Origin of the sequence: Pseudoxanthomonas japonensis, assembly GCF_010093445.1 — a bacterium.
In the GTDB taxonomy this organism is placed as follows: Bacteria; Pseudomonadota; Gammaproteobacteria; order Xanthomonadales; family Xanthomonadaceae; genus Pseudoxanthomonas_A; species Pseudoxanthomonas_A japonensis.
On sequence record NZ_PDWW01000013.1, the window covers coordinates 56,646 to 105,184 of the forward strand.

A 48,539-nucleotide genomic window follows, 5' to 3' on the forward strand; every position below is an offset into this window, starting at 1 on the left:
CTGACGTTGGCAGCCATGGGCGAAGGCCACGTGCGGGTTGACGGACAGGTGCTGCCCGCCAGCCAGGCGCTGGAACACGCGGGCATCACCCCGATCCGGCTGGCGGCCAAGGAGGGGCTGGCCCTGCTCAACGGCACGCAGGTATCCACCGGCATTGCATTGATGGCGCTGTTCGCGGCAGAGCAGATCTACTCAGCTGCCGTGTTGAGCGGCGCGATGAGCGTCGATGCCGCCTGCGGCTCTGACTCGCCCTTCGATCCGCGCATCCATGCCGTGCGTGGCCAGCCGGGCCAGATTGTCGTGGCCAAGCACTACCTTCGCCTGCTGGCCGGTAGCGCGATCCGTGAGTCGCATCGTCAGAACGACACGCGTGTGCAGGATCCTTACAGTCTCAGGTGCCAGCCTCAGGTGATGGGGGCCATACGCGACGTGATGCAACATGTGGCACAAGTGTTGTGGACAGAGGCCAACGCGGTCTCTGATAACCCACTGGTCTTCACCGATACCAGCGAAGTGATCTCGGGTGGCAACTTCCACGCCGAGCCCGTGGCCTTTGCTGCGGATCAACTGACCATGGCAGTGTCGGAGATCGGTGCCTTAGCCGAGCGCCGGATTGCCTTGTTGATCGATTCGACTTTGTCAGGTCTGCCCGCATTCCTGGTGGCCAACCCGGGCGTCAATTCAGGTTTCATGATCGCCCACGTGACCGCCGCTGCACTGGCCAGCGAAAACAAAACCCTCTCCCATCCCGCCAGCGTGGATTCTTTGCCGACCTCGGCCAACCAGGAGGACCATGTCAGCATGGCGACCTTCGCCGCGCGCAAGTCTCGCGAGGTGGCCGATAACGTGCGTCGCATCGTGGCCATCGAAATGCTTGCCGCCTGCCAAGGCATCGAGTTCCGACGGCCGCTGCAGTCTTCGCAGGCTTTGGAAGCGGTGCACGCGCAGGTACGCGCCCTGGTACCCCGCTACGACGAGGACCGCTATCTGGCCCCCGAGATGCAGGCCATCGAGGCCTTCATCCAACGAGGGGGGCTGCAACCGTTCCTGGAGTGGCCATTGCAGGAGACGGGCAGGTGAATCCTGCATGGGCGGGGCGCGTGGATCTGCCGTTGTCGGCCGATACCCAGCGCTGGCATCAGGTGGTGGCGTCGGACCCGGATCTTGGCGCTCCTGGCATTGCCCTGCTGGGCTTTGCCAGCGATGAAGGCATTCGTCGCAATGCCGGACGGCCAGGTGCTGCACAAGGGCCCGATGCACTTCGCAGGACGTTGGCCAACCTGCCCGTGCTACAACCCTGCCCTCTTTACGACGCAGGCAATATCGTCTGCGAGGATCGTGCCCTGGAGCTGGCACAGGCCCACTACTCCCAGCGCGCCCAACAACTCTTGGATAGCGGGCATTGGGTCGTCGGCTTAGGCGGAGGTCACGAAATTGGCTATGCCAGCTATGCGGCCCTGTGCGGCCACCTCGGACCATCACCATCGCGAATCGGCATTTTCAACTTCGATGCTCATTTCGATTTACGCGAGCAGGGGTGTGCGAGTTCCGGCACGCCCTTCCTTCAAGCATTGGAGCACGCCCACAGGAGTGCCACGCCGCTCCAGTACCACTGCATTGGCGTCAGTCGCTCCAGCAATACACCGCGCTTGTTCGCTACGGCCGAACGTGAGGGCGCCCACTACATCACCGATGACGCCCTAAACGCGTGGAATTGGCACGCACAAGCGGAAGTGGTGAATCGCTGGTGTGATGCGGTGGACGTAATCTACCTGACCCTGTGCCTGGATGTATTGCCGCAAGCCACTGCTCCGGGTGTGAGCGCGCCTAATCCAAGAGGCGTGAGCCTAGAGGTCGTGGAAGCATTGATGGACTTGATCCTGGCTTCAGGAAAGGTGCGGTTGATGGATGTGGCTGAGCTGTGTCCGCCCTTGGACTTAGATCAAGCTACTGCGCGCATAGCCGCTCGCCTAATCCACCGCGCCTGTAGCGCGGTACGACCGGCGCTCAACAGGAGCGGGCAGCTGAACTCTATGGCTTGAGGCTACCGACTTGTCCTTGCCAACCGATCTAGCGCGGGGCAAGCATCACCCGCGGAGGCTTGGCATTCGTCTACCAATTGTTTCAGCCCGGTCTCCAACAAACGCAAATCTTCAATGCGCTGGCGGACTTCGCTCAACTTCTGTTCCGTCAGCAATCGGGTTTGCTCACACGCGCCCCTGCCCTCGATCTGCAACAAACTAGCTATCTCATCAAGACGGAACCCGGCCGCCTGAGCTCGTCGGATAAATCTAAGCCGGCTAACATCAGCCTCACCATAGCGCCGTACACCGCGTTGTGGACGTTCGGGCTCAGGAAGCAAGCCCCGCCGCTGGTAATAGCGAATCGTCTCGATATGTACATCCGCGGCCTTTGCCAGCCGACCGATGGTCATGGCACTCATGATCACTGCTTGACTCCGTACCATGGTACGGAGAATAACATACTGCCATGAGTCAGCATCGTCCTCCCAAGTCCTTTTTGCCACCTCTTTGGGGCGCGGCGGTTGCCGCTGTTGGCGCGTCAATATGCTGCGTGGTGCCGCTGGTGCTGGTCTTAATGGGAATCAGCGGAGCATGGATCGCTAACCTCACGGCCTTTGACGTCTGGCGCCCTTGGTTGAGCGCGCTCACCATACTTTGCTTGGCTTGGGCGTTTTGGACCCAGTATCGCTCAGGCGCGCAGCGGTGCAGCAATGACGGTGGCTGCACGGATACCCCATCACTAAGGCGCCGCCGTCGTTGGCTCTGGATGGCCGCCAGCGGGATCGTGCTGTTGCTACTCTTTCCCTATTACATTAGCTGGTTCTTGTAAGGAGCACTTTATGCGCGCAATGCTTCTTGGTCTGATCATGACGATCTGGATGTCGGCGGCTTGGGCCATCACACCTCAACGGGTCATGTTGCATGTGGAGAACATGACGTGTCCGGCATGCAGCATTACCATCGAGAAGGCCTTGGACAAGGTGCCTGGGGTAACGTCCACTCAGGTAGACACACGGGCTGGAACAGTGACCGTTATTTTTGATGCGAAAATCGTGGATTCAGCGAGAATAGCAAAGGCGATCACTGACGCCGGTTTTCCAGCGACCATCAAGACAGGATCGGAAAGTGGCTGACATGCAACTGGCCAGCACCTTGACTTGCCCTGTATGCGGTCATCGGGCAACAGAGACCATGTCCACAGACTCATGTCAGTTCTTCTATGAATGCGTGAACTGCAATAAGTTGATTCAGCCCAAAACAGGCGATTGCTGCGTTTTCTGTTCTTACGGCACGGTGCCGTGCCCGCCTATTCAACGGCACAGCTCCTGCTGTTCTGGCGCAGCCTAGCTAACCCCTCCTGGGCGGGGACACCGTTTTACCTAGTCTTTGAGCGGCGCAAGTAGACAGCAGACGTCACCGCGATCAATTGGCGAGAAGTTGCTTCATCTGGGCGATCTCTTGCTTCTGCGAGGTGATGATGTCCAGGCAGAGTCTGGTCAGCTCGGGATCCTTCAGGCGGTTTTCTTCGCACATCAGGATGGCGCCGGCATGATGGGGAATCATAGAGCGGATGAACTGCCGATCAGTCACCGCGGCCTGCGTACGGATTCCCCACCAACAGAACAGCATGAACGCCACGGTCACGCTGGCCAGGATCAGGTTACGCCGACGATCGGGGTACATGCTGGACATGAGCCAAAGCTCGATCAACAGCATCGGCGCAGCCATTAGCCCTGCCATGTAGAGCTGGTTGACGTTGTGATAGACGTTGGCCCACTGATCGACCATGGCATACATCAGGGCGTACATAGCCAGGAACGACAGGGCCATCATCAGCAGCAGGCGACCGTAGTGCCCCTGATGCGTCTGACCGGGACTTCCTTGCGAGGCGTGTTGCCCTAGATGCTGCGTGTGCGTGCTTTCGTGCTTACCGTGCGAAGAAGACATGTCGATCTCCGTGGGAATAGCAGAACATCGCCGAATCCCGGGGGCCAAGGACCCAGCCCCCGGGGAGATAGCAGTTACATACCCTTGCCGGCAGCGAATTCCTGCGGGCTCAGCTTGCCGTCCTTGTTGCTATCGAGCATGCCAAAGTGGGGTGCCAGCTTGTGCTTGGCCAGCTCTTCCTTGGACAACGAGCCGTCCTTGTTGGCATCGAGCTTAGTGAAGTCGGCATCGGCCGCGGCCGGCTTGTGCTGACCATGCTCCTGCTTCTTATGATCCATCGGCTTGTGCTGGCCGTGGTCGGTGGTGGGCGTGGTGGTCTGGCCACCGGCGAAGGCCGCGCCGGCCATCAGGAACAGGGCCATCATCGAGAGGGAGGCATAACGCTTCATTGCAGTACTCCTTGTGGGATATGAGCCATCAGTGACAGGAATGGCCGCGCGCAGGCTCATCGGCGCGGTCAGGGTGAGAGGTGGCAACAACGGTGGAGCCGGACAAACGCAAGGCATTGGTGACCACCGAAACCGAGCTCAGGCTCATGGCCAGGGCCGCCATCATCGGACTGAGCAAAAGGCCGAAGCTGGGGTACAGCAGGCCGGCGGCGATGGGCACGCCGATGGCGTTGTAGACGAAGGCGAAGCCCAGGTTCTGCTTCATGTTGGCCACTGTCGAAGACGAGATGGCACGGGCTTGCACGATGCGCCTCAAATCACCCTTGACCAGGGTGAGCTGGGCGCTGGACATGGCCACATCCGTGCCCGTCCCCATCGCGATGCCCACATCGGCTGCCGCCAGGGCCGGCGCATCGTTGATGCCATCGCCGGCCATGGCCACACGACGCCCTTGGGCTTTGAGTTGCTGGACCAGTTCGGCCTTGTCCTGAGGTTTGACGCCGCCACGCACATCGTCGATGCCCAGCGTGCGCCCCACGGCCTCGGCCGTGGCCTGTGCGTCACCGGAGGCCATCACCACGTGCAGGCCATCGGCACGTAGCAGGTTCAAGGCAGGCAAGGTCGTGGCTTTGATGGGATCAGCCACCGCAATGGCGCCGGCCAACCGCCCATTGACCGCCAGGAACATCACGCTGGCGCCTTCTTTGCGAAGACGCTCGGCGCTGCTCTGCAAGGGGGCTACATCGGCGCCAACCGATGCCATCAGGCTTTGGTTGCCGAGCACGACATCCTGATCGGCCACGCGCCCGCGAACGCCTTGGCCGGTGAGCGAATCAAAATCCTGGGCGGCCACCAGGTTCAAGCCACGTCGTTGGGCTTCAGCCACGATGGCCTCGGCCAGGGGGTGCTCACTGCCCTGCTCCAGGCTGCCGGCCAAACGAAGGATCTGATCGGCGTCGAAACCGGCGTAGGAGAGCGTGTCGCGAAAGGCTGGACGTCCCTCGGTCAACGTACCGGTCTTGTCCACGATCAAGGTGTCGATCAGACGTAGCTGTTCGATCGCCTGAGCGTCGCGGAACAGGACTCCGACCTGCGCAGCGCGGCCGGTGGCGACCATGATCGACATGGGGGTAGCCAAACCCAGGGCACACGGGCACGCAATGATCAGAACCGATACGGCATTGAGGACGGCAAAGGTCCATGACGGTTCGGGTCCAAACAGGCCCCATCCGAAGAAGGTAAGCACCGCCGTGGCCAGCACGGCCAGAACGAACCAGTACGCCACCTTGTCCGCCATACGCTGCATCGGCGCGCGAGAGCGCTGGGCCTGGGCCACCAACTGCACAATCTGCGACAGTACCGTCCCGGATCCGACTTTGTCCGCCCGGATGACCAGGGCGCCCGTCCCGTTGAGCGTGGCGCCTATGACGTGGTCACCGACAGTCTTCTCCACCGGAATGGGTTCACCGGTCAGCATCGACTCATCGACACTGGTGCGACCTTCGATGACTTCCCCATCGACCGGCACCTTCTCGCCCGGTCGTACGCGAAGCAGATCACCCACATGCACGTGATCCAGCGCAACGTCCTCTTCGCCCCCATCGGGCTTGACGCGGCGTGCCGTCTTGGGCGCCAACCCCAGCAGCGACTTGATGGCTGCCGAGGTTTTGGAGCGCGCCCGCAGTTCCAGCAGCTGGCCGAGCAGCGTGAGCGAGACGATGACCGCCGCTGCTTCGAAGTAGACCCCCACCCGTCCATGCTCGCGGAAAGAGTCCGGAAACAGGCCCGGCGTCACGGTGGCCACCACGCTGTAGCCAAACGCGGCGGCCACGCCGATGCCGATCAGCGTCCACATGTTGGGGCTGCGATTGCCGATGGACTGTAGGCAGCGCACAAAGAAAGGCCACCCCGCCCAGAGCACCACCGGGGCGCTCAGCACGAGCTCAATCCAGGTGCGCGCCTGCGTGGACAAGCCGGGCAGACGATGTCCCAGCATGGCCAAGACCAGGACGATCAACGTCAAAGGCAACGTCCACCAGAAGCGTCGGGTGAAATCGCGTAACTCCGGATTGTCGTCCTCCTCCAGCGACGGCATCTCCGGCTCCAGTGCCATGCCGCAGATCGGACAGGTGCCGGGACCTGGCTGACGAATCTGCGGATGCATCGGACAGGTATAGACCGTGGCATGGGTATCGCGGGGGGGAGCCACCGCTGCTGGGGCGGTCATTTCAACTTGCTGGGCAGCACCGTCCGTATAACGGTCGGGATTAGTGATGAACCGCTCTCGGCATCTGGCTGAGCAGAAGTGATACTTCGTTCCGCCATGCAGAGCGTGGTACGGCGTTCTAGCCGCGGAGACCTGCATACCGCATACCGGATCACGCACCGAGTCTGGACCATCGCTGGCACCCTGCGGCATCGCCTTGCCGGCTTCATCGTGGGAATGAGGGGACATGGATCACTCTGGGCTGGAAGAAGGGATCGCGAGCAAACTGTCAGCTGCGTTGACCGTGCAGGACGTAAGGCTGCGTGGTGCCATCGGGCAGTACAAATTCCACCGTATAGGGTTGAACACGTCCGTCGGGCATCTCCATGCCAGGAGAACCGGCAGGCATCCCCGGTAGCACTAATCCACGGCCTACCGGGCGCTCACGCAACAGGCGCAGGATGTCTTGCACCGGCACATGACCTTCGACGATGTAGCCATCGATCTCGGCGGTATGGCACGAGCCGCGTCCATAAGGAACGCCCAAGCGCGCCTTGATCGGGTTCAGGTCTTCGCTGTTGTGCACCTCAACCGTAAAACCTGCTTTCTCCAGATGCTCCACCCACAGTTGGCAGCAACCGCAGGTCGCACTCTTATGTACTTTGACCAACGGCAACGGACGCTGCGGTTGAGTGACCTGCTGCGCAGCCGCCGATGTCGGAGATTGGGCGTCCGATGCCGCCTCTGAATTGACAGCCGATTCGGGGCGCGCGCATGCGGTCAGCGACAAGGCCGTGGCCAGCAGAAAGAGACAGCTGCGTGAAGTGTTCATCATGCTTCCTTAAGAGATGCCCGAGCGCCGAGGCGCTCGGGCGTGGAGCCGGGGCAGCTCCATGAAGGGATCAATGCTGGTGATCGTGGCCGTCATCGGCCTTGGGAGCTGGCTCGGCTGGTTTGGCTGGCATGGAGCCGTGCTGATCGTGCTCGCCCTCGGACTTGGCCTGCGCAGGTTGCTTTGCCGGCTCGGCCGCATGCACGTGCGTCTTGCCGTCGGCATGCACATGCGTGGTGCCTTCCTTAGGCTTGCTCATGTCCATGCCCATGCCACCTGCTTCATGCCCCTGGCCATGGCCATGGCCATCACCCATCTCTTCGCTATCACCGCCGCCATGGTGATCTGCACCCGCTTCCTCGCCATGCGAGTGCCCGCCGGTCTCACCGCCACCGTGTGAATGGCCATCACTGCTGGCTACCAACGCCTGGTAGCCGGCCTTGTCCAGCTTGGGCAGCTTCTGCAGGAAGGCCGACATGTTCCAGATGAACTCATCGTCCATGCTGCCGCCCCACGCAGGCATGCCGCTGGCCTTGATGCCGTGCTTGATCACCCAGAACGCCTCAGCTGGACCCACCGGGTGCTTGCTTAGGTTTGGTGGCGCGGGGTACAGACCCTTGCTCATCTCGGTGGCCGCCGCATCTGGCGAAAGATGACAGGTCACACACATAGCGTTGTAGTTGCCCGCACCCTGGCGGATACGCTCAGGATCATCCAGGTTCGTGGGTACCTGAAGCTTGGCGGCGCGCACCTCAATGGAACGCTCACGCGCCGTTTCAAGTAGCGCATACACCGGGCGACTATGCGGATCATCAGCGGCCACGTTGTACACGCCCAGAGAGACCGCGGCGGTTGCGACCACCGCAACCAATGCCACGCCGGCGCCGAGCCATACCCACATCTTCTTGTTGGATTTCATTGTCAGTTCCCCTTAGAACCAGGTACGAAGGCCGATGACCAAGCGCGTGTCTTCAAAAGACTCGCCATGCTCGCGTCGCATGTCTGCGGTATTGCCAAACGCACGCTCGTACACCACGCCGATGTAGGGAGCGAACTTTCGGGTGAACTCATAACGAAGTCGCAGGCCCGCCTCAGCGGTACTCAGACCCGAACCTATTCCGCGCAATGGATCGTTCTTGCCATACGCCGTGACCTCCACCAGCGGCTGCAGGATCAGCCGATTGGTCAGCAGCAGTTCGTACTCGGCCTCGACATTGGCAGCAGTCTGGCCGCCTTCGCCGAGATAGGCTGTGGCGGATACTTCGAACTTCATCGGTGCCAAGCCCTGTACGCCGATAGCGGCGAAGTTCTGCGAAGCCCCCGGCTTGAAGTCATGGCGCACACCGGCTACCACATCCCACCACGTGGAGATACTGCGGCCGTAGAGCACTTCCAGATCAGCCGACTCGGTCTGACCATCTGTGCGTTCGCCTTCACTGCGGAACCAGACGCGATTGAGGTCCGTACCGATCCAACCCTGACCCTCCCAACCCAGCCCGGTGCCCGGATCGGCATCCCAGGCTTCCAGGCGATTGAGCAGTACGTAGCTCTTGATCGAATTGTCATGCACCGGATGCGCGTGTGCGGGCGCGATGGCCGCCTGACGATCAGCCTCGGTCACCGCAGGAATCGGGGTGCGCGGCTGCGTTGGTGCGACAGGCCCATGTCCCATCTGACTGTGGTCCATGCCCTCCATCGATTGCATGCCAGCTTCTGGCGTAGCGGATGCGGGCGAACCGTGGCCCATCTGCGAATGGTCCATCCCCTGCATCGCAGGCGTGGACGTGCTGGAGGCGTCGGACGCAGCGGGCTGTGCCATCTGACTGTGATCCATGCCCTGCATCGGCTGCGTCTGCGCTTTGGGCGCTGCAGGTGTACTCGCGGGCGAGCTGTGCCCCATCTGCGAGTGGTCCATGCCCTGCATGGCAGGCTCGGCTGCTTGAGCCGGCGGCGCGGCATGGCCCATCGCCGCATGATCGATAGTCGCTTCGCTGGTCTTGGCCGGTGTTGTAGGTTTGGGGGCTGGCGCAGGCTTTGATGTCGGCGCCTGATGTGCAGAGTGATCCTGAGCCTGGGTCTGCGCGCCCTGCTCCATCGGCATGGAGCCGTGCTGCATGGATTGGGCGCTGGCCGCATTGGCCAGGGCCAGCGAGATAGCCAGGGTCAGCGCAGTCAGGGTGGTATTGCGTCTATTGATGTTCATTCGTCGACCCTCACCGTGCGCATCATTCCGGCTTCCATGTGATAGAGCAGGTGGCAATGGAACGCCCAGCTGCCCAACGCATCGGCACGCACGCGATACGTACGTCGGCTGCCTGGCGGCATGTCCACCGTGTGCTTGCGCACCATGAAGTTGCCGCTATCGTCTTCCACATCGCTCCACATGCCGTGCAAATGGATCGGGTGGGTCATCATCGTGTCGTTGACCAATACGATGCGCATGCGCTCGCCGTAGTTCAGCCGTAGCGGCTCGACATCGGAAAACTTCTGACCATTGAAACCCCAGGAGAATTTCTCCATGTGTCCGGTCAGATGCAGCTCGATCTCGCGACCGGGGTCGCGTCCGTCAGGGTCTTCAAAGGTGCTCTTGAGCATGGAATACGTCAGTACATGACGGCCGTTATCGCGCAGGCCATTGCCCGGATCGTCCAAGCGCGAAGTCACGCTCATGGCTTGGTTGTCCAACAGGGGATTGTTGGTCTCGCTGGCAGGGTGTGATTGCATGCCCCCATGCTGCATGCCGGCCATGGCACCATCGCCGGCGGCGGGCATCGCGTGACCCGCATGGGCCGAGGCCTCATTGCCGCTGGCAGGTGGGGTCATGCCGGGCATGCCCATGGCTGCACCACAGCCGCCTTCCATGCCCTTGCTGCCGCCAGACATATCCATCGATCCATGATCCATGCCCATGTCTGCCATCGTCAGCAGCGGCCGGGGATCCACAGACGGAAGAGGCGCGCGTAGTCCTTCGCGCACGGCGAGCGTGCCGCTGACGTAGCCGGTGCGACCGGAGTCCTGGGCAAAGATGGTGAATGCGTCCTGCCCGGAGGGCTCCACGATCACATCGAAGGTTTCTGCTACTGCAATGCGGAACTCGTCGACCGAAACCGGATGGACGTACAAGCCATCCGCCGCGACCACGGTCATCTTCAACCCCGGAATACGCACATCGAAGTACGTCATGGCAGAGCCATTGATGAAACGCAGACGCACCTTCTCGCCACTGCGGAACAACCCGGTCCAGTTGCCCAGAGAGGTCGTGCCGTTCATCAGGTAGGTGTAGGTGTTGGCGTTGACGTCGGACAGATCCGTGGGCGTCATTCGCATCACGCCCCACATCTTGCGATCTTCCAACGTGGCCGACAGACCATTGCGCTTCACATCGCGCGCGAAATCGCCGACCGTGCGCTTGTAGTAGTTGTCATGGCCCGGCATCTTCTTCAAACGATCGAACAGGGCCGTCGGGTCCAGGTCTGTCCAATCGCTCAGCATCACGACGTAGTCGCGATCGAAGCTGAAAGGCTCTGGCTCCAGTGGATCGATCACGATCGGTCCATAAAGCCCAGCTTGTTCCTGGAAACCTGAGTGGCTGTGGTACCAGTAGGTTCCGCCCTGATGCAGGGTGAACCTATAGTGGTAGGTCTCACCACGTCCGATGCCGTCAAAGCTCAGGCCCGGCACGCCGTCCATGTTGGCCGGCAGAATGATGCCGTGCCAATGGATGGAAGTATCCGTGCCATGGAGGGAGTTGGCCGGCAATGCATTGGAGACACGCAGGTTGACCGTGGTGCCTTCCCGCCACCGCAGCAACGGCGCCGGAACGGACCCGTTGACCGTGATCGCGGTGCGGGTCTTGCCGGTGAAGTTCATCGGCGTCTCGCCGATGGTCAGGTCAAACTCGGTGCCCGACAATACGTTGGCTTGTCCGGGGCCCTTGAGCGCCCAACTGGCTTTGGGCCAGAACCCCAATCCTGCGACTGCGCCTCCCAAGGCCAAGCCTTGGACAAATCGCCGCCGCGAAGGCAGCAGCGGTCCACCATGTGGACCACGAAAATCATCATGCGACATGTAAATGCTCCAAGCGTCGTTTTGCCACCGGCAGGCGGTGGTACAGAGCGGGTGGCTGGCCTATACAGGCATGCAAGCCACACCAACGGCGCCATTGCGGCGCCTAGGGACGCTTAGCCGATCGGTGGTCGGATCAGATGAGGCAAGGCAGGCGCCGGATGCCCCAAGGGCAGCGGCATGACATCCAGGCCCAAGGCCAGTTGTACCGAAACATGCAGGCGCGCAGGCAATGCGCTCGCGCACGCGTGCACGCAGGCGCACCGGCACGCAGACGACTTGCAACAGTCGGGGCCGGCATGATCGCCGTGCCCAGTGCCAGCCTTTTCAATCGATGTGGCATCGGGATGATGCTCAGCACTGTGATGGGCGACGCAGTCTTCGTCGACTTGCACCGCGGCAGCGACTTCGCTGGCCTGCTCTTCCATCACCGGATTCATACTGACCGACGCAAACGCCGACCACGCCCCGTTAAGCACGAGCATGGCGATCAGGATCAGTCGCAGTAGAAGTGAGGAGGCTGACACGGGCGACATGGTAAATCACTTTAGACAAGGCGCGCGTGTATCGGTCGTGAACAAAATCTCAGGCAGGCCTGAGATGCCGCGCCCCGTTAGTCGCGCTAGCCGCGCCCACTGGTGTTCCATCCGGGGGCGCTCCAAAGGGCCGGGTTGAAGCGAAGTGCTGCCCATAAAGCGAGCGACCGTACGGCCTACTTCTCGGATGTGCTCTCGATCAGCTTCACCAGCTCGCGCTTCTGCTGCTTGCTGAGCGAGCCCCAGCGTAGGAGCAACTTGGCCAGCAGATCATCATCGGTGTACAGCAACGCGGCGGGGATCCCCAACGCTTGAGCCAACCGCTCAGCGGTCTCCAGCTTCGGCTCGTGCTTGCCACGCTCGTACTGGTTGATTCGGGGGCTGGCCACGTGAGGATCCAGACCGGCCCGGATGCCCAACTCCTTCTGCGACAAGCCCGTGTGCAGGCGGGCTTGTTTGAGGCGTCGAGCGAAGGTCGGTGTTGAGTCGACTGACAAAGTCACGCGCGCACCCCATGGAGACCCCATAAGGATGGCGGATGTACCCTGCCTTGCATACTAAGATATTCTTAGCTTTGAGGCAACCGGCGACCCCGGTAGCGCTGCCATCGCCAGGAGCCACGCCGCTCCCTCACCCCCGGAACCCGCATGCCCGGAACCTCGTCAATGACGCCATCTGGGGTCGCCAGCATCGAGGCGTTGGGGCTTCGTGGCACCCTTTTCCTTGCCGCGCTGCTGGCCGCGCAGCTACGACGCATACCGGTGGCGCCCACACGCCGCTCCACCTTGCTGGTGCTGGACGCCTTGCGAGACTTGGCCCTGATCCAAGTTCCCTGGCCAGCGGATCGATGGCAGATCCGACCCGATGCCGAGGTCACGCCCATCGAAGATCTGCAATGGGCTTTCGCCTGGTCTACCCACGAGCGCAGGCACCTGCTCCCGGTGCTGGAAGACCAACTCGGTGATATGGCACACGATGTAGAACTGGCGGACGCAAAACTAGAGCTGTGGGATGAACTTGCACTCTGGGAGACCGAGCAGTTTCTAGAGCAGCAATTGCTCAAACATCACTTCGACCCAGGCTGGGCACGTGATGTGGGGTTCGTGTTTCAATCCGGACCGCGGGGTCTGCCGATCGCGCAGTGGCGCTATTGTTGCTGGGCGGCGGTACGCCAAGGCGCGTCGGTGGCAATGCGTCTTGGCGTGCACGACAGCGCCCATGTGCGCGAGGCCATCTTTCAAGAGGTCAAGAAGCGCTTGCGCTACCTGATGACCAGTTCGCCCCAGCAAGGCATGTTCAAGCCCTACCATCTGGCACCGGAGTCCTCAGTAGCCAAGCTGTTCGTAGACTGGGTCGTACCTATGGAATGGGCGTACTGGACTGGGGAGCGCTATCCCGGCCGCTAGCAGGCAAACGAGTAGCCTCGTTAGTCCGCTCCCCCACCCTGCGTACTGCTGCGCCGGGTTCTCTTCACCGTATTTTGTGCCGGCGTCAGTTGATTCAGCAGGGGCTCCAGCGCTTCAAGACGCGCGTTGGCACGCAACGCATCGGCTTCAGCGCTCTGGCGGCGCTCACGCTCCTGCGCAAGGGTGTCTTGGACTTGAGCTAGCTCGCTGCGCAGGGCATCCAAGGCCTTGACGTCAGTCTTCCAGCGCTCCTGCAGTGCCATGTGGTCCGTTGCGGTCTGGCGCAACGCCACGATCTCGCTGTGTTGGCCTTCGTGGACCTGCCTCAACTGGACAAGCTCACGCTCAATCCGCCCATGGCGCTCCAGCCATTGGCCATTGTCGCGGTTAAGCACCAACAGCTCCTGATTCTTCGCGCCCAAGGCTTCATTGGCCTGACGTAAGGCTACTTGCAGCTCTTGGATCTGATGCTCGTGACGGCGAAGCTCTTGCTCGCGCTGCTCTTTGGTTGAAGCGCGGTAGTGCTCGAGCGCTTCCCGGGCGTGGGCATGCTTGTCCTCCAGAGAACGCGTATGCGCCTCGTAATCAGCCAGCCGCACCGTCATGCCGGCGATGCGCTCATTCAACTGGGCGATTTCCGCGACCTTGTCGCGCAGATTCTGCTGAAGTAGGGCGTGAGCGGCTTGCTCTTGCGTCAAGCTGGTCTCAGTGCGCTGCAGCTGACTGCCCAGGGCAGCGGCTTCCTGTTGGGCGGTGGAAAGCGCTTGTTGCTGACGCTGGAGTTCGGCCCCATGGCGTTCTCGCTCCCTGGTGAGGATCGCTTCTGCCTCCTCTTGAAGTCGCGCAGCCAGGCGCGCGACCAAGTCTTGCAAGGCCTCACTCACGGCCACCGCACGTGACGGACCGCCGCCCTCCTCCTCTTCCAGTTCACGCAAGTAGCGATGGATCGTGGTCTTGGAGCCCGTGTTGCCCAGAGCCACCCGAACCGCGTCCACGGAAGGCTTCTTGCCTTGGGCCAGCAGCGCGTCACGCGCTTTCTGGACATCCCCTTTGTAGAGTCCTGCGCGCGCCATGATGCTGTTCTCCAATTATTTCGTAATGTATTACATACCATGTAATTACATACTAATAAAGAGTGCAGGCGGCCGTTCGGCGGCGGCTTTGCTCAGGCGGGATAATGTTGAATTATCCCGCATGATGGGCGTGCGGGACTAGCGACGGCCGGGGAACGGTACGAAAACGACCTCAGCTCAGCGCTTCACTCACGCTCAATTGGGTTCCTTGTAGGCCAGCAAACGCAACGCGTTGAAGACCACCAACAGCGTGGAGCCCTCGTGCACGGCGACGGCTGGACCGATGCCCAGGCCGAAGATCGTGGCCGGCACGAGGAAAGCGACGATGCCGAGACTGACGAAGACGTTCTGGCGGATGATCCCACGCGTGTGACGACTCAGGCCCACGGCGAATGGCAGGTGCTTCAGGTCATCGGCCATCAATGCCACATCGGCCGTTTCCAAGGCCACGTCCGAGCCGGCCGCGCCCATGGCGATGCCGACGGTGGCATTGGCCATCGCGGGCGCGTCGTTGACGCCGTCGCCGACCATGGCGACCTTGTCCTGATCGCGCAGCTTGCGGATCGCCTCGACCTTGTCCTCGGGCATCAGGTCGCCCCATGCCTCGTCCAGGCCGACCTCCTTGGCCACGGCCTGGGCCACCTTCTGGTGATCGCCGGAGATCATGATCATGCGCTCGATGCCCATGGCCTTCAGGCGCACCAGCGCCTGCTTGGCCGCCTCGCGCGGCGTGTCCATCAAGCCGATCGCGCCGAGTTCCCGATTGCCCAACCGCACGACCATGGTCGTTCTGCCCTGCTCGCGTAGCGTGGCGATTGCCGCTGCCGCCGCGGCGCCCAAGGCGGGAACCCCATCCGCGCCGAACATCTCGGCCTTGCCGATCCATACCGGCTGATCACCCAGACGGGCTTTGACGCCGCGGCCGATCAGGTTTTCCAACGCCGATGCGGTCGGCAATGGGCTGGCATCCAGCCTGCTGCGACCATCACGCGCTATCGCGGCGGCCAACGGATGATCGCTGAGCGACTCCACCGCGACCGCTACCTGCAGCAGTTCGGTCTCCGAAGCGCCGGCCACCGGCACCACATCGGTAATGCGCGGGCGCCCTTCGGTCAGGGTTCCGGTCTTGTCGAAGGCCATCGCTTTCAACGAACCCAGATCCTCTAGCGGCGCGCCGCCCTTGATCAGCACGCCACCACGCGCCGCGCGGGCGATACCGGACAGGACCGCGCTCGGGGTGGCGATGGCCAACGCGCACGGACTGGCGGCCACCAGCACGGCCATGGCGCGATAGAAGCTGTCGCGAAACGGCTCATCCACCACCACCCAGGCAAACAGCAGCAGGAACGCCAGCGCCAGTACCGCAGGTACGAAGATCCGCTCGAAGCGATCGGTGAAGCGTTGGGTGGCCGACTTGCGCGTCTCGGCCTCACTCACCATCTTCACCACCCGCGCCAGCGCGGAGTCCTCGGCGCGCTTGGTCACTTCCACTTCGATCGCACCGGCCCCATTGATGGTGCCTGCGAAGACCCGACTGGCCGCATCGACACTGTCGGGCCGGCTCCGTGCCAGCGCGGCATCCTCCACCGGCCGCTTGTCCACCGGAATGGACTCGCCGGTCACCGGTGCCTGGTTGATGCTGGAGTTGCCCTTCAGCAGGAATCCATCGGCCGGCAGGCGCTCGTTGGGACGCACCAGTACCCGATCACCGAGCTGCAGGTCGCCGACCGGAATCTCGGTGGTGGACTCGCCGCGGATGACGATCGCCGTATCCGGCGCGAGTTCGGCCAGCGCCTCGATGGCGCGCTTGGCGCGTCCCATCGCGTAGTGCTCCAGCGCATGACCCAAGCTGAAAAGGAACAGCAGCAACGCACCTTCGGCCCAGGAGCCCAGCGCGGCGGCGCCGGCGGCGGCGACCAGCATCAAGGTGTCGATTTCAAAGCGCTTGAGCTTGAGGTTGTCGTAGGCCTCGCGCAGCGTGTACGCACCGCCAAAGACATACGCGCCGATGTAGCAGGCCGTGGGCAACCATCCCGGCAATGAGGCGGGCAACTTCTCGATCAGAAAGCCCACCAGCAGCAACGCACCACACGTCAGGGCGAAGATCAGCTCGGTGTTGGGGCCGAGCAGGCCGCCGGTGTGGTTGTGGTCGTGCTTCTCCTCCCCGTGTTCTCCCTCTTTGCCGTCATGCGTGTGACCCGCGTGATCCTCGCGCGGGGACGGCTTGCCCGTTGGCACGCGTGCCACACCCATGCGCTTCAAGGAGGCTTCCAGTCCACCCTCGTCGATCTTTTCGCGCTCGAACTCCAGGTACACCGTGCCGGCCGAGCTGGCGCGCGCTTCCAGCACGCCGAACACCGAGCTCATCTGTTCGGCCACAGTGCGGGCGCGCCGCTCATGCCCGATGCCGGTGACCGTCCAGGTGACGTGGCCGAAACTTTCGGTGACGCGTACGCCGGCAGCCTGGGCTAGCTCGCGAATGCGCGCCAGCGATGTCACCTGCGGATCGAAGTGCACGCAGAGCTGGCCGGCCCCCTCACCCTCGACAGGTCGGATGTGGACGCGGTCAACGCCCGGGCGCGCAAGCAGTTCGCTCTGCAGGCGCTCAATGCACGCATCGGCGGCATCCCGCACGTGGGGAAGCACAACGGGAATGTCCAGGCGCAACTTGCCAGCGGAGGTATCCATATCGATCTCGTCAGTGCTGCGCAGATGAACCTGAGTGTCCAGAGCGCAAGTGAGTGCCACGCGACAGCACGGTCGTTGCGACCGGCGCACGCGATCCCAAAGCAGGGCTTACGCCAAGGCGGCGTGCGCCCGCGCAATCACGCGATGGGTGGGCGTAAGGGGTGCGTAGCGCGCTGGCCCAGCGCCAGGACCGTGGCGATGGACGTATAGGCCTGGCCGGGGATGAGCGGCCCAGGGGCCGGGAAGTCCGGCAGGATCACCGCGTGTGCGCACACGTCCGAATGATGGAACAGGCTGTGCGCCCCATTGGCGTGCTCATCGGGCACCTCGCCCTTAGCATCGTGCGCATGCGCGGCTGCGCGCAGGTGCGGTGCGCTGTGCTCCAGACCATGCAACTGCCCGAGCTGGGTCAGGACCGGATGGGCCAGCACCGCCACCACGACCAGCCACAACGCGCCCAAGGCGAGCCAGGATCGAGGATGGGCGGTCAAAAGGCGCACGCGGGGGTCCCGGGTTGCACGAATGGCCCGACGATACTCAACCCGGTCGTGAAGGCCAAGCGCTGTTACACCATAACGCCGCTAGGTGATGACAGTTTCCTGAATTGCGTGATTGTCTAACGCGGAAGGGACTGACTACCATGCGCGCACCATGACGCGTGCCCTACGCCACCTCAGCCGATTCCTGCGCCTTCCGGCGCTGGCACTGCTGTTGTTCGCCGTGGTGGCCAATCCGGTGCTGGCAGCCGTGGGCGATATCCACGAGTCGGCCCAGGCCGTGGCCGATCATGCCGATCCCGAGCACTGTGATGTCAGCGATGACGGCACCAGCGCGGCGGTCGATCAGGATGCCGGCGATCAGGACGAGGGTTCGGCCGGCGATCTGCTGCACGCGCTGGTTCATGGCGCCCATGCCTGCGGCCACCCGGTGGCCATCCCCTCGCCCGCCCTGGTGGTCGATCCGCTCGCCCCTCAGGCGATCGCACCTGTGCACGAGATCCAGCCGCTGGATTCGATCCAGCCGCTCTCTCTGACCCGTCCCCCGATTACGGCCTAACGCTGCACGCCGGCTTGCCGGTGCATCGTTTTTTCGCCTAATCGGAGATACCTCATGTGGTTGCGACTGGCAGCATGCGCTGCCTTTTTGATCGTGCCCGTTGCGTACGCGCAGACGGGAACGACGCCTTCTTCTACACTTTCGTTGGACGACGCCATTGCACGCGTTGCCACGACACACCCTGACCTGCGCATCTTCGACGGACGTCGTCAGGTCCTGGATGCCAACCTGGCATCGGCGGCTCTCAAGCCCCCGATGACCCTCGGCGCAACCATCGAAAACACGCTCGGCACCGGCAACTACCGTGGCTTCAGCGAGTCCGAACTCACCGTCACCCTGGCCGGGGTGATCGAGCGTGGCGGCAAGCTCAACGCCCGGCAAGCCCTGGCGCTGGCCAACATTGATACGTTGGCGCCGCAGCGCGAGATGGCACGGCTGGACCTGCTGGCCGAGACGGCACAGCGCTATCTGGCCGTCACCGCAGCGACCAAGCGCAAGAACATCGCCGAGTTGGACATCGTCCAACGCAGGCGCGCCGTGGATGCGGCACGTACCCGCCTGACCGCCGGTGCGTCGCCCGAGTCGGTCGTGCTCACTGCACAGGCTGCCTTGGCCACGGCCGAGTTGGATCGGGATCGTGCCATCGCCGATGAAGCGGCCACGCGCCAGAACCTGGCGGCCCTATGGAATGAGCGTACGCCCAGCTTCACCGTGGTGGTGGGCAATCCCTTGGTGCTGCCGGAACTGCAGAGCTTCGATGCACTGAGTGGGTATCTGCAGAACACGCCTGAGCTCGCTGAGTTGGCGGGTGTGGAGCGTGTGCGTGAGGCTCAGCTACGCCTGGCCCGCACGCAAGCCACGCCCGATCTGCAGTGGCAGGCTGGTGGACGCTACAACCGTGCCACCAGCGATGTGGGCTTCATGGGCGGCATCAGTATTCCGCTGGGATCTGCCGCACGTGCGGCCCCGGGCATCCGGGCCGCGGAGGCCGAGTTGGCCATGACGCCGCTGGAGCGCGAGTCGTTGCGGATCGACCTGTATTCGGCGCTCACCAACGCCTACGGCAACTACGCCACCGCACGGTTGGAAGTCGGTCGCCTGCGTACCGACGTGATCCCGCGCTTGGAGAAGGCTGAGAGGGCCGCCGAGTACGCGTGGAAAGCCGGTGCGATCAGCTATCTGGAATGGTCGCAGCTGCAGGCGCAACGCGTGGAAGCCAGCGTGCGTCAGCTGCAAGTGGCCGTCGACGCACAAGCTGCCCTAATCGAGATCCAGCGCCTCACCGGGCAGCCGATCGTCGCCAGCGGCACCAACACTCCATAAGGATTTCCAAATGAAGAACGTTGCAAAGATTGCAGCTCCGACGCTGCTGCTGGGCGCTGTGCTGATGCTGGCCGCTTGTGGTGGTTCCAAGGACGCCACGGAAGAGAAAACGGCGCCTGCCAAAGAGGCCAGCGCTGAAGGTGATGATCACGTCGCCGAAGGCGAAGCCGGACACGAGGAAGGGGAAGCTGACCACGGTGAGGAGGCCGGCGGCCATGAAGAAGAAGGCGCCGAGAAGACCACGATCCCGCAGGAAGAAGCTGACAAGAGTGGCGTGAAAGTAGCCAAAGTCAGCGAAGGGGCTATCAAGAACGAATTGGAAGTCCAAGGCGTGCTGACACCCATGGAAGGCGGCGTGGCCCAGGTCACCGCGCGCTACCCCGGTGTAGTGCGTGCCCTGCGCGCCAATGTGGGCGATACCGTGCGTCAAGGCCAAGCGCTGGCCGTGGTGCACAGCAATCTCAGCCTCACCACCTACACCATCACCGCACCGATCAGCGGCGTTGTCCTCAGTCGACAAGGCAGTGTCGGTGGCGTAGCCGCCGAAGGCCAGCCGCTGTTTGAGATCGGCAACCTGTCCAAGGTGTGGGTCGACCTGCATGTGTTTGGTGCCGATGCGCAGTACTTGCGTCCGGGCGTGGCCGTCACGGTCAGTCGCCTGTACGACAACGTCAGTGCTACGACGACCATCGAACGCGTCCTGCCCAGCACGTCAACGGCGAGTCAGAGCCTGATCGCCCGCGCCGCGCTGCCCAACGAGGATGGCTTCTGGCGTCCAGGCACGGCGGTCAAAGCACAAATCACGATGTCCACCAGCGATGCGGGCGTAGTCATTCCGCAGTCGGCCATCCAGAGCATGGATGGCATGGACGTGGTGTTCGTGCGGGATGGCGATACCTATACGGCGCGGCCGGTGAAGCTGGGTGATCGTGACTCCACGCAAGTGGCCGTGCTGGACGGCGTGAAGGCCGGCGAGGACATCGTGGTGACCCAGAGCTACCTGGTCAAGGCGGACATCGAAAAGTCCGGCGCGACACACGCGCACTAAGGAGACCGTCATGCTCGAGAAAATCATAAAAGTCGCGATTAATCATCGCTGGCTGGTCATGACGTTGACGGTGGCCTTGATCGCTATCGGCATCTGGAGTGCCCGTCAGATCCCTATCGATGTCACCCCCGACATCACCAACGTCCAGGTTCAGATCAACACCGAGGCCGCCGGCTACTCACCGCTGGAAGCCGAGCAGCGCGTTACGTTCCCCATCGAGACGGCCATGGCCGGTCTGCCGAAGATGGAGTACTTCCGCTCGATCTCCCGCTATGGCTTGTCTCAGGTCACCGTCGTATTCAAGGACGGGACGGACATTTACTTTGCCCGTCAGCAGGTCTCCGAGCGTGTGGCGCAGGTCAAGGCCCAAATGCCCGAAGGTATCGAACCTACGCTGGGTCCGATCGCCACCGGTATGGGCGAGATCTTCTCCTACACCATCGATGCCGATCCCAAGGCGCGCAAACCCGATGGCCAGCCCTACACGGCCACCGATCTGCGTACGTTGCAGGACTGGGTGATTCGTCCGCAGCTGCGCAATGTTCCCGGTGTGACCGAAGTCAACACCATGGGCGGCTTCAAGCGTGAGGTTCACGTCACGCCCGATCCTGCGAAGCTGCGTTCGCTGGACCTGACCTTTGAAGATGTGGTCACGGCCCTGCAGGCCAACAACCAGAACGTGGGCGCCGGCTACATCGAACGTAACGGCCAGCAGTTCCTGGTGCGCGTGCCGGCCCAGGTCTCGGACATTCCCGCCATCCAGAAGATCGTCGTCACCCGTCGTGATGGCGTGCCGATTCGGGTTCGCGATGTGGCCAATGTGGCTGACGGTGAAGAACTGCGTACCGGTGCGGCGACCCAGAACGGCCACGAGGTCGTACTCGGTTCGGTGGTCATGCTGGTGGGCTCCAACAGTCGTGACGTTTCCCAAGCTGCAGCCGCCAAGCTTCAGGAGGCGGCCAAGAGTCTGCCCAAAGGCGTGACTGCCACCCCGGTGTACGACCGTACCTCGTTGGTGGATCGCACAATTACCACGGTCGCCAAGAACCTGATCGAAGGCGCATTGCTGGTCATCGTCATCCTGTTCCTGCTGCTGGGCAACTTCCGTGCGGCGTTGATCACGGCGGCGGTGATTCCGCTATCGATGCTGTTCACCCTGACCGGTATGGCGCGCGGTGGCGTGTCGGCCAACCTGATGAGCCTGGGCGCACTGGACTTCGGTCTGATCGTCGATGGCGCCGTCATCATCATCGAGAACTGCCTGCGTCGCTTTGGCGAGCGTCAGCATGAACTCGGACGTGAGATGACGCTGGAAGAGCGCTTTGAAGTGGCCTCGAGTGCGTCGGCCGAAGTGATCCGTCCTAGCTTGTTCGGTCTGGGCATCATCACCGCCGTCTACCTGCCGATCTTTGCCCTGACCGGTGTGGAAGGAAAGATGTTCCACCCGATGGCCATCACCGTGGTGCTGGCGCTGACGGGCGCGATGATCCTGTCCCTGACCTTCGTACCGGCTGCCGTGGCGATGTTGCTCGGAGGCAAGGTCGAAGAGAAGGAGAACTGGCTGATGCGCTGGTTCCGCGGGCGCTACGAGCCTTTGCTGGATCTGAGCCTGCGTAGCGGCAAGCTGGTGGCTGTCGGTGCGATCGCCCTGCTGGTCGGCAGTGGCCTGCTCGCCTCTCGCATGGGTAGCGAGTTTGTTCCCAGCCTGGATGAGGGCGACTTCGCGCTTCAGGCCATGCGTATTCCCGGCACCAGCATGACCCAGTCCTTGGGCATGCAGCGCATCGTGGAAGAACGCCTGCTGCAGTTCCCGGAAGTGGAGCGAGTGTGGTCGAAGATCGGTACGGCAGAAGTGGCCTCCGACCCGATGCCGCCCTCAGTGGCGGACACCTTCGTGATGGTCAAGCCGCGTGATCAGTGGCCTAACCCGCGCAAGCTCAAGGCGGATCTGGTCGCCGAAGTTGAGGCAGAGATGAAGAAGATCCCCGGCAACAACTACGAGTTCACCCAGCCGATCCAGATGCGCACCAACGAGCTGATCTCGGGCGTGCGTGCAGACGTGGCTATTAATCTGTACGGCGATGACCTGGATACATTGTTGGCAGTGGGCCAGAAGCTGGAAGCGGCGGCACGGACCGTGCCGGGTGCGGCGGACGTGCGTCTGGAACAAGCCGCTGGCCTGCCGATGCTCTCGGTACTGCCCGATCGGGATGCCTTGGCGCGCTATGGCCTGAACCCGGCTGACGTGCAGCGCAACGTGGCCACGGCTATTGGTGGTGAAGTCGCCGGCCAGCTGTTTGAGGGCGATCGACGCTTTGACATCGTGGTCCGTTTGCCGGAACAGCAGCGACTGGATCCCACTGCGCTCTCGGCGTTGCCCATCTCACTGACGGCGGCCATCGCGGCCAACCAAGCCGATGAATCCGTGGGTACGCAGGCCAACGCCGCTCAGGCGCAGATCGTACCGCTGAGTTCAGTGGCGCGCGTAGAGATCTCCGAAGGCGCCAACCAGATCAACCGTGAGAACGGCAAGCGGCGCATCATCGTGACCGCCAACGTTCGCGATCGCGACCTGGGCAGCTTCGTCTCGGAACTGCAGTCGACCATCGACAAGCAGGTCACGGTACCCACCGGGTACTGGATCGAGTACGGCGGCAGCTTCGAGCAGTTGATCTCGGCCAGCAAGCGTCTGTCCATCGTCGTGCCGGTGACCCTGGTGCTGATCTTCGCCTTGCTGTTCATGGCCTTTGGTTCGGCCAAGGACGCGCTCATCGTCTTCAGCGGGGTCCCGCTGGCTTTGACCGGTGGCGTACTGGCGCTGGCACTGCGCGGGATTCCGCTGTCGATCTCAGCAGGCGTGGGCTTTATCGCGCTGTCCGGTGTGGCGGTGCTCAACGGCCTGGTGATGATCAGCTTCATCCGAAGCTTGCGCGAGAGCGGGCAACCCATGGCCGAAGCCATTCGGGAAGGTGCGCTCACACGTCTGCGCCCCGTCCTGATGACGGCATTGGTCGCGTCGCTCGGCTTTGTCCCGATGGCGCTCAATGTCGGTGCGGGTTCGGAAGTGCAGCGACCGCTGGCCACCGTGGTCATTGGTGGAATCATCTCCTCCACGTTGCTGACCTTGGTGGTGCTGCCCGTCTTCTACCGATGGGTCCACACCCGGTTCAACCGTACCCCCGCGCACATGAAATCGTGACAGGGCAAGGCGGCGGTGTACGCACCGCCGCCCTCCCCCGTTCCTAGCCGCTCTTTTGCATCTGTTCCTAGGAGAACACGCATGAGCACAGGTCATGATCATGGAACGTCCGAGATCCGGTACGAGAAGCCCCTGTGGTGGGCGCTCGGCCTGACCTCCACGTTCCTGATCGCCGAGATCATCGGCGGTCTGGTAACAAACAGTTTGGCGCTGCTATCCGATGCAGCGCACATGATGACCGATGTCATCGCCCTCACCGTGTCGCTGATCGCGGTGCGTATGAGTCGACGTCCGGCTGATGCCCGCCGCACCTATGGCTATGGCCGCATGGAAGCCATCGGCGCGATCATCAATGGAGGCCTGTTGTTCTTGGTCGCCGGCTACATCCTGTGGGAGGCGGTCGGTCGTTTCCGGGAACCGCCGGCCGTGGCCTCCACGGGGATGCTCGTGATCGCGGTGCTGGGCCTGATCGTCAATCTGATCTCGATGCGCTTGCTCCGCGCCGGCAGCGGCACCAGCCTGAACGTCAAGGGTGCCTACCTGGAAGTGTGGAGCGACATGCTCGGCTCGGTCGGCGTGATCATCGGCGCCATCGTGATCAAGCTCACCGGCTGGACGCTGGTTGATCCGATCGTTGCCGTACTGATCGGGCTATGGGTGTTGCCCCGCACCTGGACGCTGCTGCGCCAGGCCGGGCATGTGCTGATGCAGGGCGTACCCGAAGGAATGGATGTGGCGGCCATCCGCACGCGGCTGACTCAGATGTCGGCCGTGCAGGAAATCCACGACCTGCATGTCTGGTCGCTGGGTACGCGGCAGGTCGTGCTGACGGCCCACGTCGTGCTGGCTGCCGATGTCCCCGATCCGGAGGCGATCCAAGTCGAGCTCACCCGGGTGATCGAGCAGCAGTTCGATATCCACGACGTGACATTGCAGGTGGAACGCACTTCGTGCAAAAGCGAGGTGGGCCATGCCTGACCGGAATCGAGCGAATTTCCGCAAGGTTTTCGCCCGATTCCAAGACACATCGCCCCAAGGTTCAGCAAGCGCAGTCCGCCCGCGTTGGCGCATTGCCGTGAGCCTGGAGCTGGTCATCCTGATGGTTGCCATCTTCTTTGCGGTCACCGCAAACGGCGCCTTCTGGGCCAGTGTCAAAGAGTCGGGTGTCCTGAGCGGCGCGCGGGAACTGCGCTTTGTCATCGGCGTGTCGATCGCATTGGTGGGCTTGCATGCGTTGTTGTTTGGTCTGGTGCTAAACCGCTGGATCGCCCGGCCCGTGCTGGCGGTGCTGCTGATCGCCACAGCGTCGGCGGCCTACTTCGCCAGTACGTATGCGGTCTATCTGGATCCGAGCATGGTCCGTAATGTGATCCGGACAGATTTGGCTGAAGCGCGTGAACTGCTGACCTGGGACATGGTGGGCACGGTCATTATGATGGGCGTGCTGCCAGCGGCTGCGTTGTGGCTGGTGCACTTGCCACGCTTCACGCTCAAGCAGACCCTGCTACGCCGGATCCTGTTCCTGGGCGCGATGCTGCTGCTCACGTGCTTGGGCGTGATGGCCACCTTCCAGGACGTCTCCTCGTTGATGCGCAATGACAAGGCGCTGCGCTACCTGATCGCGCCGGGCAACTATCTGGCGTCCATCACGCGCGTGCTCAGCCAGGAGGCCAGAAGCCCGAAGGGGCCACGCCAGGTCGTGGCGGCCGATGCCCGGCAGCGGGCGCACGCATCCTCGACCAAGCCGCATCTGCTCGTGGTTGTGGTCGGCGAAACCGTGCGTGCGCAGAACTGGGGACTCAGTGGCTACGCGCGACAGACCACGCCTCAGCTGGCGAAGTTGAACGTCATCAATTTCAGCGATGTGACCGCCTGTGGATCTAACACGGAAGTCTCGGTTCCCTGCATGTTCTCTCTTGCTGGCCGGCGTAACTACGACCGCGAAAACATCGTGGGCTCCGAGTCATTGCTGCACGTGCTGGAACGAGCAGGCGTTGAGACGTTGTGGCGGGACAATCAGACAGGTTGCAAAGGCGTATGCGATGGCTTGTCCTTTGAGTCCTACCGCAAGCCGCCGAAAAGCTCGCTGTGCGATGACCAGGCCTGCCGCGATGCGGTGATGCTGCAGGGTCTGCACGACGTGATCGATGACAATCCTGGCGACACGGTGGTGGTCTTGCACCAACTGGGCAACCATGGGCCGGCGTACTTCAAACGATATCCGGAAGGTTTACGTCAGTTCCGGCCTGACTGTCGTTCCTCGGATCTGGGCAGCTGCACGCGGCAGGAGATCGTCAACGCCTACGACAACGCCATCCTGGAAACGGATGACTTCCTGTCCAAGACGATCCAGATGCTATCGCAGGACACTACGCACGACACGGCGATGATCTATGTCTCCGATCACGGCGAGTCGCTGGGCGAAGGCAACGTCTATCTGCACGGCTTGCCCTACTCCATTGCGCCGGACACCCAGATCAAGGTGCCGATGGTGGCCTGGCTTTCACCAGGCATGGCCAGCGGTAAAGGCGTCAATACCGCGTGCGTGCGTAGTCGGGCAGGCCAGCCGATCAGTCACGACAACCTGTTCCATTCCGTCCTGGGATTGATGCAGGTCAAGACCGAGGCCTACGAGCCGACGCTGGACGTGTTCTCCGGATGTCAGGCCACGGCAGGAGCCTCGCCATGAGGCCTTCCCACAGCACTGCCACCCCTGCCCGGCGCATATCGCCGGGCCTTCCAATGCTTCGCGCGAGATCGCGATCGAAGCACGCATTCACTCTTTCTCGAGGAACGTCCCATGGCTGATGCGTATGGCCACCTGCCGCGTGGTCCCAAACGTTTGATGATGGCCACGCGCTGGTCTTTCCAAGGACTGCGCGCCGCGTGGCTGCATGAATCCTCCTTCCGACTTGAAGTGGTCATCGCCCTGGTGATGGCACCGCTGGGACTGCTGCTGGGTGAGACCGGTGTGGAGCGCGTCCTGCTGGCGATCTCCGTCCTGCTGGTGCTGCCCGTGGAGCTTCTCAACTCGGCCATCGAGGCGGTGATCGAGCGCTACGGCCCCGAACACCACGAACTGGCCGGTCGCGCCAAGGACATGGGCTCGGCCGCCGTCTTCCTGACTTTGGCCATGGCGGCGCTGACATGGCTGGCCCTCTTGGCCAGCTGATGCGACGCCTCTGGAGCGTTATATGGCATACGTACTGTTAGCCGCACTGGTGATTGCTGTGGGCTGGGGACTGAAGTCGGCGATGTCGATTCCCCACCCCGATGGCCTGACCGTCTTCCTCAGCAGCACCGTGGTGCTGACGGGGGCGCTGTTCTGGGTGGTCGTTACCCTGCACGCGCTGGATCTGCTGGTGGCGTTCAAGCGCGACGATCGCCGCTACCTGTCCGAGTTCGCTGCCGCGATGCGGCCACGACTGCGTGAGTTGCTGGTGGCCACCCCGGTGACGTTGCTCGGCTTGCTCATCGCCTATCGATCCGTGGGCACCGCCGGCACCGTGGTCGCCGCTTTGGGGGCGCCGTTCTACGCGCTCGCCATCGCCTCGGCGCTGATGGCCAGACCCCTGCAGGCCACGCCCGTGCGTCGGCGACGCACGGGCATCGTGCTGAGCGTGATTTACGGCGCCCTGTTCGCGATCACGGCTGTCTTGCAATCAGCCGTGGCCACCCGTACGGGTATGCAGGGCGCCGCGCCGTGGCTGGGGGTGACGTCGGCCCTGGCCGCGATCGCGGCCTTTGTGTCGGCGGCCAAGTTCAGATCCTCGATCGAGCAAGGACGCGCCCTGTCATCGCCGGTGATCGAGAGCCTCGGCAATCCCTTCCCCGGTCACCAGAACGGACCGTCCTCTCCCGACAGTCCGTCGTCGCGTTTGCGCAAAGGTCCGCCCCCGCCGCATGGCGGGCGAAAGCGTCGACGCCGCTTCTAGAGCGCGCGATCTCGCACTGAAGTCCTTGAGTTCTTTTTATCTGTTTGCACGAGCGATACGCCGATGCGTCATTCCCTTAGCGACCTCTCCCCCGGCCAAACCTGGCTGTTGATCCTGCTGGTCATCACGGCGCTGTTGGCGGGCCTGGGGCTACGCGAGCCGATGCCCGCGGACGAGCCCCGCTTTGTGCTGGCGGCCAAGACCATGGTGGAAACCGGCCAATGGCTGTTCCCCTACCGAGGTATTGAGCTCTACGCCGAGAAGCCGCCCACTTTCATGTGGCTGCAGGCGGCCAGTTATGTCTTGGTGCGCAACTGGGACGTGGCGTTCCTGCTGCCCTCCTTGCTGGCGGCGCTGCTGACGTTGTGGCTGACAGGCGATCTTGCCCGGCGCCTGTGGGGCAAGCGCACGGCCGACTACGCCGTGTGGGGCCTGTTTGTCTGCCTGCAGTTCGTGCTGCAGGCCAAGCGCGCGCAGATCGACATGGTGCTGGTGGGCATGACCACGCTCTCGCTATGGGCGCTGGTGCGTTACCTGCTGGAAAAGCCCAGTCCGTGGCTGCTGATGGTGGGCACCTTCGCCGCCGGCCTGGGCACCGTGACCAAGGGCGTGGGCTTTCTGCCGTTGTTGGTTTTCCTGCCCTGGCTGTGGGTGCGGTGGAAGTCGCCCCACGCGCTGCCTTCGCACCGCGGGGTGCATGTGCTGGCCGGCATTGCGGGTTTTGTGCTGGGTGCGGGTGTGTGGCTGGTACCGATGCTGGCCACGGTGGCGGCCTCCTCGGATCCGGCCCTGCACACCTACGCGCGGGACATGCTGTTCAAGCAGACGGGCACCCGTTACGCCAATGCCTGGCACCACGTAAAACCGGTCTGGTACTACCTGCAGACCATGCTCACGCTGTGGCTGCCGGGCGTGCTGCTCGCACCGTGGTTGCTGCCGGCGTGGTGGCGGCGTGTGCGTCGCGTGGACCCGCGTTACGCGCTGCTGCTCGGCTGGGCGTTGCTGGTGCTGGTCTTCTTCAGTGCCAGTCCGGGCAAGCGCGAGGTCTACATCTTCCCGATGCTGCCTGCCCTGGCGCTCGCCGCATCGCCGCTGGTAGCTGGCCTGCTGCGCCGTCGTGGCGTACGCGCGGTGTTGTGGTCGTACCTGTCGTTGGTGGTCAGCCTGGCGGGCGCCTTGGGCCTGTGGTTGCTGACGGCCTCGCCTGAGCGCGTGCAAGGCCTGCTCGAGGGACGCGGCATGGACATGAGCACGGTCAAGCAGGTCAGTGGCTGGCTGCTGGGCTTCACCATCGTGAGCCTGGTTGTGATGGCCGCCGCGCGCCGACGCGTGGTGTTAGCGCTGGTGGCCGTCACCGCCTCGCTGTGGATCACCTATGGCGTGGGGCTCATGCCGGCGCTCAGTCCTGACAGTTCTGCCAAAGCGCTGATGCAGCGCGTGGAGACCACTATCGATCTGGATGCGGAGCTGGCCATGCTCGGCTGGCGCGAACAGCACCTGCTCCAAGCCGAACGGCCGGTCACCGAATTCGGGTTTAAGAAGCCTTGGGTGGAGCAGTGGCAGCAGGCACACGCCTGGCTGCTGCAGAACCCCACGCGACGGTGGCTGTTCCTGCGCAAGGAAGCCATCGGGCCTTGCCTGGATCCAACGCAGGTCATCGACATCGGCGCCTCCAATCGACGCGCCTGGATTCTGGCACCGGGTACGGCCTGGATCCCGGACTGCGAAGTCCCGGCCACATGGTCGGCCGACGTCAGCGAAGACTGATTTCTCTCCCCTTTCCCGCACGCCTCACTGCTGAGTCCTTCGCCATGCATAGCCCGACCCTGCCCCGGATGCCCAGTCTCTCGGTCGTCATTCCCGTCTTCAACGAGCGCGGCAACATCGGGCCTCTGGTGCAGGAAGTGGTGCACCACCTGCGCGGCAAGATCGCTTTCGACATCATCTGCGTGGATGATCGCTCCGAGGATGACACGCGCGAGGTGCTCGGCTGGCTCAAAGCCGAGGTGCCAGAACTGCGCGTGTTGCTGCACCATCAACGCAGCGGGCAAAGCACCGCCATCCGCAATGGCGTCAAACACGCGTTCTCACCTTGGATCGCTACGCTCGATGGCGATGGCCAGAACGATCCGGCCGACATTCTCAAACTGCTAGCGGCCCGACAGGCGGCGTCGACGCAGGTGCGCCTGTTCGCCGGCTGGCGTACCGAGCGCAAGGACACGGCCAGCAAGCGATGGGCTTCGCGCTGGGCCAATGGCATTCGGCAATCGCTGCTGCGGGATGACACGCCCGATACCGGCTGTGGCATCAAGCTGTTCGACCGCGCTGCATTTCTGGATCTGCCGTACTTTGATCACATGCATCGCTACCTCCCGGCACTGATGCAGCGTGCCGGCTGGAAGACGCTCAGTGTGCCGGTCTCCCACCGACCGCGAGGATCGGGCCAGTCCAAGTACACCAACCTGGGGCGTGCTTTGGTGGGCGTCCGCGATCTGATAGGTGTGGCCTGGCTGATCCAGCGCAGTCATGTGACCGCCACCAGCGAGCTCAGTGCCGGTCCCAAGCTATGAGCGTCATGGATCAGGAGATCCTGTGGCTGAACTGGACGGGTTTGCACACCACGCCGTGGAAGCTCATTGGTCTGACCGGCGCGGCCTTGTTCGGTGTGCGATGGTTGGTCCAGTTCGTGGCGTCCAAGCGCGCGGGCCGGCCGGTGATCCCGCGCCTGTTCTGGTACATGAGCTTGTGCGGTAGCCTGATGGCGCTGAGCTACTTCCTGTTCTCGTCCAAGCAGGACGCCGTAGGTGTCGTGCAGAACCTGCTGCCGGCCTTCACCGCCGGCTACAGCCTATATCTGGATATACACCATCACCGAGGCACTGGCAGGAGCGTCACAGCCGAGCCTACCTCGCCCTCGTCCCAGGATGATCACCACCACTAGATCGTGACACGGGGCGGCGCGCTTGGCCGACTTTCGCGCCACGCGGCCCGCAACACGCGCACCGCCGAGCGCAGGAACAGAACCAGCAACGCTGCGGCAATCACTAGATCGGGCCAACCCGCGCCGAAGGCCCACACCAGCGCGGCGGCCAGGATAACGGCAACCCCCTCGTAGATGTCATTGCGCGAACACTCCCACGCCGAAGCCATGTTGATATCGCCGGCGCGATAGGGGGTCAGCAACCACAGGCAGACCGCATTGGCCGCCAAGTTCAGCAACGCGGCCACCCCCATGCTCTCAAAGATCGGAACACCCGGATGGGCCAAGCGCCAGACGATCTGTACGCCCACCGCGATCGCGGCCCCCAGGATCAAGAAGCCTTTGAGCAGGGCCACCCGGCCCTTCAGGTGGGCCGATGCGCCCACCACCGCCAGGCTCACCGCATAGGTCAGCGCATCCCCGAGGTTGTCCAGGCTTCCGGACAACAGGGACGAAGAGTGGGAGTGCCACGCGGCGAGGGCCATCATGACGAAGGTCGCCAGGTTGATCAGCAGCACGATCACCAGCACCTTGCGCTGCTTGGCTTGCATACCCGCTACATCGACTACCTTGCCGCAGCCACAGCATTCAGACATCACGCGCTCCGTTGAGGGGCCACTCCTGTAACCGGAAAATCACAGTCTGGGCTCGGCTAGCGTAAAGTCTGTAGTAACTACAGAGTCAAGCGATCCTTCCATGAAGATCAGTCAGGCTGCCGAGGCCAGCGGGTGCCACCTTGAGACCATCCGCTACTACGAGAAGATTGGACTGCTACCCCACCCCACCCGAACGGACAGTGGCTATCGGGTATATACGAGCGCCGATATCGAGCGCCTGCGGTTCATCGCGCGGGGGCGGGATCTGGGCTTCAGCCTGGAGGAGATCCGCAGCCTGCTGCAATTGGCCAGCGATGAGCGTATGTCGTGCGAGGACGTCGATCGCCTGGCGCGAACACATCTGACCGATATTCGTGCGCGCCAGGACGATCTTCGCCGGATGGCCGATGAACTTGAGCGTGTCATCGTCAGCTGCCATGGGGGACAGCGGGCCGAGTGCACGATTCTTTCGACGCTACGCCAGCCAATGCAACGTTCCAAAGTCTGACTTTGTAGCGGATTTCTACTCTCGACCGGAAGCGGACGTAGGGAGCTGGCCAGAAAGATGGACGGGCCACTTCCACACCTAGATGGCGCGGAGGCTGACCCGCTTGGCAAGCTCTTCCGCGCTTTCCTTCCGTTCGCTATAGCGATCGACCAGATAGGGCGAGGCATCCCGGGTTAGTAGCGTGAATTTCATTAGCTCCTCCATGACATCCACGACGCGGTCGTAGAACGCGGAGGGCTTCATACGCCCGTCTTCGTCGAACTCGTTGAACGCCTTGGCGACAGAGGACTGATTGGGGATCGTGATCATGCGCATCCAACGTCCAAGTACACGGAGCTGGTTCACCGCATTGAATGACTGCGAACCGCCAGAGACTTGCATGACGGCCAGCGTCTTTCCTTGGGTTGGTCGTACGGAGCCTTGAGACAACGGAATCCAATCGATCTGCGCTTTCATGATGCCGCTCATGGAGCCGTGTCGCTCGGGCGAGCTCCAGACCATGCCTTCGGACCACTGAACCAGTTTTCGCAGTGCCTGCACCTTCGGATGCGTGTCGGGCTCTGCATCTGGAAGCGGTAGGCCTGTCGGATCGAAGAGCCGGGTCTCGGCCCCCATCGCCTGCAGTAGTCGGGCCGCCTCCAGCGCGAGCAACTTGCTGTATGACCTCTTCCTCAGCGATCCGTAGAGCAGAAGAATCCGCGGGCCATGCGTAGCACGTGCGGTCGGGGATAGGCGGTCAACTTCGGGAACATGGAACAGCTCGGCCGAGATGTTGGGCAGATCGCCAGGACTAGACATGAGGCTTTCCCAGTAGCTTATGGATCGTGGCGCCCAGGGCTGCCCCAATGACCTGCGCCACGACGAAGGCGGGTACGTCGCCAGGCGAAATGCCGGCGAAGCTGTCACTGAACATGCGGCCGAAGGCTGCTGCAGGATTCGCGAAAGAGGTCGAAGAAGTGAACCAATAGGCTGCACCGATGTATGCAGCCACCATCACGGCTACCCGGGATGCGGGTGCCCGCAGCACCACCAGCAGCAAACCCGCTGTTGCAACGATCTCGCCCAGCCATTGGCCCGCGCCGGCCCGCACCTTTGTGGAGAGCTCCAGGATCGGAAGATCGAACATGGCGTTCGCCAACCATGCGCCGCACACCGCGCCCGCGAGCTGGAACACGATATATGCCGGCAATAGGGCCTTGGGCAGTTCGCCACGCGCAGCCATGACGGCGCTGACCGCGGGATTCATGTGTGCGCCACTGATCGAACCAAACACCTCAATGAGGACGTAGAGGCCGCCGACCGTTGCCAGCGTATTGGCCAGCAAGGCAACGGCATCGTTTCCGTCGGAGAGGCGCTCGGCCATGATCCCGGAGCCCACCACCGTCACCAGCAGCAGGCCCGTGGCCAAGAACTCGGCAAGGAGACGCTGGCGGATCATTCAGCGCCGACGCGTCCGATTTCGCCCAGCTTTGCCTGTGCGGCCAGACGGTCGAGACTTTGCAGCGGCAGGGATAGCAGTAGCTCGATACGACGGCGCAGTGTGGCGAACGCTGCGGTATAGGCGCGACGACGGTCTTCTTCATCGCCCGTGGCGGCTACCGGATCGGGCACACCCCAGTGCGCGAGCGCAGGATGGCCCAGCCATATGGGGCACGCTTCTCCCGCAGCGTTGTCGCAGACCGTGATGACGATATCCATCTCGGGTGCGCCTTCCACGGCGAACTCGTCCCAGTTCTTGCTGCGCACCTGGCTGGCGTCATAGCCGATGGCCTCGGCAAGCTCCCGCGCCATCGGCTGGACATGGCCGCTTGGATGGCTGCCGGCACTATAGGCCTTGAACCTGCCATGTCCCAACACGTTGAGTATCGCCTCGGCCATGATGCTGCGCGCCGAGTTTCCGGTGCACAGGAACAATACGTTGTAGGTTTTTTCGGTCATGTCATTCTCTTAGATGAGGATTAACAGAGCTTCTTTATGGCGACTGGTGCACAGGGCGTCCCGCCGCAGCAGTTCTCTGTCAGAAAGCCGATGAGAGCGCTCATGCGGTCGTAGTCGGCACGTATCCGGATGACCCTTCCTTCACGCTGGTCAGTGACCAGCCCCGCCGCACGTAACTGGTTCAGGTGCGCGGTGAGCGTTGCTGGCGGCAGGTCAAGTTGATCGCGCAGTTCACCAACGGCCATTCCGCTAGGGCCGGCCTGCACAAGGGCGCGGTAGGCGGCAAGGCGATGGTCATGGGCGATCGCACGAAGGGCCTGAACAACGTTCAGCGTATCCATAGTTCTATATTTCCGGAATATAAGAAGTATTGTCAATGAATCTTTCAACTCGATGACCGTTGGAGGCGACTTTCGGCCTCATACGGGCAGGTCAACACGTCCGGCCATTGGTGCCCAGTCGGAATATTCGTCTATTACACTAAGTGTAATACGCTCATTGACAGTACCGAGCGCCGCGCGTATGGTGCGCAAATGGACGTGGACTTTGAAGATGCCTCCCTGCGCAGGCTGGAAACGGACCCGGCTTACACCGCAGGGCTCGACGCGGCCATCGTCAAGGCGTTCCGCAAACGCCTGCAATTCATCCGCGCAGCGCCTGACGAGCGCGCGTTCTACGCCATGAAGTCCCTGCACTACGAAAAATTGAAAGGAAACCTGGACGGTCAAAGTTCGATGCGGCTCTACGACCAGTGGCGGCTACTTCTGCGCCTTCGTCAAAACGAGGATGGCAAGACAGTCGTCGTCATCTCCATCGCCGATTACCACTAACCCTTCCCAGGATGAGCCCCATGAATACCCCCGTTGCCGAAGTCTTCCCGCCTGGCGAGTTTCTCCGAGAGGAACTGGAAGCCCGTGGCTGGTCGCAGACAGAACTGGCGGAGATCATTGGCCGCCCGGTGCGCCTGATCAATGAGCTGATCGCCGGCAAGAAGGCCATTACCCCGGAGACGGCCATACAGTTGGGTGACTCGCTGGGCACCGGCCCGGAGGTCTGGATGAACCTGGAGAGCCAGTATCAGCTGTCCAAGGTCCGCCCCACCGATGGCTTGATTGCTCGTCGCGCCAAGTTGTACGAGCGCTTTCCGGTACGCGAGATGATCCGGCGCGGTTGGATCGAAAGCAGCAAGAGCATCGAGGTGCTCGAACAGCAGTTCCTGAGCTTCTTTGGCATCACCAGCCTGGAAGCCGATGTGCCTTTCTGCCATGCGGCCAAGAAGACGGCGCCGTACGACGGGCCTAGCATGCTCCAGCTGGCATGGCTGTGTCGGGCGCGTCGCTTGGCCTCGGAGCAGGTCATCGGGCCCTATACGGAGGCTGCGCTGCGCCAGGCCCTGCCCCGCTTGTCGGCTCTGTTGTCGGCGCCGGAGGAAACGCGCCACGTCGCACGCGTGTTGGCCGAGTGTGGCGTGCGTTTTGTGATCGTCGAACCAATCCCGGGGGCGAAGATCGACGGCGCCTGCTTCTGGCTGAGCTCGGCCCAGCCTGTGGTCGCCCTGTCGCTGCGTCTGGATCGGATCGACAATTTCTGGTTCGTCCTACGCCACGAGCTCGAGCACGTCTTGCAACGCCATGGACAGGAGCGTGGCTACATCCTGGATCAGGACCTTGAAGGCGCTGCAGGTGATCAGATCGATGAAGAAGAAGCGCTGGCCAACCGCGCAGCGGCGGCCTTCTGCGTTTCCAGTGACGAAATCACCAACTTCATGCTGCGCGTATCGCCCTTCTTCAAGGAAGAGCGCGTGCTCTTGTTTGCCCAGCGCCTGAATGTGCACCCGGGCATCGTCGTGGGCCAGCTGCAGCGCAGACTGGGACGTTACGACCTGTTTCGCAAGCACCAGGTCAAGGTGCGGCAGTTCATCACCTCATCGGCCCTCACCGATGGCTGGGGCGTCATTCACACGGTCTGACAGTAGGAGCATCGCGCATGTCCGCTTATTCCAATGCCGTCAAAGAGTATGTCGAGCGCTATAAGGCCGAGGTCGGCTCAGATGGACTGCTCGATCCGCATGCGGTAGCCGAGTGGGCCTACCGTAATGGCCTGCACAAGCCCAACCTGACCACCGTCATCGATGCCATCGCCAGCGATATTGCGCAGGTCTTCCGCGAGGAATATCGCGTCGATCGCCACGGGCGGCGCTACCGCGCCAAGCATGCGGCGGTGGAAAAGCGCGGCACGCGTTCGATCTCGCTGTGGGCTGATATGGATGATCCCAACGCACCGCACAGTCATTTCCAGAAGTCCTTCGGCCAGCGCCGTCACCAGATCGTGGATGACTGCGTGCAGTTGAAGACCGATGTGGATGTTTACAACGACAAGCGCAACCCCGCCGAGCCCATCCAGATCACCCTGGACTTCACTTTGGACGTGGCCGAGTTGCAGCAGGTGCCGCGCAAGGTCGCCTGAAGTCTCATTGGTCTTGGGCCTTCAGTGGGGGCCCGGACCGATCCCCTCCTTCCACTGAAGGAACTGATGCCATGGCCAAGAATGAATCCTCCGGTCCCAAGGTCGCCAAGACCGCCTCTTCGGTCTTACGGGATCCAGGCGCCAGCAAGACGGCCAAATCGCTTGCGGGCAGCGCGCTGTCGCAGACCCACACGACCAAGCAGTCCTCTGCCACCACCGCCCGCACTGCCTCCAAAGCGCTCAACGATGGCCGCAGCAGCGGCTCAACCAAGTCCTTGGCCGGCAGTGTGCTGACTCAGAAGCCCAAGAAGTAAACCTCGCTTGCCCATGACCGACGTGGTTCCGCTCGCCCGCGCACAGATGCCGACACCCTCGGCGTTCATGCGCGGGCGACGCCCTACCCTGTACTCCGACTCGCTCGTCGAGTCGCGGGCACCGCTGAGCCGCCCCGAGTTCGAGTATCGGTTGCAGACCATCACCGCGCGCAGTGAAGAAGCGCAGTTCCAGCGGTTCATCCATGCGCTGTTGGAGGTAGAGGTCTGTCCCAACCTGGTTCCGCAGACCGGACCCACCGGGGGCGGTGACAGTAAGGTCGATGCCGAAACCTATGCAGTGGCCGATGCCATCGCCGAACGCTGGTGGAGTGGCACCGCGCGTGAGGCGGCCAGCGAGCAATGGGCCTTTGCGATCAGCGCCATGGCGGATTGGCGTAAGAAAGCGCGTCAGGACGTGGATAACGTGCTGGCCAGCGGCAGGACCTACCAGCGGATTCACTACATCACCAATCAGTTCGTCCGGGATAAGGACCGCGCCAAGCTCGAGAATGAGCTGACTCGCCGCGCCGGCAACATTCCGGTGCGCATTTTTGACCGTACCTGGATCGTCCAGGCGGTGTTTGATCATCAACAATGGGCCATCGCCGAGCGCGAACTGAGTCTGCCGGCCGCACAGGCCACCTCGGCCGGTGTGTTGGGGCCGCTGGATGCCGATCGTGCGCGCGAGCTGGTCCAGGTCGAAGCCGAACTGGCCGACCCGGCGCGCTTTGCCAACAGTCCCATGCAGCTGGCCCACGCGTGGTTGACCTCGGCACTGCTGGCGCGTGGTTTGGGGCGCGCTCGTGAAGAGCTGGATCAGCGTTTCGACCGTGCCATTGATGCCGCTAGCCGGGCCCGCAACGCCCGTGGCCAGCGTCGCATGCTCTATCAGAAGGTGTGGACTGCCTTCTGGTGGTTCGATGATTACGCCGCGGTGATTGGCGGCTTTGACATGATTGAGGCCTTGTTGGACGAACAGGCCAACGCATGGGACCTGGCCCAGCTCACCAACCTGTACAGCTTGCTGCACTCGGCCGAGTTTCACGGCTGGTTACCTGCCGGCGCTGCCGATCTGCAAGCACGGCGTCAGCGCTTGACCCAGCGGTTAGAACCGCTGGCCAAGCGCCGCTCGCATCCTACCGATGCGGCCATGGCACGCACCCATCTTCTGCACTTGGGCTTCCTAGGCGACCCGCACGATCCGCAACGGCAAGCCGAGATCGTCAAGGGGTTCCAGACGTTGCTGCGTGAAGTCGAGCGGCTGCCCGATTACCCGGTGGAGTCGCTTTGCGAGACGATTTCCCTGTTTACCCAACTCCCGTTCACGGTCGAGGGGATCGATGCCATCGCCGATCGTGCTGGCGAGTTGGTGGGCCAGCGCCTCGGCGCGCACGCTCAAGCGCGCCAGCTATTGGACCGCGCAACCCACAAGGTAGAGAAGAAGGCGCCGGAGGAGGCCTTGCGCTTGCTGGGGCGTGCCATTGGGCTGCTGCAGCGACAGCACTCCCGTGAGCTTTACCTAGAAGGAGCCTGGATCGCCTCCCAAGCGTATTGCGAGGTGGGTTTGTTCTGGGCAGCCCGCGCTCACTTGCTGCTTGGCCTGAGCCGTTCGTTGCGCAGCGTGATCGAGGATGCGGAGATCTCTTTCGACTCGCTCAACTTCGCCTTGCGGTTAGCCTGGGTGGAGTTGGCGGCCGGTCGCTTGCCGCTGCTGCTGGAAGCCTTGGCGTACGCCGATGTCATGGCCAGTGCCCTGAACTTGTCAGACCATGCCAAGACGGCCTACTTCGACGAACGGCAAGCCATCGAGGCTCGCTTGGCCTGGGCCATCGCACAAGCCACACCGTTGCACGCGCGCGCTATCTCAATCGCACCGCCTATCTTGGCCGATCGTCAACTGGACTTGGCCGAGCAGGTCACCTTGGCATTGCTCGGTCACCCGCAACAGGCCTTGCAGGACATGACCGATGGGACCGACTTGGCCGCGATCCAGGCGATGGATTGGCACGCCGACGTAGGTCGCATCGAGTGGGAAGCAGGCCTCGCCCAGACGCTGCGCACGCGTATCGTCGGGTGCGAAGTGATCGCGGAGGGCGTCACCACATACGAAGCGCATGCATTGGTGATGGCGATTTTCGCGGCCCTGGAAGGATTTGCTGCCACGGCCTTTGCTGATCGTCTGGCCCCAAGCAATGATCGCCTGCTGGTCACGGTGGACGACTCCCAACATTCACGCTCGCTATCTGTGTCCCTGGACGAGGACGAATGCGGCGATCCGGTCCTGCGACTGGGCTTCGCCCGCGGGACGCTGTCATCCTATGCAAGCACAAAGCAGTTCCAGAAAAAGGCAGTCGAAGCGGTGGCGTACATCATCGCGCATGTTTGCACACCGGTTGGCCGCACCGACATGAAGCGCATGTTTTCCCAGGACGCCGTGCACGAGCGCGCCTTCAACCTGCTGCAGGCCGTGGCCTTGGACGATAGCTCTCTCCGCTCACCGGGTCTGGCCGCGCTCTGCCCGACAGATTGCGCGCCGGTGGAACTGCTAGATGGCGGCCGCTTCAAGGCGGCGGCTGATGCGGTGAGCGAGAAAGGCATGTGGGAGGCGCCGATGCAGACCGACGCGCCTCCGGCGTACCTGCTGCAGTTCAACCATCGGCAAACGCGCATGCTGGGGGTGATCAACAGTCCTCTGTGGGATCGTGCAGGCTGGCGCGGTGTGGGCTTCACCTTCTGGCCCGATGGTGTTCCTGGCATGGAGTTGATGTTCAGTAAGGCCGATGAGGCCACCAAGATTCTGCGTGGTTGGCACCGCCGCATCGGCACTCTGGAACCGGATCAAGTCTTGCGGCTGGCCATCCTCACTGACGTGGATCGACATCACCGCCACCACTATAGGGTCGGCATCGCGCCGGCGGCGGTGGGCGGTACCGGTGAAGCCACCAAGACGCTGATGATCGCCATGCGCTCGAAAACGTTGACGCCCCAGGACACGATGAACCTCGACGTGTTCTTGACCGCCTTCGCCAAGCATGGGCGCTTTCGTCTGGGAGTGGCCGCAGCACCGCAAGATCCGAGCATCCCGTTCATGCCACTGGAGTTGAAACCTATCGAGCTGACCAAGATCGAAAGGAAGGCAGCCTGGCAAATCGAGGCCGGCGAAGTGCTGTACGGCATGATGCTTTGTGATGACGATATGCCTTACATCCCTGAGCACGTCGCGGTGCCAGACGAGCTGCCCGTGATGCAGATGATTGGCGCACGGCAGCAACGGAAACACCGCCGATGAGTCAGATGGAACGCTATCTCGAAGCGGCCACGCGTCAGAACACGCAACGCAGCTACGCCTCGGCGCTGCGTCACTTTGAGATCGAATGGGGCGGCCACTTACCCGCCACGCCCGACAGCGTCGCCCGCTACCTGGCTGAGCAGGCGCCCTTGCTAGCCATCAACACCCTCAAGCAGCGTCTGGCGGCGCTGGCGCATTGGCACGGCGAACACGGCTTCGTGGATCCGACGCGTGCCCCGCTGGTGCGCAAGGTCCTCAAGGGGATACAGACCCTGCACCCACGCGTAGAGAAGCAGGCTACGCCGCTGCAGTTGGGCCAGCTGACTCAGGTAGCCGATTGGCTGGATGCATCCACACTGGCCAGTCAGGGCCGCGGCGATCAGGCCGGCGCCTTGAGGGCCATGCGTGACCGGGCCCTGGTGCTGCTGGGCTTCTGGCGGGGATTTCGCGGCGATGAGCTGATTCGCCTGCAGATCGAACATCTGACCGTCGTGCCCAACGAAGGCATGATCTGTTTCCTGCCCCGTAGCAAGGGCGATCGGCAGTCCCAGGGCAACACCTACAAGGTCCCCGCCCTATCGCGCTTGTGCCCGGTCACTGCCACCTCGCAATGGCTGCAGGCCTGTGCCCTCACCTCCGGCCCCGTGTTTCGTGGCGTCGACCAATGGGGACATCTGAGCGAGAAAGCGCTGCACCCCAACAGTCTGATCCCGCTGCTACGCGATCTGTTCACCTGCGCCGGACTGGAGGCGGTGGCGGGCTACAGCAGCCATTCGTTGCGGCGTGGGTTTGCCGGATGGGCCAACGACAATGGCTGGGATGTGAAGGCCTTGATGGAATATGTGGGCTGGCGTGATGTCCACTCCGCCATGCGTTACATCCAAGGTCGTGACCCGTTCGCAAGGCACAGAATGGAGGCTGGCCTGCAAAGCCCCCCAGGCACTGCCGTGGCGTTGCCTGCGCCGGCGGCCGAACCACCGCCGCAGATCACCCTCGTACTGCGTCTGGTGCTGACCCCGTTCACGCCCAAGGGACGCGGCGTGGCCAAGGCCCGAGCCCGCATGGAAGCCATGACGTTGGCACCTTACCGGGCGCACCGCCTGGACGTGGACGGCACCCAGTACCAGCTCACCGCATCACCCGCCGATCCCACTCAGATAGATGAAAGCATGGCCGTGCTGCTCGATGAGATGCATCGCGTGGCTGACAACCATCAATGTTTTCTGGAAGCATCCCTGCGCGCTGAGGACGGGCGCTACTGGGATTGATGACCTCCTCCTGACCTGGGCCCCGCATGGCGACGCTTCATGAGACCGCGTATCCCCGCCTGAAACCCGACCCCACGGCCAAGGAACTGGACGAGATTTACACGCCGCTCGCCAGCGAGTTACGCCTGGTACGCAGCATATCCACTCAGCCCACCAGCCAGCTCCCCATCCTGATCCATCTAAAGCTGTTCCAGCGCTTGGGCTACTTCGTCACGCTAGCCGATGTCCCTGAGCGCATCCGTCAGCACATCGCACAGGCAGCAGGGCTGCGCCGAGCCTTGGGCGTACGCGACCTGAACCGGTATGACGTCTCCGGTGCCAAGCGGGGGCATATGAAGCGCTTGCGTCAGTTCCTCAGGGTGCGGCCTCTGGAGCCGGCAGACCGCGATTGGCTGGCGACTGTGGCCGAATTGGCCGCGCAAACCAAGCACGTCATCCCCGACATCATCAATGTCATGCTGGAGGAGTTGGTCCACCACCGCTTTGAGCTTCCCGGCTTCACCACTTTGGAGCGCATCGCTATCCATGCGCGCGAGCGGGTGCACGAGCACTATTACAAGAGCATCAGCCAGGCGCTGTCCTCCGGCGCAAGGCAGATGATCAACGAGCTGCTCTCGGCTCCGGCCAATGCCACTTACAGTGGATGGAACGCGCTGAAGCGAGAGCCCAAGCGACCGACCAACAAGGAGGTGCGCTTCTACCTTCAGCACATCCAACGACTTCAGCATCTGGGCAAGCAGTTGCCTGCGATAGACATCCCGGTCCCCAAGCTCAAGCAGTTTCGTGCCATGGCCCGCGCATTGGATGCCAGCGAGTTGGCCGAGCTCAAGCCCGCCAAGCGCTACGCCTTGGCCACCATCTTTGTACGCTCTCAGTACGCCAAGACGTTGGATGATGCGGCCGACCTCTACATCAGGCTGATGCAGAATCTGGAGAACACCGCTCAGCAGAAGTTGTTGGCCTATCAGGTCGAACATGGAAAACGAGCCGACGCGCTGATTGGTCAGCTCAAAGACATCCTGCAGGCTTACCAGATCGATGGAACTGACACCCAACGCGTGGACGCGATCGGTCAAAGCTTGATTGCTGACATCAGCACGTTGCTAGCCGAGTGCGAAGAACACATGGCCTATGCCGGTCGGAACTACCTGCCCTTCCTGATTCAACCGTATGCGTTCGTCCGCCCGCTGCTGTTCAATTGCCTGGAAATCATGCAACTGCGATCCACCAGCCAGGACGCTGGCATGGAGCGAATGATCGAAGCGTTGCTATCGCTGCGCAGCCAACGACGCGACATGATCGAGGCCGCGTCCTTAGGCATCGACGTAGAGAAGGATCTGGGCTGGTTGTCGGCCAACTGGCGCCGGCACGTTTTGGGCAAGAAGACCGACTCGCTGGGTCCAGGCTGGCTGCACCGCAAGTACTTCGAGTTGGCGGTCCTGGCGCAGATCAAGGACGAATTGAAGTCCGGTGACCTGTTTATCCCCCATGGTGAGCGCTATGACGACTACCGCGAACAGTTGGTGGACGAAGAAACCTTTGCGCAGGAGTTGCAGGCCTACGGCGAGGTGTCCGGCCTTGCAACCGAGGCCACCGAGTTCGTGCGCGTCCTTAAGCACAATCTGACCACCCGGGCAGATGCGGTGGATGCCCGATTCCCGGAGAACGTCCATGCGGACGTCGTGGATGGTCGGCTGGTCCTGCGGAAGCTTCAGCGCCCCGAGACCTCCAGCGCTATCGCGACCCTGGATGCCCTCATCACCGAGCGGCTCCCGACCTTGAGCATCGTGGACGTGCTGATCGATGCGGCGCAGTGGCTCAAGCTGCATCGCCACTTCCGGCCTGTTGCCGGCACCAACGCACGTGTGGATGACCTTATGAGGCGGGTCATCACCACCCTGTTCTGCTACGGCTGCAACCTGGGCCCGACCCAGACAGCGCGATCTATCAAGGGCTTCAGTCGTCGTCAGATCGCATGGCTGAACCTTAAGTACGTCACTGAAGATACCCTGGACAAAGCCATCGTTCAGGTCATCAATACCTTCAACAAGTTCGATCTTCCCGGCTACTGGGGAAGCGGCAAGAGCGCCTCTGCCGATGGCACCAAATGGAGCATGTACGAGCAGAACCTGCTCTCGGAGTACCACATTCGGTACGGCGGCTACGGCGGTATCGGCTATTACCACGTGTCCGACAAGTACGTGGCCTTGTTCAGTCACTTCATCCCGTGTGGCGTGCATGAGGCGATCTACATCCTAGACGGGCTCCTGGCCAATACCTCCGATATCCAGCCTGAAATTGTCCACGGCGACACCCAGGCGCAGAGCTACCCTGTCTTTGGTCTTTCCTACCTGCTGGGCATCGAGCTGATGCCGCGTATTCGCAACATTAAAGACCTCACCTTCTTCCGGCCCGAGCCCGGACGCCCCTATCAGAACATCCAGGCCCTGTTCGGAGACAGTATCGACTGGGGACTGATCGAGACACACCTTCACGACATGCTGCGGGTCACGGTGTCCATCAAACTGGGCAAGATCACCGCTTCCACGATTCTTCGTCGGCTGGGAACTTACAGCAGGAAGAACAAGCTCTACTTCGCCTTCCGAGAGCTTGGGAAAGCCGTCCGTACCCTCTTCTTGCTCCAGTACATCGACGATGTAGAAATTCGTCGAACGATTCAGGCGGCGACGAACAAGAGTGAAGAGTTCAATGGCTTTGTGAAATGGGTGTTCTTTGGCGGCGAGGGGATCATTGCCGAGAACGTGCTTCACGAGCAACGCAAGATCGTCAAGTACAACCAGTTGGTCGCCAACATGATCATCCTTCACAACGTGGACCAGATGACCCGTACCTTGGCAGCCCTCCAAGCCGAAGGCGTAGAATTGAATCCGGAAGTGTTAGGGGGCCTATCCCCTTACCGGACCAGTCATATCAACCGGTTTGGCGATTACACCCTGGACCTTGAGCGAGAGGTGGCACCGCTTGAGTTTACCGAGATCATGATCGAACCAACGCTCAAATAGACTCCGACAACATTGATGCCATTACAGGTGACGTATGCCGAAGAATGAGAGAACCGGGGCGAAAGTAGCCAGCAAGGCGTCCAAGACCCTGCGAAACAGTGCTGCGTCGAAGACCACCAAGTCTCTCGCCGGCAGTGCGCTGTCTCAATCGCGCACCAAGAACAAGTCTTCCGAACGCGCCGCATCACTGGCATCCAAAACGCTGACCAGCAAAGGCAGCTCCAAGAGTGCGAAAAGCTTGGCCGGCAGCGTGCTGACCCAGCGTTCGGCAAGTGCGTTTCCGGTCAAGTCCTTCGCCATCATCGGCAGCACCCTGTCGAAGTCAGAGCGTAGCGCTGCTGTCCGAAAAGTAGCCAAGAAGAAGTAGCCGACCATGGCAAGGACCAAGGCAGCCATCAACCCTGACTACGTCTTCATCAATTGCCCTTTCACGAAAGACTATCGCGCCCTGTTCGATTGCATGGTCTTCACTATCCTGGCATGTGGCTTCCAGCCACGCTCTGCGCTAGAAGCGGCTGATGGCGGGGATGTCCGGATGGATAAGATTGTGCGTCTTATCAAAGAGTCGACCTACAGCATTCATGACTTGTCGGCGGTCGCGCTTGACGACACAAACAACCTACCCCGATTCAATATGCCGTTTGAGCTCGGGATGGTAATTGGTTGCAAGAAGATCGCTGGTCGCGCTTACGCCTCCCGCTCGGCACTCATCCTAGAACAGACAAAGTACACAACGCAGAAATGTCTTTCGGACATCGCGGGCCAGGATCTGAAAGCCCATGGTGGCCAGCCGCAGACGCTGTGCCGAATTGTTCGCTCGTGGCTGGTGGCCGAGTCAGGCAGGTCGAAGATTCCCGGGCAAACGGCAATATTCAACGCCTACACAAGATTCTCCGCGGAGCTCCCCGACATCTGTGGCGCCGCAGATCTTGAGTATGAGGAGCTGATTTATCCGGACCTCGTGGGCCTGGCCCAGCAGTGGCTGCAAGAGCAGGCCAAAGCTTGAGGGCGTTCGTACTAACGGTGCGATTTGCTGGGGTCGAAATAAGCAACAATCCAACCGAATCAGTTAGTTGAGCGCAACTAGGCTGTTTTTCTCACGAATCCCTGCCGACCCTCAACTCGTTGCGATGTCCAGCGACAACGAAGTGCTGGAGAACCGCGCCAAAGAGTATCTGAACGCGGTGGAGAACCCCGGCCCTCCCCCCGCGTGGCAGATTGAAGATGAAAAGCGCAGGGAAGAATCCCAACGGAAGCACGCCAAGAATCTGGCCAGTTGGAAGCTGTTCTGGCGAGAGCTGAACAATGATCCGGAGAGCGCCTTCTCGGAGAGCCGCATCGACAACACCAGTTGGAACCTTTGGCGTGCCATGGAGAAGGATGCTCAAGATCGCTCGTTCTCCGGATGGAACCCGGGGTTCATCGAGCGCGTCTTCGACAAGGGCATGGCGGATCGCTTCAGGGTCGCGCTCGCGGCTGCGTGGCGCAAGGATCGGCCCACCTTGAAGTCGGAGCGGCCGGCAGACCAGCGAAACAGCTATCTGATGAGATGGCGCATGGGTCTTGCTGGTCTCTATGCCGAGTCGGAAAGCGCCTCGTGGGCGTCCAAACTCACGACGGAAGAGGCGGACTCTGCTTGCCGTTACGCATTGCTGGAGATGAATCGACTGCCAGCTTGGCTCGAGGCGGTTGCTCAGGTGCATCCGGCCGTTGTGGATGCAATGATCGGCAACGAGCTCATGGACGAGTTGAAGAATGCGGAGGCGAAGCATTCGATGCTCTTGCAGGATATCTCCCATGCGTCTCCTGCGGTCATCTCGTTCTTCCTCGGGCGCATTCGATCCTGGTTGAAAGAATCTCTTGCCAAGGAGGACGCTGCCATTTTGGATGCCGACAAAGTCGGTCGCGCAGCGAAGATTCTTATTGACCACGGAGATGACCAGGACATTGCGTACATACAGGCAACAGGAATATCGAAGTTGCAAGGCGCTCCTGAACCGTCAGAAATCCCGTTCTGGATGACGATCCTCGCGCGCTTGAATCCTGCGGTATGCATCGAAGAAATGGAGCGGCTGGCGGGCTCGATCTTGCCTGCGCAGCACTCGCCGGTGGTCGACTGGTTCGCGTCGCTGTTCGGTCACGGATCCGGTCTGGATTTGTCCAAGTTCGAGGTGTCGCCTCAACTGCTGTTGCGGCTCGTCAGGTTAGCCAATCGCCACATCAGGTTCGAGGACGACCTGCATCATGAGGGCGTCCACTCGCCCGGTCCACGAGATCATGCCCAGCGCGCCAGGAGCATGCTGGGGAGCACGCTGTTGGGCATTAAGGGGCCTGACGCATGGGACATCAAGATGCAGTTTGCCGGTGATCCGGAAGTCGCGCATTACCGTGACCGCGTCCGGGCGGTTGCCCTGGAGAAGTTGGCGGAAGACTGGGACGCCGTTGTACTGAGCGAGGCCGACATCGTACAGCTGGAACGGGAGCACGATTTCTCGCCAACTAGCCGCGTGGAGATGGCGGCCTTGCTCGACACGAGGCTTGCCGACATCGAAGATCTTCTGCTCCAGGATGCGTCACCGCGGGAGCTCTGGGCGACGATCCGCATCGAGCGACTGCTGCGCCGTGCGCTGGCGGCAGAGCTGCAGAAGATGGCCCGGGGCGCCTACTCGGTCAATCAGGAAGCCGTGACGGGCGACGAGAACGAGTCCGATATCCGCCTGGCCTCTACCGCAGCGCATCTTGAGGCAGTGGTCGAGCTCAAGATCGGCGAGAACGGCTACTCCTACTCCGATCTGCGGGATGCGCTCCATACGCAGCTGGTGGGAAAGTACATGGCGCCGGAGCACCGGCGGGTAGGCTGCCTGCTGATATCGGTCGCGACCGATCGATACTGGAAGAATCCAGATACCGGAGACCGGATGGAATTAGAAAAGGTGATCGCCCGCTTGGACGCCGAAGCGAAGGCATTGGCGGCCAGCTTGGGATATGGGGCGTTTGTGGCCGTCAGAGGACTGGATCTGCGCGCCAGGAAGCCTGGCGTAACGTCATCTTGAGGACGAAAGAGCGGTGTAGACACCCAACTCCCGTTCTGAACCCATGAGCAGCTATGGCGACCAACAAGAACCAGCACTTCGTTCCGCGCTGCTACCTGAAGGCCTTCACTGTTGGCGGCGAAAACAAGGCCATCAACCTCTTCAACATCGATCACGGCCGGTACATCCCGGGCGCGCCCGTCAAGCATCAATGCTCCGGCGACTACTTCTACGGCCAGGATGAGCAGCTAGAAAATGCCATCCTCTCCGTCGAGGGTGCTTACGAGACCGAAGCGAAAACACTCGTTTCTGGGTGCAGGAGCCTAAGCAAGCGAGCGGCTACCGTACTGCGGGCATTCTGGGTGCTCCAGTACTTGCGCACGGAGGCTGCATCTATTCGCTCCGCGCAGATGTCGCGCCAGATGGCCGATGCCATTGGGGAGGAGGCCGAGGACTTCGCTTTGTCGATCAAGGATGCCGTCCAGTTGGCAATGGGTGCTTATGTCGACAGCTTCAGAACCACGGACGACCTCGGCATGTGCCTCGTGCGGAACGCCTCGGGAACGCCTTTCATTACCTCCGACGATCCTTCGATTCTGACCAACCGCTGGCATTTCCACAGGCAATGGCATCTCACGCGATCCTTCGGTCTCGGCTCGATCGGGCTGATCGGACTCCTGCCGCTCGGCGAGGAACTGCTTTGCGTTCTGTACGATCCGGAAAAGTACGAAATCGCGACGACCGATGGGATCTTGGACACCGCGTGCGACCAGGACGTGGCACTTTTGAACGAACACCAGATTCTCAACTGCCATGCCAATCTCTACGTGCGAAGCGCCGGCGAGCAGTCCATTCGTTCGGCTGTCGCATTCGCGCAAGCGCGCCGCGTGTACCCGCGGACGGAGATGGTCTACGCGGTTCGCGATGGCGGCGACGGGGACCACGTGCGTTACCGGGTCGTGAAACACAAGGAGAGCGAACCGCACGAGGACGCGATCATCCACACCCGGCAGATCCATGCCGAGCCTTCCGACTGGCCTTCGTTTCTTCGCTGGAAGGACTGCGGTTATTTCTTCGTTCCGGAAGACACAAGTCTACGGCGCGATCGCAACCGTCAGAGCCCATGACCTGGTAGGGCTTCTGGAAGCTCAGAATCGGGGCCGGGAGCGGCCTTCCAAACCTCCGATAACGTCAGTTCACCATCAGGAGTGCCTTCCCCTACCCCCGATAAATCTTCCTAATCGCCTGCCCCGCCGATGTCCGCTTTCGGCCGAGGCTGTGTAAAAACGTCCGACGGCAGATCGCTGGCGCTTTGCCGATGCTCGACCTACGTTTGTCTGGTTGATGGCATCGCGATTCTCAGGCCGCGATCGCCTTCAACATGCCAGGCATACCGAT

Annotated in this window: 47 protein-coding genes (1 of these 47 only partly in view); 28 read left to right on the forward strand and 19 right to left on the reverse strand. The window is 62.1% G+C overall.

Translation table 11 applies throughout. The features are described 5' to 3' along the window. Both hutH and hutG read left to right on the forward strand, forming a co-directional pair. On the forward strand, positions 1-1,080 hold the 3' portion of the coding sequence (gene hutH / locus CSC78_RS10515; protein WP_202924162.1) for a histidine ammonia-lyase. It extends 459 nt beyond the left edge of the window; only the last 1,080 of its 1,539 coding nucleotides appear in the window; its start codon lies beyond the left edge, outside the window; its stop codon occupies positions 1,078-1,080. Then, positions 1,077-2,042 carry a formimidoylglutamase gene (gene hutG, locus CSC78_RS10520; RefSeq protein WP_046934806.1) on the forward strand — a complete coding sequence of 322 codons (966 nt, stop codon included), beginning with the start codon at positions 1,077-1,079 and terminating at the stop codon, positions 2,040-2,042. Before hutH ends, hutG begins: the two co-directional genes overlap by 4 nt. Positions 2,043-2,044: 2 nt before the next feature. Here the strand turns inward: hutG and CSC78_RS10525 are convergent, their stop codons facing one another. Continuing rightward, complete coding sequence (locus tag CSC78_RS10525; RefSeq protein WP_080955572.1) at positions 2,045-2,443, reverse strand: MerR family transcriptional regulator; 399 nt, start codon at positions 2,441-2,443, stop codon at positions 2,045-2,047. 47 nt (positions 2,444-2,490) lie between these two features. On the opposite strand from CSC78_RS10525, the gene CSC78_RS10530 reads away from it, so the two are divergent. From CSC78_RS10530 to CSC78_RS19035, 3 genes are read left to right on the forward strand one after another with little or no spacing between them, the layout of a single operon-like run. Further along, positions 2,491-2,853, forward strand: coding sequence for a mercuric transporter MerT family protein (locus tag CSC78_RS10530; RefSeq protein WP_046934791.1), 363 nt, complete (start codon positions 2,491-2,493; stop codon positions 2,851-2,853). 10 nt (positions 2,854-2,863) lie between these two features. After that, complete coding sequence (locus CSC78_RS10535) at positions 2,864-3,157, forward strand: heavy-metal-associated domain-containing protein (RefSeq protein WP_046934792.1); 294 nt, start codon at positions 2,864-2,866, stop codon at positions 3,155-3,157. A 1-nt stretch (position 3,158) separates the two neighbouring features. Next, entirely contained in the window at positions 3,159-3,371 is a 213-nt protein-coding gene (locus CSC78_RS19035; RefSeq protein WP_080955569.1) for a GDCCVxC domain-containing (seleno)protein, read from the forward strand. A gap of 75 nt (positions 3,372-3,446) precedes the next feature. On the opposite strand, the gene CSC78_RS10540 is transcribed toward CSC78_RS19035, so the two are convergent. From CSC78_RS10540 to CSC78_RS10580, 9 genes are all read right to left on the reverse strand, one after another. Continuing rightward, a complete protein-coding gene (locus tag CSC78_RS10540) occupies positions 3,447-3,971 on the reverse strand; it encodes a DUF305 domain-containing protein (RefSeq protein ID WP_046934793.1) in 525 nt (174 codons plus the stop codon). A gap of 74 nt (positions 3,972-4,045) precedes the next feature. Further along, on the reverse strand, positions 4,046-4,360 hold the full coding sequence (locus CSC78_RS10545) for a hypothetical protein (protein ID WP_046934794.1): 315 nt from the start codon (positions 4,358-4,360) through the stop codon (positions 4,046-4,048). A 28-nt stretch (positions 4,361-4,388) separates the two neighbouring features. Then, positions 4,389-6,815 carry a heavy metal translocating P-type ATPase gene (locus tag CSC78_RS10550; protein WP_379605912.1) on the reverse strand — a complete coding sequence of 809 codons (2,427 nt, stop codon included), beginning with the start codon at positions 6,813-6,815 and terminating at the stop codon, positions 4,389-4,391. 40 nt (positions 6,816-6,855) lie between these two features. Next, a complete protein-coding gene (locus CSC78_RS10555) occupies positions 6,856-7,398 on the reverse strand; it encodes a DUF411 domain-containing protein (RefSeq protein WP_080955570.1) in 543 nt (180 codons plus the stop codon). A 70-nt stretch (positions 7,399-7,468) separates the two neighbouring features. After that, the gene (locus CSC78_RS19040) at positions 7,469-8,317 is read right to left on the reverse strand and encodes a c-type cytochrome (protein WP_228903386.1); all 849 of its coding nucleotides are present in this window, start codon (positions 8,315-8,317) and stop codon (positions 7,469-7,471) included. A 12-nt stretch (positions 8,318-8,329) separates the two neighbouring features. Next, entirely contained in the window at positions 8,330-9,601 is a 1,272-nt protein-coding gene (locus tag CSC78_RS10565) for a copper resistance protein B (protein ID WP_046934796.1), read from the reverse strand. Continuing rightward, a complete protein-coding gene (locus CSC78_RS10570) occupies positions 9,598-11,466 on the reverse strand; it encodes a copper resistance system multicopper oxidase (RefSeq protein WP_046934797.1) in 1,869 nt (622 codons plus the stop codon). Before CSC78_RS10570 ends, CSC78_RS10565 begins: the two co-directional genes overlap by 4 nt. Positions 11,467-11,579: 113 nt before the next feature. After that, complete coding sequence (gene copL, locus CSC78_RS10575; protein ID WP_046934798.1) at positions 11,580-11,999, reverse strand: transcriptional regulator CopL; 420 nt, start codon at positions 11,997-11,999, stop codon at positions 11,580-11,582. Between the two features lie 176 nt (positions 12,000-12,175). Beyond that, positions 12,176-12,526 carry a helix-turn-helix domain-containing protein gene (locus CSC78_RS10580; protein ID WP_046934799.1) on the reverse strand — a complete coding sequence of 117 codons (351 nt, stop codon included), beginning with the start codon at positions 12,524-12,526 and terminating at the stop codon, positions 12,176-12,178. Between the two features lie 120 nt (positions 12,527-12,646). On the opposite strand from CSC78_RS10580, the gene CSC78_RS10585 reads away from it, so the two are divergent. After that, positions 12,647-13,405, forward strand: a complete 759-nt coding sequence (locus tag CSC78_RS10585; protein WP_228903388.1) for a hypothetical protein — start codon at positions 12,647-12,649, stop codon at positions 13,403-13,405. Positions 13,406-13,425: 20 nt separating this feature from the next. On the opposite strand, the gene CSC78_RS10590 is transcribed toward CSC78_RS10585, so the two are convergent. From CSC78_RS10590 to CSC78_RS10600, 3 genes are all read right to left on the reverse strand, one after another. Continuing rightward, the gene (locus tag CSC78_RS10590) at positions 13,426-14,478 is read right to left on the reverse strand and encodes a DNA-binding protein (RefSeq protein ID WP_054668669.1); all 1,053 of its coding nucleotides are present in this window, start codon (positions 14,476-14,478) and stop codon (positions 13,426-13,428) included. A 195-nt stretch (positions 14,479-14,673) separates the two neighbouring features. Beyond that, the gene (locus tag CSC78_RS10595) at positions 14,674-17,166 is read right to left on the reverse strand and encodes a heavy metal translocating P-type ATPase (RefSeq protein WP_162337846.1); all 2,493 of its coding nucleotides are present in this window, start codon (positions 17,164-17,166) and stop codon (positions 14,674-14,676) included. Between the two features lie 137 nt (positions 17,167-17,303). Continuing rightward, a complete protein-coding gene (locus CSC78_RS10600; RefSeq protein ID WP_162337847.1) occupies positions 17,304-17,666 on the reverse strand; it encodes a hypothetical protein in 363 nt (120 codons plus the stop codon). A gap of 151 nt (positions 17,667-17,817) precedes the next feature. Between CSC78_RS10600 and CSC78_RS10605 the strand changes: the two genes are divergently transcribed. The 11 genes from CSC78_RS10605 (at position 17,818) to CSC78_RS10655 (ending at position 30,668) form a co-directional block, all read left to right on the forward strand. Continuing rightward, the gene (locus CSC78_RS10605) at positions 17,818-18,222 is read left to right on the forward strand and encodes a hypothetical protein (RefSeq protein WP_162337848.1); all 405 of its coding nucleotides are present in this window, start codon (positions 17,818-17,820) and stop codon (positions 18,220-18,222) included. 54 nt (positions 18,223-18,276) lie between these two features. Next, entirely contained in the window at positions 18,277-19,545 is a 1,269-nt protein-coding gene (locus CSC78_RS10610) for a TolC family protein (RefSeq protein ID WP_162337849.1), read from the forward strand. Between the two features lie 10 nt (positions 19,546-19,555). Beyond that, positions 19,556-20,593 carry an efflux RND transporter periplasmic adaptor subunit gene (locus CSC78_RS10615; RefSeq protein WP_162337850.1) on the forward strand — a complete coding sequence of 346 codons (1,038 nt, stop codon included), beginning with the start codon at positions 19,556-19,558 and terminating at the stop codon, positions 20,591-20,593. Between the two features lie 10 nt (positions 20,594-20,603). Further along, positions 20,604-23,792, forward strand: a complete 3,189-nt coding sequence (locus CSC78_RS10620; protein WP_162337851.1) for an efflux RND transporter permease subunit — start codon at positions 20,604-20,606, stop codon at positions 23,790-23,792. 81 nt (positions 23,793-23,873) lie between these two features. After that, a complete protein-coding gene (locus CSC78_RS10625) occupies positions 23,874-24,770 on the forward strand; it encodes a cation diffusion facilitator family transporter (RefSeq protein ID WP_162337852.1) in 897 nt (298 codons plus the stop codon). Beyond that, positions 24,763-26,481 (forward strand): phosphoethanolamine transferase, encoded by a 1,719-nt coding sequence (locus CSC78_RS10630; RefSeq protein WP_162337853.1) that lies wholly within the window; start codon positions 24,763-24,765, stop codon positions 26,479-26,481. The genes CSC78_RS10625 and CSC78_RS10630 overlap by 8 nt, the downstream gene beginning before the upstream one ends. Positions 26,482-26,592: 111 nt before the next feature. After that, entirely contained in the window at positions 26,593-26,964 is a 372-nt protein-coding gene (locus CSC78_RS10635; protein ID WP_162337854.1) for a diacylglycerol kinase, read from the forward strand. Between the two features lie 22 nt (positions 26,965-26,986). Next, positions 26,987-27,727 carry a hypothetical protein gene (locus CSC78_RS10640; protein WP_162337855.1) on the forward strand — a complete coding sequence of 247 codons (741 nt, stop codon included), beginning with the start codon at positions 26,987-26,989 and terminating at the stop codon, positions 27,725-27,727. Between the two features lie 63 nt (positions 27,728-27,790). Continuing rightward, positions 27,791-29,494: an ArnT family glycosyltransferase gene (locus CSC78_RS10645; RefSeq protein ID WP_162337856.1), complete on the forward strand. Its 1,704-nt coding sequence runs from the start codon at positions 27,791-27,793 to the stop codon at positions 29,492-29,494. Between the two features lie 68 nt (positions 29,495-29,562). Continuing rightward, a complete protein-coding gene (locus tag CSC78_RS10650) occupies positions 29,563-30,297 on the forward strand; it encodes a glycosyltransferase family 2 protein (protein ID WP_162337877.1) in 735 nt (244 codons plus the stop codon). Continuing rightward, the gene (locus tag CSC78_RS10655; protein WP_162337857.1) at positions 30,294-30,668 is read left to right on the forward strand and encodes a lipid-A-disaccharide synthase N-terminal domain-containing protein; all 375 of its coding nucleotides are present in this window, start codon (positions 30,294-30,296) and stop codon (positions 30,666-30,668) included. The genes CSC78_RS10650 and CSC78_RS10655 overlap by 4 nt, the downstream gene beginning before the upstream one ends. On the opposite strand, the gene CSC78_RS10660 is transcribed toward CSC78_RS10655, so the two are convergent. Then, positions 30,665-31,303, reverse strand: coding sequence for a cation transporter (locus CSC78_RS10660; RefSeq protein WP_162337858.1), 639 nt, complete (start codon positions 31,301-31,303; stop codon positions 30,665-30,667). The genes CSC78_RS10655 and CSC78_RS10660 overlap by 4 nt on opposite strands. 100 nt (positions 31,304-31,403) lie before the next feature. Here CSC78_RS10660 and CSC78_RS10665 point away from each other — a divergent pair, with 100 nt between their 5' ends. Beyond that, on the forward strand, positions 31,404-31,811 hold the full coding sequence (locus tag CSC78_RS10665; protein ID WP_162337859.1) for a MerR family transcriptional regulator: 408 nt from the start codon (positions 31,404-31,406) through the stop codon (positions 31,809-31,811). Between the two features lie 78 nt (positions 31,812-31,889). On the opposite strand, the gene arsH is transcribed toward CSC78_RS10665, so the two are convergent. From arsH to CSC78_RS10685, 4 genes are read right to left on the reverse strand one after another with little or no spacing between them, the layout of a single operon-like run. Continuing rightward, positions 31,890-32,609 (reverse strand): arsenical resistance protein ArsH, encoded by a 720-nt coding sequence (arsH, locus tag CSC78_RS10670; RefSeq protein WP_162337860.1) that lies wholly within the window; start codon positions 32,607-32,609, stop codon positions 31,890-31,892. Then, positions 32,602-33,249: an aquaporin gene (locus CSC78_RS10675; protein ID WP_162337861.1), complete on the reverse strand. Its 648-nt coding sequence runs from the start codon at positions 33,247-33,249 to the stop codon at positions 32,602-32,604. Before CSC78_RS10675 ends, arsH begins: the two co-directional genes overlap by 8 nt. Then, positions 33,246-33,749: an arsenate reductase ArsC gene (locus CSC78_RS10680; protein ID WP_162337862.1), complete on the reverse strand. Its 504-nt coding sequence runs from the start codon at positions 33,747-33,749 to the stop codon at positions 33,246-33,248. Before CSC78_RS10680 ends, CSC78_RS10675 begins: the two co-directional genes overlap by 4 nt. A 20-nt stretch (positions 33,750-33,769) precedes the next feature. Next, positions 33,770-34,090 (reverse strand): ArsR/SmtB family transcription factor, encoded by a 321-nt coding sequence (locus CSC78_RS10685; RefSeq protein WP_162337863.1) that lies wholly within the window; start codon positions 34,088-34,090, stop codon positions 33,770-33,772. A 192-nt stretch (positions 34,091-34,282) separates the two neighbouring features. Between CSC78_RS10685 and CSC78_RS10690 the strand changes: the two genes are divergently transcribed. From CSC78_RS10690 to CSC78_RS10720, 7 genes are all read left to right on the forward strand, one after another. Next, the gene (locus CSC78_RS10690) at positions 34,283-34,579 is read left to right on the forward strand and encodes a type II toxin-antitoxin system RelE/ParE family toxin (protein WP_162337864.1); all 297 of its coding nucleotides are present in this window, start codon (positions 34,283-34,285) and stop codon (positions 34,577-34,579) included. A gap of 20 nt (positions 34,580-34,599) precedes the next feature. After that, entirely contained in the window at positions 34,600-35,718 is a 1,119-nt protein-coding gene (locus CSC78_RS10695; RefSeq protein WP_162337865.1) for a HigA family addiction module antitoxin, read from the forward strand. A 17-nt stretch (positions 35,719-35,735) separates the two neighbouring features. After that, positions 35,736-36,215 (forward strand): hypothetical protein, encoded by a 480-nt coding sequence (locus CSC78_RS10700; protein WP_102256734.1) that lies wholly within the window; start codon positions 35,736-35,738, stop codon positions 36,213-36,215. 71 nt (positions 36,216-36,286) lie between these two features. Then, positions 36,287-36,529 carry a hypothetical protein gene (locus CSC78_RS10705; RefSeq protein WP_162337866.1) on the forward strand — a complete coding sequence of 81 codons (243 nt, stop codon included), beginning with the start codon at positions 36,287-36,289 and terminating at the stop codon, positions 36,527-36,529. A gap of 13 nt (positions 36,530-36,542) precedes the next feature. Continuing rightward, entirely contained in the window at positions 36,543-39,818 is a 3,276-nt protein-coding gene (locus tag CSC78_RS10710) for a hypothetical protein (protein ID WP_162337867.1), read from the forward strand. Continuing rightward, positions 39,815-41,086: a site-specific integrase gene (locus tag CSC78_RS10715; protein WP_162337868.1), complete on the forward strand. Its 1,272-nt coding sequence runs from the start codon at positions 39,815-39,817 to the stop codon at positions 41,084-41,086. Before CSC78_RS10710 ends, CSC78_RS10715 begins: the two co-directional genes overlap by 4 nt. A 26-nt stretch (positions 41,087-41,112) precedes the next feature. Further along, positions 41,113-44,109 carry a Tn3 family transposase gene (locus CSC78_RS10720; protein WP_162337869.1) on the forward strand — a complete coding sequence of 999 codons (2,997 nt, stop codon included), beginning with the start codon at positions 41,113-41,115 and terminating at the stop codon, positions 44,107-44,109. Between the two features lie 144 nt (positions 44,110-44,253). Here CSC78_RS10720 and CSC78_RS10725 read toward each other — a convergent pair whose 3' ends face one another. Next, positions 44,254-44,484 carry a hypothetical protein gene (locus CSC78_RS10725; protein ID WP_162337870.1) on the reverse strand — a complete coding sequence of 77 codons (231 nt, stop codon included), beginning with the start codon at positions 44,482-44,484 and terminating at the stop codon, positions 44,254-44,256. Here CSC78_RS10725 and CSC78_RS10730 point away from each other — a divergent pair. The 3 genes from CSC78_RS10730 to CSC78_RS10740 all read left to right on the forward strand — a co-directional run bounded on the left by CSC78_RS10730 (position 44,483) and on the right by CSC78_RS10740 (position 48,268). After that, positions 44,483-45,115, forward strand: coding sequence for a hypothetical protein (locus CSC78_RS10730; RefSeq protein WP_162337871.1), 633 nt, complete (start codon positions 44,483-44,485; stop codon positions 45,113-45,115). The two genes, CSC78_RS10725 and CSC78_RS10730, sit on opposite strands and share 2 nt — an antisense overlap. A 124-nt stretch (positions 45,116-45,239) precedes the next feature. Further along, positions 45,240-47,162 carry a hypothetical protein gene (locus CSC78_RS10735; protein WP_162337872.1) on the forward strand — a complete coding sequence of 641 codons (1,923 nt, stop codon included), beginning with the start codon at positions 45,240-45,242 and terminating at the stop codon, positions 47,160-47,162. 53 nt (positions 47,163-47,215) lie between these two features. After that, positions 47,216-48,268, forward strand: coding sequence for a DUF4238 domain-containing protein (locus CSC78_RS10740; RefSeq protein WP_162337873.1), 1,053 nt, complete (start codon positions 47,216-47,218; stop codon positions 48,266-48,268). The last annotated feature ends 271 nt before the right edge of the window (positions 48,269-48,539 follow it).

What these genes read in the sequence shown, in the direction of transcription:
- CSC78_RS10525 (WP_080955572.1), bottom strand. Translation starts at nt 2,443, where the DNA reads ATGAGTGCCATGACCATCGGTCGGCTGGCAAAGGCCGCGGATGTACAT.
- CSC78_RS10530 (WP_046934791.1), top strand. Translation starts at nt 2,491, where the DNA reads ATGAGTCAGCATCGTCCTCCCAAGTCCTTTTTGCCACCTCTTTGGGGC.
- CSC78_RS10535 (WP_046934792.1), top strand. Translation starts at nt 2,864, where the DNA reads ATGCGCGCAATGCTTCTTGGTCTGATCATGACGATCTGGATGTCGGCG.
- CSC78_RS19035 (WP_080955569.1), top strand. Translation starts at nt 3,159, where the DNA reads ATGCAACTGGCCAGCACCTTGACTTGCCCTGTATGCGGTCATCGGGCA.
- CSC78_RS10540 (WP_046934793.1), bottom strand. Translation starts at nt 3,971, where the DNA reads ATGTCTTCTTCGCACGGTAAGCACGAAAGCACGCACACGCAGCATCTA.
- CSC78_RS10545 (WP_046934794.1), bottom strand. Translation starts at nt 4,360, where the DNA reads ATGAAGCGTTATGCCTCCCTCTCGATGATGGCCCTGTTCCTGATGGCC.
- CSC78_RS10550 (WP_379605912.1), bottom strand. Translation starts at nt 6,815, where the DNA reads ATGTCCCCTCATTCCCACGATGAAGCCGGCAAGGCGATGCCGCAGGGT.
- CSC78_RS10555 (WP_080955570.1), bottom strand. Translation starts at nt 7,398, where the DNA reads ATGAACACTTCACGCAGCTGTCTCTTTCTGCTGGCCACGGCCTTGTCG.
- CSC78_RS19040 (WP_228903386.1), bottom strand. Translation starts at nt 8,317, where the DNA reads ATGAAATCCAACAAGAAGATGTGGGTATGGCTCGGCGCCGGCGTGGCA.
- CSC78_RS10565 (WP_046934796.1), bottom strand. Translation starts at nt 9,601, where the DNA reads ATGAACATCAATAGACGCAATACCACCCTGACTGCGCTGACCCTGGCT.
- CSC78_RS10570 (WP_046934797.1), bottom strand. Translation starts at nt 11,466, where the DNA reads ATGTCGCATGATGATTTTCGTGGTCCACATGGTGGACCGCTGCTGCCT.
- copL (WP_046934798.1), bottom strand. Translation starts at nt 11,999, where the DNA reads ATGTCGCCCGTGTCAGCCTCCTCACTTCTACTGCGACTGATCCTGATC.
- CSC78_RS10580 (WP_046934799.1), bottom strand. Translation starts at nt 12,526, where the DNA reads ATGGGGTCTCCATGGGGTGCGCGCGTGACTTTGTCAGTCGACTCAACA.
- CSC78_RS10585 (WP_228903388.1), top strand. Translation starts at nt 12,647, where the DNA reads ATGCCCGGAACCTCGTCAATGACGCCATCTGGGGTCGCCAGCATCGAG.
- CSC78_RS10590 (WP_054668669.1), bottom strand. Translation starts at nt 14,478, where the DNA reads ATGGCGCGCGCAGGACTCTACAAAGGGGATGTCCAGAAAGCGCGTGAC.
- CSC78_RS10595 (WP_162337846.1), bottom strand. Translation starts at nt 17,166, where the DNA reads ATGGATACCTCCGCTGGCAAGTTGCGCCTGGACATTCCCGTTGTGCTT.
- CSC78_RS10605 (WP_162337848.1), top strand. Translation starts at nt 17,818, where the DNA reads ATGACGCGTGCCCTACGCCACCTCAGCCGATTCCTGCGCCTTCCGGCG.
- CSC78_RS10610 (WP_162337849.1), top strand. Translation starts at nt 18,277, where the DNA reads ATGTGGTTGCGACTGGCAGCATGCGCTGCCTTTTTGATCGTGCCCGTT.
- CSC78_RS10615 (WP_162337850.1), top strand. Translation starts at nt 19,556, where the DNA reads ATGAAGAACGTTGCAAAGATTGCAGCTCCGACGCTGCTGCTGGGCGCT.
- CSC78_RS10620 (WP_162337851.1), top strand. Translation starts at nt 20,604, where the DNA reads ATGCTCGAGAAAATCATAAAAGTCGCGATTAATCATCGCTGGCTGGTC.
- CSC78_RS10625 (WP_162337852.1), top strand. Translation starts at nt 23,874, where the DNA reads ATGAGCACAGGTCATGATCATGGAACGTCCGAGATCCGGTACGAGAAG.
- CSC78_RS10630 (WP_162337853.1), top strand. Translation starts at nt 24,763, where the DNA reads ATGCCTGACCGGAATCGAGCGAATTTCCGCAAGGTTTTCGCCCGATTC.
- CSC78_RS10635 (WP_162337854.1), top strand. Translation starts at nt 26,593, where the DNA reads ATGGCTGATGCGTATGGCCACCTGCCGCGTGGTCCCAAACGTTTGATG.
- CSC78_RS10640 (WP_162337855.1), top strand. Translation starts at nt 26,987, where the DNA reads ATGGCATACGTACTGTTAGCCGCACTGGTGATTGCTGTGGGCTGGGGA.
- CSC78_RS10645 (WP_162337856.1), top strand. Translation starts at nt 27,791, where the DNA reads ATGCGTCATTCCCTTAGCGACCTCTCCCCCGGCCAAACCTGGCTGTTG.
- CSC78_RS10650 (WP_162337877.1), top strand. Translation starts at nt 29,563, where the DNA reads ATGCCCAGTCTCTCGGTCGTCATTCCCGTCTTCAACGAGCGCGGCAAC.
- CSC78_RS10655 (WP_162337857.1), top strand. Translation starts at nt 30,294, where the DNA reads ATGAGCGTCATGGATCAGGAGATCCTGTGGCTGAACTGGACGGGTTTG.
- CSC78_RS10660 (WP_162337858.1), bottom strand. Translation starts at nt 31,303, where the DNA reads ATGTCTGAATGCTGTGGCTGCGGCAAGGTAGTCGATGTAGCGGGTATG.
- CSC78_RS10665 (WP_162337859.1), top strand. Translation starts at nt 31,404, where the DNA reads ATGAAGATCAGTCAGGCTGCCGAGGCCAGCGGGTGCCACCTTGAGACC.
- arsH (WP_162337860.1), bottom strand. Translation starts at nt 32,609, where the DNA reads ATGTCTAGTCCTGGCGATCTGCCCAACATCTCGGCCGAGCTGTTCCAT.
- CSC78_RS10675 (WP_162337861.1), bottom strand. Translation starts at nt 33,249, where the DNA reads ATGATCCGCCAGCGTCTCCTTGCCGAGTTCTTGGCCACGGGCCTGCTG.
- CSC78_RS10680 (WP_162337862.1), bottom strand. Translation starts at nt 33,749, where the DNA reads ATGACCGAAAAAACCTACAACGTATTGTTCCTGTGCACCGGAAACTCG.
- CSC78_RS10685 (WP_162337863.1), bottom strand. Translation starts at nt 34,090, where the DNA reads ATGGATACGCTGAACGTTGTTCAGGCCCTTCGTGCGATCGCCCATGAC.
- CSC78_RS10690 (WP_162337864.1), top strand. Translation starts at nt 34,283, where the DNA reads ATGGACGTGGACTTTGAAGATGCCTCCCTGCGCAGGCTGGAAACGGAC.
- CSC78_RS10695 (WP_162337865.1), top strand. Translation starts at nt 34,600, where the DNA reads ATGAATACCCCCGTTGCCGAAGTCTTCCCGCCTGGCGAGTTTCTCCGA.
- CSC78_RS10700 (WP_102256734.1), top strand. Translation starts at nt 35,736, where the DNA reads ATGTCCGCTTATTCCAATGCCGTCAAAGAGTATGTCGAGCGCTATAAG.
- CSC78_RS10705 (WP_162337866.1), top strand. Translation starts at nt 36,287, where the DNA reads ATGGCCAAGAATGAATCCTCCGGTCCCAAGGTCGCCAAGACCGCCTCT.
- CSC78_RS10710 (WP_162337867.1), top strand. Translation starts at nt 36,543, where the DNA reads ATGACCGACGTGGTTCCGCTCGCCCGCGCACAGATGCCGACACCCTCG.
- CSC78_RS10715 (WP_162337868.1), top strand. Translation starts at nt 39,815, where the DNA reads ATGAGTCAGATGGAACGCTATCTCGAAGCGGCCACGCGTCAGAACACG.
- CSC78_RS10720 (WP_162337869.1), top strand. Translation starts at nt 41,113, where the DNA reads ATGGCGACGCTTCATGAGACCGCGTATCCCCGCCTGAAACCCGACCCC.
- CSC78_RS10730 (WP_162337871.1), top strand. Translation starts at nt 44,483, where the DNA reads ATGGCAAGGACCAAGGCAGCCATCAACCCTGACTACGTCTTCATCAAT.
- CSC78_RS10725 (WP_162337870.1), bottom strand. Translation starts at nt 44,484, where the DNA reads ATGGTCGGCTACTTCTTCTTGGCTACTTTTCGGACAGCAGCGCTACGC.
- CSC78_RS10735 (WP_162337872.1), top strand. Translation starts at nt 45,240, where the DNA reads ATGTCCAGCGACAACGAAGTGCTGGAGAACCGCGCCAAAGAGTATCTG.
- CSC78_RS10740 (WP_162337873.1), top strand. Translation starts at nt 47,216, where the DNA reads ATGGCGACCAACAAGAACCAGCACTTCGTTCCGCGCTGCTACCTGAAG.